The following is a 57,671-nucleotide window of genomic DNA, read 5'->3' on the forward strand; positions in this document are numbered from 1 at the left end:
ACATTGAAAATCAACAAAATTGTTTGATGTTCGATGCTGTGAGTGCCCACACAGATTGCTTGATTCAAATTGTTAAAGAGCGTCACGCTTGTCGCGTTGAGGAGGCGCATATTACGCTCCTCACTTCGAAAGTCAAGCGGTTGTTTTCGCTTTTCTTTCGGCGCCTACTTCACAAGTAAGCTGGCTCATCAGTCCGGCGTGTTCTGCCGTGCTGGTAGGGGCGCATTATAGGGAGCGACTTCGGGATGACAAGACTTTTTTTGAAGAAAGTCACGGAAACTTCAAAATATCCAATTAGAAACAGCTTACTCAGTGTATATATACAGTGTTATCCACAAGCCGATGATTTCAGTCCTGTTTTATCATCATTTAAGTGGGTCTTCCCCCATTAAGGGATGCCATACTGGAACGGATAATGTGTCCCAAGTGGTCCATGGTAGCGCCCGGCTGGAAAGCTGGTTACCATGGAGGTGAATAGAGTGTTGCACCTTTTTTGCTTTCATTTACAAAAGGTCTTTAAAGATGAATTTATCCAAGTTTCCCGTTTATGTGCAGGCGGCCATCCTTGCCCTGGTATTGGCGCTGGTTGGTTATCTGGTTGCCCAGGCTCTGCAGTTTTCTTTGAAAGCCGAAGTGATTTTTGCTGTGGGTCTGGCCATCGGTGGTTTCATCGTGCCGCTGTTCCTTAAGCGGACACCAGCCGCCGCAGGCGAGCTGGCCTCCGGTCAAGAGACTTGCACCTTATATGTAGGCAACCTGCCGTATCGCGCCAACGAGATTGCCGTGCGTGAACTGTTTGCCGAACAGGGACAGGTGATCTCTGTCCGTCTGATGAAGGACAAGGCCACCGGCAAACGCAGAGGGTTTGGTTTTGTGGAGATGCCAGCCGCCGATGCCGCCAAGGCCATCGCCGTGCTCAATGACAAGGAGTATCAGCAGCGTACCCTCAAGGTACGTGAAGCCAACGACAAGCGGGATAAAGATGAGAGAGAAGGCAGCGAAGTCGATGCCTGATCCCCTGGCGGTCACGAGTTAGTACCGCACCTCTTCGAGTGATGACAGCCCCCAAGCTTGCAAGGGGGCTGTCAATTTTTGGGCTTGTGCATCCAGTCGGGTGCAATATGCCCTGGCCTGCACCACGGCTTGCGAAGGCTGCTCAGCCACGGTAGCCAATAGATGTGCCACCCGTCTTGCCACAGCGCTCCCTGAATCCACCAGCTGACATCCTGGCATCAATTGCCGGATCTCGTCATTGAGCAGCGGGAAGTGGGTGCAACCCAGCACCAATGTATCCGGCCTTTCCTCTCCTTCCATCCAGCCCGTCAGCACCTCCTGCAACAGCGCCATGTTTACCGGCCGTCCCGCCAGCTTGTGCTCGGCTTCGATCACCAGTTCAGTCGCGCCCTTGAGCAACACCCGCTTGCCCGGGGCAAACTGGGTAATGAGGTGATGAGTATATTCACGGCTGACGGTACCCGGGGTCGCCAGCAGCCCGATACACCCATTGCGGGTCAGGGCTGCAGCCGGTTTGATGGCAGGCACCACGCCGACAACTGGAATGGTCAGGGCGGCCCGCAAGGATGGCAGGGCTATGGTGCTGGCCGTATTGCAGGCAATCACCACCAGATCGATGGCATGCTCGGCCACCATGTGACTGACCAGACGGGTGCAGGTAGCAATCAACGCTGACTCGCTCAGCTCACCATAGGGGAAGTTGGCATTGTCAAAACAATAGAAGTAGTTGTGTGCCGGCAGCGCACGGCGGATCTCGCGATAGATGGTCAAGCCACCCATGCCGGAGTCGAACACTAGAATATTGGCCACCTGACCTCCCCCTTTGGTGCAAGGCAGCGATCATACTCCCGCCTGCCGCCAATAGAAAAGGCCCTGCCAATGGCAGGGCCTCGCTTTTTCTCTTCTATATATAGCAGCGCTGGCGATCAGAGACGGTAGTCCGCCGTCAGCTTGAACTCGGTACCCGCCGATGCATAGCCATAGGCCGGGGCATAGTCGCGATCAAACAGATTGTCGATGCGGCCACCCAGCGTGAACTGAGGCGTTACCCCATAGCTGGCCCCCAGATTGATCAGGGTGTAGGAACCCAGTTCCACCCGCTCTGCAGGGAAGCTGCTGAAGTTCTTGTCATCCCGCTTGCCCACATAGAGCAGCTCGGTGGAGAGATCGACCGGGCCCAGCTGCACCTGGGTCAGCCAGCTGGCTTTCTGCTTGGCGCGGCGCAGCAGTTGCTGATCTCCATCGTTCTTGTCTTCGGCCCGGGTGTAATCGAAGCTGACGTCGTGATGGAGCGGTCCGGTTTCCAGACCCAGCGCCACTTCCACGCCGCGGATCTCGGCATCCGTGTTGTCCGGCTTGCAGGTGGAGAACGCACTCTGACAGGCAATCAGGTTCTTGATCTTGTTGCGATAGAGGTTGAGCGACCAGTCCCAACCGGTATAACGACCCGCAAAGCCCAGCTCCAGGTTCTTGCTCTCTTCCGGCTTCAAATCCGGATTCTCATAACCGGGATAGTAGAGGTCGAGGAAGGTCGGCGCCTTGAAGCCGGTGCCATAACTGAGCCGTACATTGTGGTTGTTATCTATGTCCAGCCCGCTGGCGGCAGACCAGGTGTTGTGACGGCCATACTGCTTGTTGTCATCGGTACGGCCAGAGAGCTCCCACAGCAGGGCCTGCCAGCGGTAGCTGCCCACCGCAAACAGACCTGTGTTGTCTCGGTCGGGGGCATTGAACGCCTGACCAGAGCTGCGCGAGTCGGATTTCAACTGCTCCTGCTGCCAGTCGGCACCACCAGTCAGGTTGAGTCCCTCGACGCCGCTCCAGCTGTTGATCCAGGAGAAACGGGTCAAGCCGGTGTGGATCGGCTGGGCGCTGGATTCCCCCTTGCTCTCCAGCCAGCTCTTCAGCTTGTTCTCGCCATAGCTGGCCTCAAGCCGGCTGGTCAGCGTCTCGCTCTGGAACTTGAGACCGCCATCATACTGGAAGGCCTGTACCCGGCTCTGGTCAGCCGACTGATAGGCATCATCCATCTCGGTCTGGTTGTCATAACCCTGGGCGTTGAAGTCCCCACTCCAGGCATCACTGAACGCATGATTCAACCCGAACTGGCCGTTCAGACTGTCGAAGCCATCCCGATCCGGCTGCTGGGCATTGGCCACCACATCGAAACCATCGGTACGCTCGTAGCCGATCATCATATTCATGTCGGTCTGCTGACCCAGGGCCTGCACGGTACGCACCTGACCCTGGCCGTAACCATTGCTGCCCACACCACCCTTAAGATGGGTCTCGCTGCCATTCTTGGCGGAAGTTTTGGTGATGAGGTTGATGACGCCACCGATGGCATCTGCGCCATAGACAGCAGCGCGCGGACCCCGGATGTACTCGATGCGCTCGATATTGCCCAGCGGGATCTGGCTGAGGTCTGGTGTGCCGGCCACCATGGCGGCGATGGGGCGCCCATTCATCAGCACCAGCGAATGGTTGGAGTTGGTACCGCGGATGAACAGGCTGCTCATGTGCCCTCGCCCACCTAGCGTGGTGATCTGCACACCCGGCAACGTCTTCAACAGCGCTGGCAGGCTCTGCACCTGACGGGATTCGATCTCGGCGCGGTCGATCACCACAACGGGTGCCAGTACCGAGCTGATGGGTTGTTCCACCCGATTGGCGGTGATCACCAGGGTAGGATTGACGGGGATGGTCGTCTGGGCGAAGGCCGCCGTTGGCAACAGGGCAGCCACCAATAATTTCTTGGACATGAGAGATCCTTAAGTTCGCGTAAGCATCTACTTCGTGGCCGGTTTCTCTCGGCCCGAAATACGAACTTTGGCAGGTCTTCGGGCTGGGGGGCTGATGGCCTACGGCGACGGCTTCCCACCTGACGGCAGTGCCCTGATGTCGCTTCGTTCCCCCTTACCGCTGCGCGCCAGCTCCGGATTTTCACCGGATTCCCTATTAAGCATGATGCGCCAAAGCGGAGGGGATTATAGGCAGAGCCAGATTGGATGTATAGCCATCCAGATTTCTATTTCTGCTTTTCCAGCTCCACCAGCCGCTGCCTGGCTCCCTCCATCACCGCCTGTACACCGGGATGGGAGAGGTGACGGCCAGCAGAGACCAGATAATAGGAGAGCGTGACCTCGGGCAAGGTGGCAATCCGCTCGACACCATAGAGGCGCTCAATCTCGTCACGCATCGCAAGGGGGGCGGGAAAGATCCCCATGCCCGCCTTGCCGAACGACTTCATCAGGGTCGAGTCGTCAAACTGGCCGACCAGATGGGGATGTATGCCCTGCTGGCGATACCAGGCCAGCAGCCGATCATGGGTCGCCGACTTCTCGCCGGGGATAAGCAGCGGCAGCCCTTCCAAAGAGGCGGGAAACCCCGAGCGGGCACGAGCCGCCAGCGACGGACTTGCAAACAGTGCCAGCGGGCTGCGTCCCAGTTCATGGTTGTAGCCACGTACGCCACTATCTGGTGGCAGTGGGCGATCGATCAGCACCATATCCAGCTTGTGTCTGGCCAGCTCGCTGAATAGCTGCTCGGCCCGCTCTTCATGGCAGATCAGCCGCACCGGCGTCGCCAGCGCCATGGCCGGTGCCAGCAGCTCAAACGCCAGAGTGCGGGGCACCGAGTCGGCAATCCCCACCTGCATGGTCAGCTCCTGGCTGGCGTGGCGCAGTGTGTATTCCAGCTCTGCCCCCAGCGAAAAGATGGCGCCGGCCTGCTCAAGTGCCTGGCGCCCCGCAGCCGTCAAGACGAGCCGCCTCCCCTCCCGGCTGAACAGCGCCACCCCGAGAGACAGCTCCAGCTCCGCGACCTGACCACTGATGGTTTGCGGAGTGAGATGAAGCTGTTCGGCGGCCCGTGTCACGCTGCCGCTGCGCGCCACATGCCAAAAGTAATAGAGTTGTTTGTAGTTGAGCATCCGGGTTCCTATCAGTTTTTGCCGAACAATCATCAATCAAAATCTGATTTTATCGAAGCATCATGCACTCTAGCATGCAAGCACCCTGTGAATTGCCTCCTGCGACCCCTCATGCTGGATGTTGTTGTACTCTTTTTCCTGTTTGGCCTGCTGGCCGGTCTGGTGCGATCCGAGCTCAAGTTGCCCCCCGCACTCTATGACACCCTCTCCCTCTTCCTGCTGCTGGCCATCGGCCTCAAAGGCGGTATCGGCCTGGCCCAGCAATCCTTGTTGCCACTGCTGCCACAACTCGCCCTAGTGATACTGCTCGGTGTGGTGCAAACCCTGGCAGGCTTTGCCCTGTTGCGCATCAAGATGAACCGGATCGATGCAGCCGCCACCGCAGCCCACTACGGCTCGGTCAGCGTGGCGACCTTCGCAGTCGGGGTAAACTGGCTCACCGAGCGCGGCATCAGCTTCGAATCCCAGCTCTCCATCTTCCTGGCTGTGATGGAGATCCCGGCCATCCTGGTGGGCATAATGCTGGCGCGCGGGGTGAGCCGCCAGACCCGCTGGCGCATGCTGGCCCATGAAACTTTCCTCGGCAAGGGGGTGACCCTGCTACTCGGTGGCATGGCCATCGGCTATCTGGCAGGGCCGCAAGGCATAGCCCCCCTCAAACCCCTTTTTGTGGATCTGTTCAAAGGGGCGCTCGCCCTCTTCCTGCTTGAGATGGGTTTGATAGTGGCACGCCAGTGCCAGGATCTGCGCCGCCATGGCCTGTTTCTGCTCGGCTTCGCCCTGCTGATGCCGCTCGCCTCGGCAGGACTGGGGTTGACGGTCGGCAAGCTGATGGAGCTCTCCCTTGGCGGACTCACCCTGCTGGCCACCCTGGCGGCCAGCGCCTCCTATATTGCCGTGCCAGCGACCTTGCGCATCGCCGTGCCCCAGGCCAACCCGGGGTTGTCCCTCAGCGCCGTGCTGGGCGTCACCTTCCCCTTCAACATCATGCTGGGGATCCCGCTCTACCACAGCTGGGCCCGCCACTTCACGGAGTAGCCATCATGCAGACCGAAACCCGTACCCTGCTGACCGTCATCACGGAAGCCAATCTGGAACCCACCCTGCTGCGCACCCTGACCCGGGAAGGGCTGCGGGGCTACACCATCACGGATGCACGCGGACGAGGCGATCACGGCGAGCGCAACGCCAGCTGGAGCGAGAGCGGCAACATCAGGCTGGAGGCGATTTGCAGCCGCGAGCAGGCGGAACGACTACTCGCCCACCTGCAGAGTCGCTACTACCCCGACTACGCCATGATCGCCTTTCTGCAACCGGTCGAAATCGTGCGACCCGAAAAATTCTGAGCCGGCTTGCCGGCTCTTTTTGTCTAACGAAAGCAAACGTTTAACAGCAAGGAACCAGAAAAATGAACACCCCTCCCCTGATCGGCCTGGTAATGGGCTCCGACTCCGACTGGCCCGTGCTGCAGGCGGCAGCCCGCATCCTCAAGGAACACGGCGTGCCCTACGAAGCGCGGGTGGTCTCGGCCCACCGCACCCCGGACCTGCTGTTCGAGTATGCCGCCAGCGCCCGCGATCGCGGCCTGCGGGCCATCATCGCCGGGGCCGGCGGCGCCGCACACCTGCCGGGCATGGTCGCCGCCAAGACCACTGTGCCCGTGCTGGGGGTGCCCATCCCCTCGCGCCACCTCAAGGGGATGGACTCCCTGCTCTCCATAGTGCAGATGCCCAAGGGGGTGCCGGTCGCCACCTTCGCCATCGGCGAGGCGGGGGCCGCCAACGCCGCCCTGTTCGCGGTCTCATTACTGTCGGTCACCCAAGATGGCGAGGCCCCCCGCTACCAGCAACAGCTCGACGACTTCCGCGCCAACGAGCGTGACCGGGTGCTGGCTCTGCAACTGGAGGACCCGGCATGATACTGCCACCCGCCACCCTGGGCATGCTCGGCGGCGGCCAGCTTGGCCGCTACTTCGTGATGGCCGCCCACCGCCTCGGCTACAAGGTGGTGGTGCTGGATCCCGACCCAGCCAGCATCGCTGGCGCCGCAGCCGATCACCATATTGTCGCCCCCTATGACGACCAGGCAGCCCTGCACGATCTGGCCAGCCGCTGCGCCGCAGTCACCTGCGAGTTCGAGAACGTACCGGCCCCCTCTCTGGCGCTGCTGGAACAGCAGTTACCGGTACGCCCGACGGCCAGCCCGGTCAGGATCTGTCAGGATCGACGGGAGGAAAAAGCCTTTCTGACCCGTGCCTGTGTGCCTGTGGCTCCCTACCTGACTCTGCTGCCGGATGAGCCACTCCCCCCTCTGGGTGCGGAGCTGTTCCCCGCCATCCTCAAGACCGCCCGCGAGGGGTACGACGGCAAGGGCCAGTGGCAGGTCGGCAATCTGGATGAGCTGGCAAGCGCGCTGACCGCCAGCGGCGTACCTTGCGTACTGGAAAAACGCCTGCCGCTGGAAGGGGAGTTTGCCCTCACCCTGGCCCGCAGCCCGAGCGGTGCCATCAGCGCCCTGCCTCTGGTGCAGAACTGGCACAGTGGCGGCATTCTCGATCAAACCCGCTCCCCGGCAAATGTCCCTGCGCTGGAGGCTGAGGCGAAAGACATCGCCGAGCGGCTGATCGCGGCGCTCGACTACGTCGGCGTGCTGACGGTGGAGTTTTTTCTGGTGGAAGGTCGGCTGTTGGTCAACGAGATGGCGCCCCGCCCCCACAACTCGGGTCACCCCAGCCTCGACAATGCCGAGTGCAGCCAGTTCGAGTTGCAGGTGCGCGCCCTGTGCGATCTGCCGCTGCCGGCAAAAGCCGAGGTGCGACCCGCCATCCTGATCAATCTGCTCGGGGATCTCTGGCACGGGGGCACACCAGACTGGGCAGGGGGGCTGGCCCTGCCCGGAGTGCACCTGCATCTCTATGGCAAGGGCGAGGCTCGCCCCGGCCGCAAGATGGGTCATGTCACCATCACAGGCCGTGACTGGCCCACGGTGGAGGATACTAGCCGCCATGTACGCAGCCTGCTGGGGCTGCCCCCACGCTGAGCTGCACTCCCTTGAATGCAAAGACCCGGGCCAAGCCCGGGTCTTCTTTTTCATGATGTCATCACAATGGAATGAGGGATCAGGCCCTGTCGGCGGATACCACGACAGGCGCCGGCAAGCGGATGGTCAGGGAGAGCACCAGGGCCACCACCATCAGCACCAGGATCAGGTTGAAGGTCGCCATAAAGCCGCCGAACAGGGAGGCCACGATGGAGCCTATGATGCTGCCCAGACCAAAGCCCAGATAGATGACGCCATAGTTCTTGGTCAGGTTGTTGAGACCGAAGAAGTCGCTCACCAGGGAGGGGTAGACTGTAATGGTGCCGCCGAAGCTGAAGGCCACGCAGGCCACCGCCACGAAGAAGAGATTGGCATTGAGCGGCACGAACAGCAGCAATCCCATGCCACCGAGGGTGATCAGCTGGGCTATGGTGATGACCCGGATGCGGGACATCTTGTCGGACAGAATGCCCAGCACCAGTCGACCACCCAGGTTGGCCATGGCGATCACCGCGACCGCATTGGCAGCCACCGCAGTCGACAGACCCACCATGTTCTCGCCGATATCCTTGGCCACGCCGATGACGTAGAGGCCGCTCATGCAGGCGGTGAGGAACATCAGCGCCAGCATCCAGTACTGCGGCTTGCGCATCGCCTCGGCCAGGGTGAAATCACGGCTCTCGGTCTGCTGCGCCGAAGCGGCCTGCTTGGGTGCATCCTTCATCAGCATGCCGCCAACCAGCACCATGGACATGGCGATCAGCCCCCACAGCTGGAAGGTCGCTTCCAGGCCGTTGTTGGAGAGCAGCAGCAGGTTGATGTACTTGAAGCCGAGGCTGCCCAGGCCATAGGCGCCGATGGAGCAGGCGGAGATGAACCCCTTTCGCTCCGGGAACCACTTTACGCAGTTGGAGAGCGTCATCAGGTAGCCGGTACCGTCGGCAAACCCCACCAGAATACCGGCGCAGAGGTAGAGCATGGCCAGATTGCTGGCGTGGGCGGTGAGGAAGAAGCCGATGCCAAGCAGCACGCCGGCCCCCAGGGTGACATTGCGCACCCCGAACCGCTCCTGCAACTTGCCCGCCATGGAAGAGGCGACCGCCAACGACAGGCTGAGCAGACCAAAGGCAAACGCCACCTGGCTGACCGGCTCGTCCAGCTTGTCGGAGAGCTGGGCGTTGAACAGGCTCCAGGTGTAGACGGAACCCAGCGCAAACTGGGTAATGATGGTACCTATCAGGGTGAGGTACCGGGTGCGGTTCATCTCTTTGGTCATGATGCGTCTCGGTCGATGGCCTTAAGGAAATTGAGGCCACTATAGGCAAGACGCAGCTCGTGCCAGCCGATTAAGGCATGAAATGCAGATCGGCAGGAATGAATGACAATCAGAGCCGCATCAGCTGACGGAACGCCTTGATGTTGCTGCGACTGACCGGCACCTCGAACGGCAGATCATGGAGCCGGATGAGATAGGTACTGTTGAACCAGGGCACTATCTCGCGGATCTTGTTGATGTTGACGCAGTAGGATCGGTGGCAACGGAAGAAGCCCTCCGCAGGCAGCCGGCTGACAAACTCGCTGATGGTCATGTTCATCACGTAGCGATCGGTGCGGGTATAGACATAGGTCAGCTTTTCGTCCGCTTCCGCGTAGTAAATCTGCTCGCAGGGGGTGACTATGATGCGCTCCCCCTTCACCAGATTGACGGTGCGATTCTGCGGGCTGCTCCCCTCGACACCCGGCACCGGTTGAGACTTGCCCGCCAGCTCGAGCTTTTGCAGCAGATTGATGATGCGCGGCTCGTTGTAGGGTTTGAGGATGTAATCGAACGCCTCCAGCTCGAACGCCTCCACCGCGAACTCCTTGTAGGCGGTGACGAAGACGATGTGGGGCGGATGGCTCGACTTGTGCAGGTTCTTGGCCAGCAGCAGGCCGTCGATGGAGGGGATCTGGATATCCAGAAACACCACGTCCACCTCGTGATCCTGCAGGTATTTGAACGCCTCCAGCCCGTCCTCGAAACTCGCCACTATCTCAATCTGGCTATGCTGGCCCACCAGATAGGCCAACTCCTCCCGGGCCAGATATTCATCTTCGACAATAATGGCTTTCAACATGGCATCGCCTCCTGATCCGGCAGATAGAAACAGACTTCGGTACCCGGTTCCAGCCGCCTTAGCTGCAGGCCGTCACCGTACAACAGCTTGACCCGCTGATGAACGTTCATCAGCCCTATGCTGCGGCTTTCCACCCGACCGGCGGCCACGCCATCGATCACCGCCTGACTGATGCCGTAACCTGTATCGCGTACAGCCACCCGAATCCCCCCCGCCAGCTGCTTCACCTCGATGGTGACCCGGCCCGGCGCACTGCGGGGCTGGATGCCGTGCAGGATGGCGTTTTCCACCAGCGGCTGCAACAGCAGGCTCGGCACCTGGATGTGGACGTCGTCCACCTCGAACACCACCTCCAGTTTGTCACCAAAGCGGGCTTGCTCGATGGCGATGTAATCGCGCACCTGCTGCAGCTCCTCCTGAATGTCGATGAGCTCGTCCCCCTTGTTGAGGTTGTAGCGCAGATAGTCCGCCAGATTGGCAATGAGCTGGCGCGCCTGCTGGGGGCGAATGCGGATCAAGGATGAAATGGCGTTGAGGGCATTGAACAGGAAGTGCGGGTTGATCTTGCTCTGCAGGGCGGTGAACTCCGCCTTGCGGGTCATCTCTTTCAACTGCTCGATGCGCGACACCTCCATCTGGGTGGAGATGAGCTGGGAGAGGCCCACCGCCATCTCTCGCAGAGAACTGGTAATGCTGTGGGTGCGGCGATAGTAGATCTTGAGGGTGCCGCTGACGGCGCCGTTTTCCCGCAGCGGAATGATGATGACAGAGTGAAAATCTGACAAATGATACTGGCGCAGATCGTTGTTGATGATGATCTGGTCCAGCAACACGGCCCGCTGGGTCATGTCGCTGATGGCGTGGTGCTCGTCCAGCTCGTAGTAATCCTTGCCCACCCCCACGTAGGCCAGCACGTCGCGGGTATCTGTGATGGCCACCGCATCGGCATGGATCTCGTTGCAGATGACGCCGCACACCTGGCCGAGGGAGTGGCGATCGACCTTCTGGAAGAAGGGCAGCGTCTTGTTGGCGATGTCGAGGGCCAGCTTGGCCTGCTTGGCGGCAATCAGCTCCTTCTCGTCATCCAGATCCTGCACCAGCTTGATGATGAGGCCGATACAGAGCGCCCCGGCGATCATCGGATAGGCGATGTGGCTGACGATCTCCACCCCCACCTCATGGGGTTCGGTCAACAGCCAGATCAGCAACATGGTCAGCCCCTCGCACAACATGCCCGCCAGTATGCCGTAGAGCCAGAGTCGCGACTTGCGGCAGCGCAGGTGCAACCAGGTGGCGAGCAGACCGGCGATGATGCTGGCAATGAGACAGGGGATCGAGGTGTGGCCATCCATGTCGATGAGGTAGCGGTGCAGGCCCGAGATGACCCCGGCCGGAATGCCGACCCAGGGACCGAACAATATGCCTCCCGAGATGATGGCGATGATCCGCACGTTGATCAGCGCTCCCTCCACCGGAATGCCGGTGTAGGTACTGAACACGGCGAACAGGCCGAAGATGGAGGCGACCAGCACCAGCTCGGCCGGGGTGTGATCCCGCTTCTGAAACAGCCGCTGAAACGGCCTTGTACGGGTAAGAAAGAACAGGGTCATCAGCATCAGCGCCGCCCGTTCAAACACCGCCAACAACATCATCTGATTTTCGAGCAAAGCAGGGATTCCATATCTATGAATAAAGGGAGCACAAGGCACGGGATCATACCCCGTATCCCTTGTCAGCTCATTTCGAATAATGGGTTCCAGATTAAGCTTTGCTGCTGACGGGTCGATAGATGAGTGACCCCCGGCAGCGGGGTAACCTCGATATCCAGGAGATAACCATATGTCTCAGAAAGGAGTTCTGGTGGCACTACTGGCTGGTTGCTGCACGATAGCAGCTCAGGCCAGCACACAAACCAATCAGCTCAACTGGCCCGCCACCGCCAGTAAAGATACCAGGATGGAAATAGCGCTCACCCATCCTGGCCTCCAACCCGTCAATTCAAACCAGACGCAATATCCCATTCACACCCAGGCGGCCAATATCAGCAGCCCGGATTTCAATACCACCTATCAACTGCAAGCTCGCAAACTGTATGGCACCCTGACACAACAGGCCGACACTCCCATCAGTCTCACGCTCAATGGTCAACGGATCCCCTCCACACATCCTCTGACCCTCGCACAAGCCACCCGCTATTACCTCAGTTATCAGGCACCGTCGAGCTGGCCCCACCAGACAGGTGAGGCCGCCTATGAGTTGATGGTGTATTGGCACGGTTGAGCAGTCATGAAGGCATGTCACCATGCCTTCATTCTCATCCAGGTTCTGCGCGCTGCAGCCGCACTATGGCCAGCCTGGCAATGTGATAGACACGTTGCAGGCGCTGCAACGCCATGGGCAGGGTTTGTGCGTTCAGTTCCCCGGACTCTATCTCGCTGCAGGTGGCGACCAGCTGCATCGCCCCCATGATCCTGGCTCCGCCTTTCAGACGATGAACATAATCCAGAAAGCGGGCCAGCTCCCCGGCAGTCGCCGCCTGTTGCAACGCCTGCAGGTCGTCATCACTGGCACGAACAAATTCAGCCAGCAGAGGCAACATCAGGGCTGACTGCTGGCCGGTCAGCGGCCCGAGGCACTGCCTGATCTCCTGCATGCAAGCAGCGATATCGGCTTGTTTCTCACGCTGCATATTCCGACGCAGGCAATGATCGAGCGCCTCCAGCCCTACCGGCTTGAACAGGCAATCATCCATGCCGGCCGCATGACCCTCGTTCACCTGCTCCTGGCGTGCATCGGCCGTCAGGCCCAGGATCACACAACGGTGTCTGCCATTGAGGTGTTCCCGCGCACGGCACTGGCGGGTCAGCTCGAACCCGTTCATGCCGGGCATGTTGAAGTCGGTGATGACGACATCGAAGGGGTATTCGGCGAAGAGCGCCAGCGCCTGCTCACCCGACTCGGCCGCCATGGCCTCCTGCCCCAGATAGGCCAGTTGCTGACTGATAAGCAGCCGATTGGTGGGATGATCATCCACTATCATCACTCGCAGCCCACCACCGCGCGCCATCACTGAGTCGAGTTCGACTGACAGGGATTTCTCCACGGCCATGGCAAGGGGCAGTTTCATTTCGACGCACACCCGGGTGCCACGACCCAACTCGCTCTCCAGCACCAGGGATCCTCCCATTGACTCACAGAGGGAACGAGAGATCATCAGGCCAAGGCCGGTACCGGATTGCTGGATGTGCTTGGGTTGGCTGGCCTGGCTGAAGGGCTGAAACAGCCTCGCCAGTTCCGCCGGGGCTATCCCTATTCCGGTATCCCTGACCACCAGCTGCAAGGTACACCAGCCGTCACTGCTCCATAGCTGCAGCTCGACCCGTACCGAACCCAGCTCAGTGTATTTGATGGCATTGCTGATCAGGTTGGACAGGATCTGTTTGTAACAGAGGCCGTCTACCTGCACCCAATGGGTCGCTCCGATGACCAGTTCCAGTTGCAGATTTTTCTGTCTGGCCAGGGCGTTGAACACGGTAACAACAGACTCGGTCAAGGCCGCTATGTCATGGGGTTCGGGGACCAGCTCGAGCCGCCCCGACTCTATCTTGGAGATATCCAGAATATCGCCGATCAGGGTCAGCAGATCCGTCGCCGAGCCATGGGCGATAGAGAGCGAGGCTTTATCCTCCTCATGCAGACGATCTCGCCGCAGAGTCAGCTCCAGCAGGCCAATGATGGCATTCATGGGGGTACGAATTTCGTGACTCATGGTGGCCAGAAACGTCGATTTGGCGCGATTGGCCTCTTGCGCCTCCTGGCTGACCACCGCCAGATCATCCAGCAGGCGCAGGCGCTCGCTCACATCGATCCAGCCGCCAATGCCCCCCTGCACCTTGCCATCCAGATCGTAATAGGGCTGGACCCAGTGATAGACATCCACAGCCTCGTTCACCATGACCAGACGATGATCCCCCTCCTGCGCCTGTCGCTCCTCGCGGGCAGCGGCAAGATCGGCAAACAGGGGGGCGAGAAAAGGCCAACGCTCACCATCAGCGGCCAGGCCTGAGCCCAGCAAGCCGGCTTTCGGTTCACCAAAAAAGGCCGCATAGCTGCTGTTGCAGAGGATAAGCCGTCCATCCTGGTCTCTGGCGTAGATGGGATGGGGCGTGCCGTCCACCAGATCTTCAATGAACTTGAGCTGGGCACTCAGCGCCACTTCGGCAACCCGACGTTCGCGCATCTGTTTACGCAGAGATAGGCCCCATAGGCTGACCCAGATGATCAACAGCAGGATCAGCGAAATAAAGATGCCAAACTCGTCCATGAACTCACGCCAAGAAATAGCCTCTTGCCGAGCATTAACTCGCCAGCGGTTGGAAAGCCCTTCCAGCTCATCTGGCGGTATGGTTGCGATCACCTTGTCCAATATATTAAGCAGATCAGTTTGACCCCGAGGCACTGCCAGTGCTGCAGAAATGGGAATTGAATTAAATAATTCACCTCTAATAGTCAAACGGTCAGGAAACTTGCTATTGATTAAATATTTGGCAACTCTTAATGGAAGAACTGCGACACTGCAAGTCTCAATAGCAACGCATCTCAGAGCATCCTCTGATTTATCAAATAACTTTATATTCAGCTTTCCATATACATTCGAGATCGCTTGCAGCAAGGCTGCATCCCTAACCACAGCCACAGAGTCAGCCTTAAGTAAATCGCTCGGCGTTGCATCTTTCTGCTTCAAATGGACTGCATACACTAGAGGGTCCATTATAAAGGCGCGGCTAAATCGGTAACGTTGGCGACCTTCCTCTGAGATGGCCATGATGGCAGCATCAACCCTTCCTTTTTCCAGCAACTGTGTCAAACGTTGAGGTGTTTCGACGGGAATAACCTCAATATCAACCCCCAGCTTCACCCTTACAACTTGTAAAAGGTCTGCTGTCACCCCATGCAAAGTACCATTTACATCAAGGAAACTAAGGGGAGGCAAACCACTACTAACAGCTATCTTTAACTTTCGTCGCTCACTCAAAAAAGACCATTCACTACTAGTTAGTCTGATTTTATCTGCACTAATTGAAAGCCCACCACCACTCCAACGCTTGGCTATCTCATCCCGTTTTTTCTCTAAAATCTCATGCAAAGCTATATCAATTATCTTTTTTAGCTGGTGATTGCTTTTATTTAATGAAAATGCAAACCCCTGAGTGTCTGAATACATTAATTTCGACAAGCGAATTGTATCTTGATAATAGTTATTTATTAAAAAGTTACCGGATACCAAGTCCATCATGACAGCATCAGCGTCACCATAAGAAACCGCTGATACAGCACTATATTTTGATGGATACACTTTGATTTTCACATCAGGTAGATAGCGCATTATGTCAACGGCAGGTAGATAATATTCAGGAACCGCCACTACCCGTATGTTTTTATCTTTAATGTTTATGTTTTTATATATCGCGGGTTCATCATCAATATATTTATCTGTCAGTAATAATCCCTGCTCCTTCTCATAAACATTTGATGTACTCAATAAGTCTATTTCTCCCCTTTTAAGTGCATCGACTGCAGCAGATCGAGAAGGTAACTTCTTCACTAAAAAATCGACACCTAATATCTTGCTGAGAATACCAATAATATCAGCAGTTACCCCTTCATAATTACCAGACCTGATGGTTATATCCATAGGTGGATTATCTGGCTCTGGTACACCTAAAATCAATTGCTTCTTATTGTATAACCATGCCAAGTCATCGTTATGTAATGGAAGTATTTGCTTAGCAAAATACTCGTTGTCATCCCGTGCATAGACATGCAGCAGGCTATCCTCCAGCTCATTGGCAGAAGCAAGAAACGAACTGAGACCGACGAGCAAGATCAGGAGTAATTTCATCTTGCTCACATCAATTTTTGCCGCTTGGCCAGGGGCTAATCAAGTCAACCATGTTGGTTACATTGAGTTTTTGCATCAGGCGAGTCTTGTAGGTGCTGACCGTCTTCTCACTGAGCAGCATGCTTTTCGCTATCTGCTTATTTATTTGACCCTGACATATCTGCAGCAGCACACTCATTTCACGATCAGAGAGCGCTGACAATAGATCTTCCCTGTCTACCGAATGAGCATTTTTGGCGCCTGCGATAATATCTCTTGGAAAATAGAGCTGATCTTTCTCTACTTTTACGATCGCACGTCTCAATAGCGATAGCTCATCCAGCTTGGACATGAATCCATCAGCCCCGGCCTGCAGGCAACGCACCATAACATGATGAGTGGATTGTGCAGATAAAATAACCACCTTGATATTGGCATCCATGTCCTTCAGTCTTTTGATAACTTCAATACCATCCAGCCTGGGAATGCCAATATCGAGAATTACAATATCAGGCTGATGTATTCTAGCCGACGAGATAGCATCAACACCATTATCAACCTCTGCCAGAATATGGTGCCCGTCCTGTTTAAGCAGCATATTCACTGCCATTCTTATTGCGGGATGATCATCGACTATCAATACCTTTGCCATATGCCTACCTACCGTTGATTCATTTTATTAAGCGTATACTAACTGCAAAAGCAGTATCTGTACCATACTGCACCTTGACATTAATAATATGTTACACAATTAAAGTAAATCGCTGATAAAACAACCTAAACACCATTTGACAGGTTTGTTTTATATCTATTTATCAATCAGTTATATGTGCATATATTCTTTTGAATCTTATGGTTCATTTGTACCGCATCACCTACGCAAACACCATGCATGACAGCTCCCCCGACGCCCGATTCATCTTGATAAGATGAAGCATGAAAATGCTTAGAAATCAAAGCTATAACTTTAAATGCCCCATAACAGAGCCGCAGGGATATACATGCATCTGAAGTTGTACGTAACAACTACCTTTTAGGATGTTTCCTACACACCATTAGATCGATCCAAGCAGGTCTTGCGGTTATCTTGGTCGGCGAAAAGATGAGCTGGGTAACGGAACATTATGTTGCGAGGCCCGGCCCCCCTGGTCGAATATGCCCCGGGGATGAAGAACGAATGCACCTCGGGTGCAGCGAATCAAACGGGTGACTCAACATCACCCATTAGGGAACTCGGTAGGAAACATCAATGAAATCAATTAAAAAATCGCTGATTGCGCTGACAGTTGTAGGTTTTGGCTTTACTGCTGCTGCTCATGCTGCCATGGACGCCTCCGCAACCGCCAAGTGGAAGGCGACCGCCAAGAAAGACACCACCTCTGATCTGGTTGTCACTCCGCTCACCAGCCTCTCCTTCCAATACGCCGAAGGGAGCAAGGCTTTCAACACCGTCGACGGCCTGTTCGATGTCGCCATCAAGGGGGATGCCAGCGCGACTTCCTTCACCCTGAAAGCCAAGAAGCTGAACGGCACCCTGAACCACCTGGATGGCAAATCCACCGTCGAGGTGGGCGTGTTATGGGGCGGCGCACCGGTAGGCACCTCGGCCTACACCACCCTGATCGATACGGCAGCTGGCATTAACGGCGGCAGTCTCTCCCCCGTAGCAAAGGGTTTCATGGTCGACACCCAACGCGCCACGGCGCAGGGCTCCTTCAACTTCAACATTGAAAGCGCCACTGCCGACGGCAAAGCGGTCACTTTTGATGCCCTGCCAGACGGCCAGTGGAACGGCGAAGTCAACGTCGAGTTCGTGGCCAGCTGGGCCTGATTGCCTCAACGCATAGTATTCGGGGCCCTGCGGGGCCCTTTGTATTCACAGGAGATCACATGAACCTGAAAATGCTGGGGGTATGGATGCTGTTTATTCCCGGAATCAGCCAGGCGATCAACGTCGGCTCGGTGACCACCTTTATTGATGCGGGCAGCCAGGAAGTCGCCAAAGAGATCGAGAACGCCAGCGATCAGGCCAGACTGGTCACTGTCACAGTGACACGCATCTCCTCCCCGGAAGAGGGCGGACAGGAGATGCCGATGGAAGTGGACGGTGAACTCATGCTGTCGCCGAGCCGGCTGATGCTCCCTGCCAACGCCAAGAACAACGTGCGCTTCTTTTACAAGGGCCCGCAGGATGGCAAGGAGCGTTACTACCGCATCCGCTGGCTGGATACCGCCCTGTCGATGGACGACCAGCGCAACGAACGCCGCCAGGCGGTCGCCACCACCTCAGCCCAGATAGGCACCATCCTGGTGGTCACACCGCGCCAGCAGCAATTCGATTACCTTCTGCAGGGCGACACCCTGACCAATAAAGGAAACGCCTCATACCGCACAGTGGCGTATGGCACTTGCCTGAAACAAAGCCAGGAGCAATGCAAAGAAACCTATTACGACCTGCCGGGCAAAAAACGCCACTTTAAAAAGGTCAACATCCAGCATGCCAAGAGCCATATCGGTCTCTGGCTGGGTCAGGAATTCGTCGTCGTCAAATAATGCTGTTGTTCTGTTACTGCCTCTACCACCCGGTCGAATGCCGGTGTTTTTTTGCCGAAATTTGGAACCATGGTGCGTGATATGTTGAAAAAATCCTGCCTGTTGCCAGCCTCATTGCTGATCATGATGTCAGCCTCGGCCAGCGCCTCGGCACCACTCAAAATCGCCAATGTCATCATTCCAGCCAGCTTTGCCAGCGCACTAGCAGAGGGCATTGCCGTACCGGTCAGGCTGCAGTATCGGGATCAGGCGCTGGCGCTCGACACCACCACCGAAGAGTCCGTTGGCAACGCCACGCTGATCCTGCGGGACGGCGCGCTGCATCTGCTCAACCTGGACTTCAACCAGGGCCAGAGCGATGTGGCCCTGCACCAGGAGCTGGTGGAGCTGCTGCAACAGGATCAGCTGCGCACCTTCTCCAGCGACGGGCGGCTGGTCATCAACGGCAGCGCCACCCTGCAGCTGGATCTGATCGCCATGCTGCTGACCATACAGGTCACCAAGGCCGCCTTTGGCGAAAAGCGTGTCAGTGTGGCCAAGACCAGCCTGACGCCTTCCGTTGAGGCGTTGACCAGCGTCAATCGCTACAACCTGGGCTACTCCTTTGCCAACAGTCGTCAGACGGGCAGCACCAGCACCAACTTCGCCCAGCTGAACACTCTGGTGGGGTACAGTGAACACCATCTGGACCTTGATGGTTCTCTCTACAATCTGGGGGAAACGAACCAGAATGGCTCCCTCTATCGCGCCATGTATGAGCGGGATATCGAGGATCGCCGTTTTGCGACCGGCATGGTGTCGACCTGGGACCTCCAGACCCTGGGGGGCGTATCCGCCCTGAACGCAGGCCGGATCTACGGACTCTCTTACGGCAATCAGGCCCACTCACGTACCATCAACGAGAGTGAATCCACCACCCCGATCCAGGTCTTCATGCCCTCGGCGGGTGAGGTTCAGGTCTATCGGGATGGCAAGCTGATCGGCCTGCAGAATTTCTCGATCGGCAACCACCGAATCGATACCAGCCGTTTCCCCCACGGCTCCTACAGCGTCACGGTCGAGATCCATATCGACGGCCGCCTGACGGAATCCAGTAATCAGCGCGTCACCAAACTCAACAACAGCCTGGGCTTCGATCAGGAGTGGGGCTGGCAATCCTGGGGCGGCCTGATGGAGGCCAGTCAGGATGGTGCCCGATCCCCCCTGCTGGGGCTGTCGCTGGCACGTACCTTCGAGACCACCAACCTGACCCTGACCGGTTATGGCTTCAAGGATGCCCTGGTCAGCGAGAGCCAGGCCAGCTGGCAGTTGACCGACAGGGTCAGCACCCAGCTGCAGGGCATGCTGGCCTCGGATGCCTCCTGGCGGATCTCGTCCAGCGTGACGGCACAAGTACACGACAACGTCTCGCTCTGGCTCAGTCAGGAAAAACTCGACACGGGCAACAAGTTGACCACGGCCGCCCTGGATCTTTATACCGCCGGCATCAGCATCAACCTGGGGGGCTGGCATGACAGGCTGGGCGGCCTCTCGTTCAACACCACACACGACCGTGAGCAGGGGAGCGATCGCAGCTATATCGACTATTACCAGAGCCTCTATTCCGGTCGCTATGGCCAGTTGTCGCTGCGCACCAGCCTGCAGAGCAGCAGCGCGACCCTGAGCGGGTTCAACAACAAGAGCCTGACCCTGGACTACTCGATCCCGTTCGACAACCTGTTCAGCCTGGGCATGAGCAGCAACGAACAGGGCCAGACCACGGCCAACCTCAGCTATCAGAAACGCATGGAAGGCTTCATCAACACGGCAACACTCAACGGTTCTAAAGTCGTCAACGATGCCAAGAACAGAAATCCGACTCTCTCCGGCAGCCTGGGTTTTGAAAACCGCATGACGGGCGGCACCCTGACCCTGGGTCGCAGTCAGGGTGGTGATGTGAACGGCAACCTGATTGCACGTGGTGCTGTCATCACCACAGGGGATGAGATCCTGGCCTCCAGCCAGAACCGATCCGGTTCCGGCTTGCTGATCGATACCGGCATTGGCAAGGAGGGCAAGATGCTCGCCAGGATCAATGGCCAGGAGTACTCGCTCGAAGGCAGCAAGACCTTTGTCGCCCTCTCCCCCTTTCAGGAGTACGAAGTGGAACTGCTCAACAGCAAGACGACCAAGGACAGCTATGACATCAACACCGGCAAGCAGCGCTACACCCTGTTCCCCGGCAACGTGGCCAAACTGGATGCCACCCGCTCGGTCAAGGAGATGGTCACCGTCTTTGGCATTATACGTGCCGAAGATGGCAGCGTGATCGCCAACGCCAGGATCGACAACCACATCGGCACCACGGTGACCAATGAGACAGGCGAATTTTCGCTGGATGTGGACAAGGCCAATCCGGTATTGAGCTTTAAACACGGCAACGCATTCTGTGAGGCTGAGCTGGATCTCACCCCCCATAGCGGTGCGGCCTGGCTTGGTGACATCACATGTATCGGCTTAAAAACCTATTTAACTACGAGAATATGATGAATATGAAGATGTACCTGCCATTTTTAATGGTATCACTCCTGATGACACAGCATAAAAGCTGGGGGCTGGCTCCCCTTGCTGAAAAACTATTGCCACAACGAATTTTCCTTTACATAGAGAATAATAAATCTGATCATGTGTACATACTTAACTTCGAACCATTTCTAGAGAACCAACTCGGTGGCGCCAACGCTTGGACTGAACAAAAGGGCATCACTCAGTTTACACTGGCAAAGACAAGTGCGGATATGAAAACCCATAATCCATCAGGTTTTAATCTTGATATGTGGGAAACAGGCCCTATCTCACATCCCTATATTACTCAGGCTTGCTCTATAAAAACAGCCAACTGCACCAATGACGGTAAATCACCTGAACATCCACAAGTAGTCGATGAGCAAGGATTTTATGGCCTGATGAACTTGAGTGTTCAAGAAACGGCCGCAAGAGTCAGCCCCTCTTTTTTAAATTACCTGAAAACCATGCGAATTGGAGAAAAACTCAACCGTAAGATGAACCTGTGTGTCACTTCAGAACCCTATGATGCACGCCGAGGACAACGCTGCAAAGACATGTCAACCGGCACTTGGAGCATTCATCGTGCAACAAATATAAAGTATGCACATTTAAAGATAATACCGGTCACTGGCACAGATACTATTATGGTGGATAGTGCAGGAAATCCTACCGTCATGCCAGGCTCAACGAATTGCAAGCCTTATTCACATGTCACACCTGGACGTGATTCCAATGGGATCTTATGCCATATATTTGACTATCGGCTGGAACACTTTGCTGATGGTGGCCAGTTACAAAACAAAGGCGTAATAGGGGTCAGAAGCAAGTATCCCAACCCTGAACTTAAATCCTATGACTCCGCTTTATATATCAACAATGCTACATTTGTAGGTACTAACAATCCAGTAGGGCTTAACTTGTTTTATCTAAGAGGAAACAGCAGCATATCTGTTTTTCTCACCAAAAAATATTTTTCAGAATATATAAAGACAAATAGCGGCAGACCAGTCATAGAGACAATGGAGTTTTTCATTAAAAACTCAATACAGCCAGACTTAGGTGATTACATCATAGATAGCTCTTTACAAATTGATATAAAGCCCAGGAGATATAGTGTATCCATATCATCATCTGATGGGGTTGCCACTCCTTATCGTAAGGGGCTGATAGGGAAGGATGTTTTGTCATTCCCTTATAAAATTGTGGAAAGCGGACCAGAATCTGCAGATAGATTGGACGTCACTCTGGCCCAGGATAGGGGAACACCATTTCAAGGAACTTGTACTTTCTATCCAACCGATATAGTAAGTAACAGAGGCGCAGTCCCTATCGAAGCTTATTTGAATTTTAATGGTTTATCACCAGCCAAAGCATCAAAAACCCCGATTGGATGTGACCAAACACCAGTGAATCTCAGGGAGCTCAACATCCGCGATAGCGAACCGAAGATACACTGGACAGACCCAGACGGCAGTTCAGGTATCACTCGCTCCTACCTATTAAATTTGGAGTTTGATTTAACAGGTCGACAAGCACAGAAAACGGTGAGCGGGGAATCATGGGAGGGTGAGGTACACCAGAGCGGCACCCTGACCATCAAGGGCAGCTGGCGTTAGCAATCAACATGGATCTCAGGACAATGATGAAAAACCTGGCGCGCAGTTTGACTCTGCTGACGGCTCTGCTGCTTGCCGGCCCCCAGGCATGGGCCATCGACATAGGCCCCATGACCGCCATCATGGAGCACGATGAAGAGTTCATCTCCCGCACCGTCACCAACAACGCCAGCACACCCAAGCTCTACGAGCTGGCGGCGTATCGCATCACCAGTCCGACAGCGGACGAGGCCATTCTACCCATGGCCCCTGGCGAACTGCTGTTCGCCCCCAAGCGGTTTGTGCTGCATCCGGACCAGCGGCAGCACGTCAAACTCTATTACAAGGGGCCCGGCGATCGGCAGGAGCGCTACTACAGGGTCGTTTTCACCGAGGTTCCGGTGGCGCAGGCCGGCACATCCGATAACGCAGGCAAGCGCAGTTCGGTCGAGATGACCATAGCGCTGCAATCCATTCTGGTGGTGAGGCCCCGCCAGGAGCGGTTCGAATATCGTCTCGATCAGGCGGCAGGCAGCATCACCAATACCGGCAACAGCTTCTTTGAGTTCATGGTGAAACAAGGGTGTGACCAGCCGGACAGCATGGCAGACAGCAAATATCTGCTACCCGGCGAGACCTATCGCAATCCCAAGATCAGCCAGTCTGGCAATCAGAAGCTGATCGTGCATCAGTCCCGTTTTGTACGGGTAGGCAAGGATTGCTGGCCGGACTAGCCGTTCGCGACCGGATGCCCGGGATTGGGCAATGCCCTGGCCATCAGGATGACAACGTGGCCAACCGGACGGCAAATCCCATGAAGAAGAGGCCGATGAGGCCATTGCCGAGGCGGGCGGCGGTTTGTCGCTGGCGGAAGAAGCGGGCCATCAGGGTGCCACCGAAGATCAGCAGGGTCAGATAGATGAAGCTCATGGCTTCCAGCATGCCCGCCAGTACCAGGTAGGAGAGCCAGGTGTGGGCATAGTTGAAATCGATGAACTGCACGAAGAAGGAGACGTAAAACAGGATCGCCTTGGGATTGGTGAGGCTCAGGGTCAGCGCCTTGGAGAAGTAACGCTCGTCCGGGTCCACCATCGACTCCTGCCCTTCCCGCTTGGCGATAAAATTGGCGTGCAGTATCTTCACCCCCAGATAGAGCAGGTAGATGGCGCCGAGGTAGCGCACCAGAGTAAACAGCAGGGGCGTGGTACGGATGAGAGAGGCCACCCCCAGGTAGGCGCAGAAGATCAGGATGGCATCACCGACGAAGACGCCGAGCGCCGCCCGATAACCGGGACCTACGCCACGGCTCGCGCCGGTGCGCAGCACATAAAGGGAGTTGGGGCCCGGCGCTATGATGATGAAAAAGAGACCGACCAGATAGGTCAAGACATTGACGACACCCAGACTCTCAAACATCTCCCACCTCGCCAGCAAACAAGAACAGGCAGGCAGCCCCGCCGGATAAAATAGTGAACTGCCACTCTATACCAATTTTCCTGCCGCCGGGAACAGGGCCGTCGCAGATCAGCAGTACTGGCCGGCCACCCAGCCGGAAGACCAGGCCCACTGGAAGTTATAGCCCCCGAGCCAGCCGGTCACGTCTACCACCTCGCCGATGAAGTAGAGACCGGGCACCTTGCGCACCTCCATGGTCTTGGAGGAGAGCTCGTTGGTATCCACGCCGCCCAGGGTCACCTCGGCGGTGCGATAACCTTCGGTGCCGTTCGGCAGTATCTGCCAATCCCCCAGCAGGGTGGCGATGGCCTCCAGCTCTCGCTCGTTGTACTGGCGCATCGGTTTGCTATTGAGCTGACCCAGCTCCACCAGCTTGTCGACGAAACGCTTGGGCAGCTCGCGACCCAGCACGGTTTTCAACTCCTGGGCAGGATGGGCCTGCGCCCATGCCTTGAGCGCCATAGGGATATCCAGCTCGGGCAGCAAGTTGATATGGATCTTCTCCCCCGCCAACCAGAAGGAGGAGATCTGCAGTATGACGGGGCCGGAGAGACCGCGATGGGTAAACAGCATGGCCTCTTTGAAGCGGGTGCCATCCTCGGCGGTTACCGCCACCGGCAGGCTGACGCCCGCCAGATCGGCAAAGGCCTCTTTCTCGGCTTGATGCAGGGTAAACGGCACCAGACCGGCGCGAGTAGGCAACACATTGAGGCCAAACTGCTCCGCCAGCTTGAAACCATAGGGAGTCGCGCCCAGCTTGGGCATGGAGAGGCCGCCAGTGGCTACCACCAGAGAGTGGCAGCTCACCTCCCCCTTGCTGGTACCGAGCACAAAGCCGGCCTCGGTCCTGGTGACCGACAGGATCTCGGTCTGGAACTGCAGGGTGACACCAGCCCAGTCACACTCGGTGAGCAGCACATCGACTATCTCCTTGGCACTCTCGTCACAGAACAGCTGGCCCAGGGTCTTCTCGTGGTAGTTGACCCCGTGCCTGTCCACCAGGTCGATGAAGTCCTGCTGGGTGTAGCGTGCCAGCGCCGATTTGCAGAAATGGGGATTGCCCGAGAGGAAGGCGTGGGGCGCCGCCTGATGGTTGGTGAAGTTGCAACGACCACCACCGCTGATGAGGATCTTGCGACCCGGCTTCTTGGCGTTGTCGAGCACCAGCACGGAGCGCCCGCGATAACCCGCCTGCTGGGCACACATCAAACCGGCCGCACCGGCCCCGATCACCACCACATCCACTTGCATCATCACTGCCCTACTCATCAGACGGCCAAACACGCGACCAAAAAACCACCGCAACGGCAACTCGTAAAAAACAAAAAAACGGCCCATAAAAAGAACCGTTATTGTACCTGCCAAGCACCACCGCAACGGCAACCCTTAAAAAACAAAAAACGGCCCATAAAGGGGCCGTTATTGTACTGGGTGAACACTAAGTGTCCACGACTATCAGGCGTTGCCATCCATGACGCTGGCGGGGGCACCCTTGGCCAGCTCGGCCAGCTCCTTGTCGATGAAGTAGAGACCCTTGCCATCTTCGCCCACCAGCGACAGACGGTCGACGATGCTCTTGAACAGCTTCTCCTCTTCATGCTGCTCGGCCACGTACCACTGCAGGAAGTTGAAGGTGGAGTAGTCCTGAGTGGTGAATGCCACGTGAGCCAAGCCATTGATGCATTGGGTGATGTGATATTCGTGTTCGAGGGTGTTACGGAAAATGTCGCCCAGGGATTTGAATTCGTGGGGAGGCGCATCGATGGCGCCCAGCATCGGCATGGCGCCGGTCTCGCTCACATAGGTGAACAGACGCTCCATGTGCTGGCGCTCCTCGACGGCGTGCTGACGCAGGAAGGTGGCGGCACCTTCGAAACCCTTGTCCTCACACCAGGCGCTCATCTGCAGGTAGAGATTGGAGGAATAGAATTCAAGATTAATCTGCTCGTTCAACTTCTCGATCATGGCTTTTGCCAACATGCTGATTCTCCACTGTGATTTGATCACGATTGTCGCCACTGTTTTAACACGAATCAACCAGATACGGCGGCCAAACTGCTCAGTTATGACCGTTTTTCGCCTCATCCTATCCCCCATACAGGTATAGAGAAGCAAAGAAACATGGTGTACGTGGATTCAGCCATTATGATGGCGCCAGTGGTCAGGGAAAGGATTCAATGAGATTCATAACGGCACTGGCACTGCTCTGGATAACCCAGTTGCAGGCCGCTCCCTCCTTGCTGGAAGAGGCTGAATTGCAGGCGGCGCGCGATCCCGTCGGCTATCTGCAACGCCTCGATGCCAACCCGCAGCAGGATATGGAGCTGTTTTATGCCAGAGCCCTGGCCCAGGCAGCCCTGGGTCACTATCCGCAGGCCCTGCTCGACAATGCCAGAGCCCGCGAGCTGGCCAGGGCCCAGCAGCAACCCCTGCGCCTGCTCGATTTTCAGTTGCAACAGGTTGCCCTGATCCTGGATACAGAGGCACCTGATAAAGCCCTCCGCCTGCTGGCCAGGCTCAAACCCGCCGTTATCGACCACCCAATGCAAGCATCTGAATGGCATGCCCTGAACGGGCTGGCACTCTATCGCACCCAGCAGTTGAAAGAGGCGATCGCCGAACTCAAGACTGCCTTTCGCCTCAAGCAATCCGTACGAGACAAACCGGTTGCCAGCCTGGACTCAGCCCGCCTCTTGATGACCCTGGGCAACCTCTATGCCGACCTGAGTCTGCCCAGAGAGGCGGAAACCTATTATCGGGAAGCCTTGCAGCAGATGGTGCAGCTGGACGAGCCAAACAGCCAGACCATCATCAAAGCCAACATGGCACGGCTCTACATAGACACGGATCGCCCCACCCAGGCCAGACAACTGCTCGACAGCCTGCTGGCTACGCCCCATCTGGCGCCGGATTACCGCGCCATCATCCTCGGCTATCAGGCCATGGCGCTCAACGCCCAGGGTGACTGGACGACAGCCCTGCGCAGTCTGGACGAAGCGCAGGCACTCTATCAGCAGTTGGGATATCAGGATGCGGGGGAACGCCTGCTCGAGACCCGGGTCAAGGCATTGCAGGGCCGGGGAGAGATACAGCTGGCGTTGCAACTGCTGACGTCCCAGGGCCACCCCAGCGCCGGCAGCAAGGCATTGCAAGCCAGCCTGCTGGCCCAGCAGGGCCGCTATCCGGAGGCTTATGAGGCCTTGTCCGCCTACATGAACGATTACAAGCAACACTTCAATCAGGCGCTGAGCCAGCATGCCGCCACCTTTCAGGCCGAGATGGATCTGGCCCGCAGCGAGGCCAACAACCGGGTGCTGCAAGAGGAGAACGAGCGCAAGCGCCAGCAGTTGCTGCATCAACAGAGCGCCCGCAACTACCAGCTGATGCTGGTCGGCCTGCTGGCTGGCGCCCTGCTCCTGCTCGGCATCACCACCCACAGGCTGCACCGCAGCTCACGCCACCTCTACAAGCTTGCCACCTTCGATCAACTGACGGAGTTGCCCAACCGCCGCGCCCTGCTGGAACGGCTTGCCATCCAGTGGCAGCAGGAAGACCCGCTCACCCTGATCATCATCGATATCGATCACTTCAAGCAGATCAATGACAGACACGGCCATCAGGCGGGTGATCGGGCCATCCAGCGGCTGGCACGGGAGCTGAGCGACTGGGCCCCGAACGCACAGCTGATAGGGCGTTGGGGAGGAGAGGAGTTTCTGGTGGCGGTACCACTGGCGGCAGAGGATTGCTGGCACCTGGCAGAGCAGTTACGCCTGAGGATTGCCCAGCTGGACACACCGCACATGACCATCAGCATCGGCATAGCGGGGCGTTCAGGGGCCGATGAGGGGCTTGGCCCGCTGATCCACCGCGCCGACATGGCTATGTATCAAGCCAAGCGCCAGGGCCGCAACCAGACCATATTGGCGACAACCCCTTCGGCGCAGGATGAACTGACCAGCAGCGTGGCCTGACGGTCAGTGAGCACGGCCACCCGCGCAGAATGAAACCAGGATAACTTGACCAGCCGGGCGGGATCAGGGCACCAGCTCGGTCAGGGACGCCACATCCACCGGCGCCCCATAGTCGACACCGGGCAGCTCAAAACCGTTGAGCTGCATGAAATCCTGCCGCAAGCCGGCAAAATCCCCCAGGGTATGGAAGTTGTCCGGCGTCACCTTTGACCAGAGTGTCGAGACGGCGGCCTGAATGGCCGGGTCCAGCTCGTGGTCATCCATCCGGATCAGCCGGTTGCCATCGGCCACCACGCCCTGCGGCCCATACATCTTGCTGGCAAACAGCCGCTGCATCTGCTCGATGCAGCCCTCGTGCACGCCACGCTCCTTCATCACCCCCATCAGCAAGCCGAGGTAAACCGGCAGCACAGGGATATAGGCGCTCGCCTTGGTCACCAGCGCCTTGCAGACCGACACCCAGGCGTGGCCGCCGATGTCGGCCAGTTGCAGGTTGATAGTCTCAGCGGTGGCGTGCAGATGCTCCTTGGCGTAGCCGATGGTGCCGTCCCGATAGAGGGGATAGGTGGATTCGGGGCCTATGTAGGAGTAGGCCACGGTCCGTGCGCCGGGGGCGAGGCAATCTGCCTGCTGCAACGCCTGCATCCAGAGCTGCCAGTCCTCGCCGCCCATGACGGTGACGGTGTCGCGGATCTCCTCCGGGGTGGCGGGCGCCAGGGATTGTTGCACCAGCTTGTCCTGCTCCAGATCCAGCCCCCAGCCGCTGAAAGGCTGGCCTGTGGTCTTGAGTGCGGAGCGCACCTGACGGCCATCCGGTAATACCCGGATACCGCTGGCCAGCGAGTAGATCACCAGATCCACCTGCCCCAGCTGCTGGCGAATGGTGTCGATGGCCTGCTGGCGCATCCCGTCGGAGAAGGCATCACCGATCAGGTTGACGGCGACGCGCCCCTCCTGCTCCGCCGCCTGCCGAAACCAGATATTGTTGTACCAGCCTGCGCTGCCGAACCCCTTGTCGGACGGGCCTCGCTCGAACGAGACGCCGACGGAATCGGCACCGGCCCCGAAGGTCAGCGCTATGCGGGAAGCCAGCCCGAAGCCAGAGGAGGCACCGAGCACCAGCACCCGCCTGGGCCCGTTGAAACTGCCCGCAGCCTTGACGCTGGATATCTGCTGCAACACGGCGGCCCGACAGCCGATGGGATGACAGTTGCGGGCAACGCAACCCTGGATCTGGGGATGAATGATCATGACGGGATCTCCAAAGGAACTGGCTACAGCATAACCAAGAAGTTGCGGATTACCTTGATGTCGGGCGGGATATGGGCAGTAAGGGGGCAGAAAAACAAGAGGGAGCGCGAGGCTCCCCAAAGCGGTATTCAGATGCTTTTTATTGTTTTGTGTTCATTGCGAAGCACGGGCACATCCTATGCCTGCCACCCTCGCCGGGCAAGTCGAGGGGTGTGACTCAGGTCAAACTCCTGTTCGATTTATAAACAATTTATGACGCATGACATAGAAGAAGCCCCATAAGAAACTCATTTAAATCCCAAAACTGTGTCGAGAACGCCATTTTAGTTTCATCAGACATTGGTATAGTGAACTCAGGATCAGTGAGGAGAATTCCCATGAATGGAACCTATTACCAACACATACTGGCCGCTATCGACCTGTCGGAAGATAACCGCAAGGTGATCGAGAAGGCGGTTGATCGGGCCCGTTCCAACGGCGCCAAGCTGTCCGTGATCCATGTGGACGTGGACCTCAAGGATCTCTACACCGAGATGATCGATATCGACATCGACAACGTGCAGGATCAGGTGATCGCCGAAGCGAAAGAGAAGCTGGAGACCTTCCTGGCCTCGGTGGACTACCCCATCGAGAAGAAGCTGGTGATCTGCGGTGATCTGAGCGAACGGGTCAACCAGGCGGTCAAGGATTACCAGATAGACCTGCTGGTGTGCGGCCATCGTCAAAGCTTCTGGAGCCTGCTTACCTCCAGCGCCCGTCAGCTGATGAATACGGTACCCTGCGACCTGCTGGTCGTTCCCTTGCAGAAGTGATCAAACTGGCGTAGTTTTATTTGCCATGAATATGACCATCTTCAATCACAACTACTGGTGGTGCTGCTTATAAACAGGCGGCACTGCTTTTCTATGTAAAATTTTCCAAAGAAAACACCGTGACTGCCGAGAGGCGGTCATTGTTTTTATCCCTTTGTCGCCTCCCGGCCCACCCCAACTGGAGAGAGTGACATGCACAACCCCATCATACTGACCGGCGACCGTCCCACCGGCAAACTGCACATAGGCCACTACGTCGGTTCACTGCGCCAGCGCGTCGAGGCCCAGCACCATTACCACCAATTCGTGATGATCGCTGATCTGCAGGCACTGACCGACAACGGCCACAACCCGGCCAAGGTGACCGACAACGTGCTGGAGGTGATGGCCGACTATCTGGCGGTCGGTCTCGACCCGGCCAAGACCACCTTCTGCCTGCAAAGCGCCCTGCCCGCCCTCGCCGAGCTCACCACCTATTACCTCAATCTGGTCAGCGTCGCCCGACTGGAGCGCAACCCTACCGTCAAGGCGGAGATCCAGCAGAAAGGGTTCGAGCGCAGCCTGCCGGCCGGTTTTCTCATTTATCCGGTCAGCCAGGCCGCCGACATCACAGCCTTTCGCGCCACCCATGTGCCTGTGGGTGAAGATCAGCTGCCCATGCTGGAGCAGACCAACGAGATAGTGCGCCGCTTCAACGCTCTGGTGGGTAAAGAGGTGCTGACAGAGTGCCAGCCGATCTTGAGCGACACCGGCCGTCTGCCCGGCATAGACGGCAAGGCCAAGATGTCCAAGTCCCTCGGCAACACCATAGAACTCGGCATGTCAGCGGAAGAGGTCAAGCAAGCTGTGTTCGCCATGTATACCGATCCCAATCACCTCAAGGTGAGCGACCCGGGTCAAGTGGAGGGCAATACGGTCTTCGCCTATCTGGATGCCTTCCATCCCGACAAGATGCTGGTGGCGGAGATGAAGGCCCATTACCAGCGCGGCGGGCTCGGCGACATGCGCTGCAAACAGGTGCTGAACGACTGCCTGCAAACCCTGCTCGCCCCCATGCGTGCGCGGCGCCAGGCGGCGATTGCCGACAAGCGGCAGCTACTGGCCCTGTTGCAGCAAGGTACCCAGCAGGCCCGTCTACTCACCGACGAGGTACTGGCGGAGGTAAAAAGTGCCATGGGGCTGGATTACTTCGCCGGGCTGGGTTGATCCGCACTGCGCTGGGCCACACTGCCCAGCGCATTCGCGCCATAGCGCTCGAAGGCAAGTCGGTGCAGCAACCCCTTGAACCAGCCAATGGCCTGGTCATGGGCGGTGAGCGGGTGGCCCGCCATCAGGTAGACGATGGGGATATCCGGGTTCAGCTGATGCAGGCGCAGCGGGTAGTAGCGGCAGAAGTGGCGCCCTATCATCTCGGGTACCACCACCAGATAGCGGCCGGTCGCCATCAGCGGCGGTACTGCCATAAAACTCGGCAGCCGCACCCCCAGCTCACGCTCAACCCCGAAACGGGCCAGCCAGAGATCCACCATGGCCTGACTGTGGCCCCAGCTGGAGGTATGGATATGAGGGCGGCTGACCAGTTCGGCAGGCCCCAGCACCTCGGGCAACTCACTGCCTAGCGGTGACAAACAGACCAGCGGGTTGTTGAACCAGGGCTCGCGCCACAGGCGGGGCGAGAAGTGATTGGCATCGGCGAACCCGATCACCAGATCCAGCTCCCCCTTCTCCAGCTCTCGCTCGTAGTCACTGTCTGCCAGCTCGCACACCTCCAGCCGGCAGTGTGGTGCCTGCCGGTGCAGCTGTTCCACCAGCGCCGGTACCAGACCGTGCTCCACCGAACCCGGGGTGGCGATGCGAAAGATCCGCCGCGCGCTGGCGGGATCGAACCCCTCCGCCTGCCGCAATCCCTGTTCCAGCATGGCCAGCGCCTGACGCACGGGTCCTGCCAGGGTCTTGGCTCGCTCGGTCGGCATCATTTCGCGCCGACTCATGACGAACAAGGGGTCATCCAGCGCCTGCCGCAACCGCCCCAGCGCGTGGCTGACGGTGGACTGGGAAAGGTGCAGACGCTCGGCGGCGCGGGTGACGTTTCGCTCCTGCATCAGCATGTCGAACACGATCAGCAAGTTGAGGTCGAGGCGGGAGAGAGGGAGTTCCATCGATATCTGCCATAGTTGAATGACGACAATTCATTTTTGGCATAGTAGCAGATTGCATAGAATGCGCTGGCGAATTACATCGGAGATTAACATGCGTAGCTATCTGTTGTTGCTGGCGATTGGCCTGTTGTGGGGCTCCCAGTTCATTTTCATGCATCAGGCCGTGACCGAGTTGCCCCCCATCATGGTGGCGGCCGGACGAGCCTTGTGCGGCAGCCTGACCCTGGGTCTGCTCTGCCTGTTCATGCGTCTCAAGAGCGAGCACACACCATGGCGCACTTACATGCTGATCGCCCTGCTCGATGCCACCCTGCCCTTCATCATGGTGGCCTGGGGTCAACAGTATGTGGATAGCGCCATCGCCGCCGTGGTAATGGGTTGTATCCCCTTTGTCACCATCTTGATGGCTCCCCTGTTGCTTTCCGGTGAAAAAATCACCAAGGGCGGTCTGGTCTCGGTGATCATCGGCTTCATCGGTGTGCTGGTGCTGTTCTGGCCGAAACTGGCCAACGGCATGAACGCCGGCCTGCTCGGCGCCGTGGCCATACTGTTCGGGGCCAGCTGCTTTGCCATCGGCCTGCTGATGATCAAGCGCTTCGCCAAGGACCACCCTGTGGTGGTGGCGCGCAACATACTGATCTCTTCGGCTATCCAGCTGATGCTGGCGGCCCCCTTCCTGACCGATCTGAGTGCGCTCACCATGCCGAGCCAGCATGCCATCAGCGCCGTTGTCGTGCTGGGTGTCTTCTGTACCGGTCTGGTCTACTTCCTCTACATGGCGCTGATCCAGAAGGCGGGCCCGACCTTTGCCTCCTTCAGCAACTATCTGGTGCCGCTGTTCGGCGTCATGCTGGGTGCCATGTTCCTCGGCGAGCAGATCCAGTCCACCACGGGTGTGGCACTGGCCCTGATCCTGGGCTCGGTCGCGCTGAACCAGTGGGCACAGCAACGCCGCGCACAGCGGGAGGCTGCCCTATGTCAGGCATCCTGACCACCTTGTGTGGTGGCCTGGTGCTGATTGCCGGCTGGCAATATCGCCACCGGCTGGCCGGCCTGCTCGGCCTGCTGATGGTGCTGCTGCCCTGGTTCTTCGACAGCAAGCTGCAAGCCATGCTGAGCTATGCGTTGCATGCCTGAATACCGATGCTGAATGTGTGACGAGAGTGTATCTCTCCTGTTTTTGGGACCGTTTTAAAAAAACCTCCGATTTGTCCCCTCTACCGGCGCTTTGCGCCGGTTTTTTTATTTCTGCATTTTCATGGTCTGGGATTGGACAGGTGCCCGACGTGAGGGTCATCTCAGGTAGCGATAACTGAGCCGCTCATTCTTGCGCGGGCCTGTGATCTCCCAGCTCAGCAGAAAACCGCTGTCGGTCTCTGTCAGCTCGGCACTGTAGTGATCCTGGCCACACAGGTGAGGCTCAGCCGTCAGCCAGCGGCCATCCCCTTGCGGCAACAGCTCGAACAATTCCACCGGCTGGGCATAACGCAGGTGCGATAGACGGATCCCCCGATCGCCGCGCTGCCACCAGAAGCGGTTGTGCATGGTCAGTACACGGCCATGGGGCGTGGTGTAACGGCCCGTCTCGGCGAACAGCCAGCCCCCCTGATGATCGGTCACCTCCACATCTCCCTCACCACGACCACACCAGTCAGTCGCGGAACCCGCACCATTGCTTGCCTCGAAGGCAAAGGCGCGGATCTGTGGCAACTGGTGCCATAAACGCTGGATCACAGCTTCCATCTCGGCCATCATAGCGCCCTCAAAATTGACAACTGACGATAAATCAAACACATGAACTATTTGATAGGGGTTACCCTGCTCTGGTCATTCTCCTTCAGCCTGATCGGGGTCTATCTCGCCGGCCAGGTGGATGCCTACTTCTCCGTGCTGACGCGTATCGTCCTCGCCAGTCTGGTGTTTCTGCCCTTCCTCAGACGCCGCTGGCTGCGGCCTGATTTCGCACTCAAGCTGATGGGACTCGGCGCCATCCAGCTCGGCATCATGTATCTGTTCTACTACCAGTCCTTCCTGCTGTTGACGGTGCCGGAAGTGCTGGTGTTCACCATCTTCACCCCCCTCTACGTCACCCTGCTGCACGACCTGCTGGAGCGCCGCTTAAAGCCTGTTTATCTGTGGGGCGCACTGCTGGCGGTGCTGGGGGCAGCCGTCATCCGCTTCGACGGGCTGACCGAAAGCTATGTACTGGGATTCCTGGTGGTGCAGGGTGCCAACCTCAGCTTCGCCATGGGACAAGTGGGCTACAAGGTACTGCTGGCACGGGAAGCACAGCAACCGCCACAGCAGGCGGTATTCGGCTGCTTCTATCTGGGAGCACTGGCTGTCGCCCTGCCCGCCTGGTGGTTGCTGGGCAAGCCGCAGTATCCGACTTCCGGTCTACAGTGGGGCATTTTGCTCTGGCTGGGGGTGGGAGCCTCCGGCCTCGGCTACTTCCTGTGGAACAAGGGCGCGACCAAGGTCAGCAGCGGTGTGCTGGCCATCATGAACAACGCCCTGATCCCGGCGGGCCTGCTGGTCAATCTGTTGATCTGGGGCAAGGATACCAATCTCGCCAGGCTGGCCATTGGCGGCCTGCTGATGCTGGCCTCCCTCTGGATCTGTCAGCGCGCCAGCGTGAGCAAGCATTAACCAACGACGGCATTGTGCTCCCGTCTGGCCTGACCGTGGCAGGTCGCCAGCCGGGCCAGCAAGTGATCGATATGCTCGCCGGCCTGGCTCTGCACCAGCCCGACACTGACGGTCACAGGCCGCTGCGGCAGCAGGCTGGCATCGGCGATCTCGAGGCGCAATCGCTCGGCAATCTCGAGGCCACTCAAGCGATCTGTCTGGGAGAGCATCAGGATGAAACCGTCCTGATCCCAGCGGGCGAAGGGATCTTCCCGTCGCAGCTCGTGGCGCACCATGCGCGCCAGCTTAGCCAGCATGGCATCGCAGGCCGCTTCGCCAAACAGTTGCTGGATCTTGGCACTGTGATCCACGGTGAACTGCAACAGGCTGAAGCTGCCGCTCTCGGTCGCCAGCCGCTCGTCGAGCAGCTGTTCGAAGTGGCTTCTGCTCTCCAGTCCGGTAAGGGGATCCGTGCCATGCCGCTCTTCCGCCACCGGCTGTGACTCGAGCAGGCGTACTACCCCCAACACCTGACCGTGAACATCGCGCCGGGCTCGCTCTTCCAGCCGAACATAATGACCGTCGTGATGCAGGATGCGGTACTCGAGCCGGATCTGGGGCACTCGCCCGCTCTGACAGGCAGCGAGAGCCTCCTGCAGCACAGCCACATCGTCGGGATGCACCCGGTCCAGCCAGCCGAGATCGTCCAGACCGGTTTCATTCAATCCCAGCAGACGCAGACAGGAGAGATCCCGCTGCACACCCTGTTGCGGGCTCCAGCCCCAGAGTCCCGCCTCCAGCAGAGCCATGGCATCCGCCATCAGCGTCGGATCAAACCGGGTGACCACTTCCCTCAGGGGAGCCTTGAGCATGTCCATCGAATGCCTCGAAACCGAATCTGAATACCTGCTCAATAAGTAACATTGGCTCTCGCGCCGAGCAACAGGGTCAGCTCGCTTTTCCCTGATAACCGCTCATCAGCGCCTGCCAGTTTTCCGGCACGAAGTGAAAACTGGTGTGCAATTGGGACTCTTTACTGAAGGAGCGTTGCAGCCGCTCCAGATTGGCCTGCTGCCAGCTGCCCGGGGAACGGAACGCCCCCTTGTCGAAGTCGATCACCCACACCTTGCCCTCCTTGTCGAGCAGCAGATTGTGGCTGTTGAGATCCGCATGATAGACACCGGCATCGTGCAGCTGGCGCACAGTCTGACCTACCTTGTGCCACACCTGATCGGCGATCGGCCCCTGCTTGAGCAGGGCCACCAGATCCTTGGCACCGCGAATGCGTTCGATAAGGATGTCGGCGCGATAGAAGGGGCCCTGCTTGGCCATACGGGCCGCAAACGGGCGCGGCACCGGCAGGCCCTGTTCGCTCAACTTGGCCAGCAGAGTGTATTCGGCCATGGCCCGACTGGATTCCACCCCCTCGAACCAGAAGCGATCCCGCACCACCTTGCCCACCATGCCGCCACGATAGTAATGACGCAGCACCAGATGACGGGATTCATCCTTCACGAACCAGGTCACACCGCGTCCTATGGCAGAACCCACCACCTGGCGATGTGTCTGCCACCAGGCCGGATCAAACAGCTCGGGAGAAGGGTCACGAAAAACCCCTTCGGCGTACCAGCAGATCTGGTTGTGTTCGGTCTGTATTCGCATCTTGGTGATTCCGGTCGGTCAGTAATCGCAATGGTTCAATTCACGATAAGGCGGCTTGCCAGCACGGACCCGTGCACCTTGTGAGGATCACGGCCAGTACCGGCTGCCAGTTGCGCGCAATTTTACAATCCACAAGGGAGTTTGCATAATGCCATCCATCCATTTTTCCACCATAGCGCCACATCATGCCGCTGTTCCAAACGCCGCCCTCTTCTATCTGCATACTGCGGCTCTCCGCTATCGGGGATTGCTGCCATGCGCTGGCGCTGGTGCGCGTCATCCAGCGGGCCTGGCCCCAGACCCGCATCACCTGGATCACCGGCAAAATCGAAGCGACCCTGTTTACCGACTTGCCCGGGGTCGAGGTGATCGCCTTTGACAAGAGCAAGGGTTGGCGCGGTTATCTCGACCTGTGGCGCACCCTCAAGGGACGCAAGTTCGATGCGCTGCTCCACCTGCAGGCGGCCATGCGCGCCAGCATAGCGACGCTCGGTATCAAGGCCAGGGTCAAACTCGGTTTCGACAAGGCGCGCGCCAACGACGGTCAGTGGTTGTTCACCAACCACAGGGTTCCCTCCCCCACGTCTCCCCATGTGCTTGACGGTTTCCTTGCCTTTGCCAAAGAGCTCGGCATCAAGGATCTGACACCGGACTGGCAACTGCCCATCAGCGCCGAACATAAAACCTGGGCCAGGGAGAAAATAGGCGGCAAACCGACTCTGCTCATCTGTGCCGCCGCCAGCAAGGCATTCAAGAACTGGACTGCCGAAGGCTATGCTGCACTGGCGGATCACGCGACCAACAAGGGCTTTCAGGTCTACCTGTGCGGCGGCCCGGCCAAACTGGAGCGGGATCTGGCGGCCGATATACAGCGGCTGAGCCAGAGCAAACCGGTGGATCTGGTGGGGCAGACCAACCTCAAACAGCTGCTGGCCCTGATTGGTGAAGCGAGCCTGGTGCTGGCCCCAGATACCGGCCCCACCCACATGGCAACCCTGGTAGGCACGCCGGTGATCGGCCTCTACGCCCACCACAATCCGGCTCGCACCGGCCCCTATTTGTGCCGTGACTACGTGGTCAGCGTCTATCAGGAACTGATCGAACAGGAAACCGGCAAGCCGCTGGCCGAGCTCGGCTGGCGCACCCGCCTCAAGGATCCGGATGCCATGGGCAAGATAGGGATTGAGAGGGTCATCGCCACCTTTGACCGGCTCTGCGCCGATCGTCACCTGCCCGGCTGAGGGCGATTCGGAAATTCCGAGCCATGAGGCAGGGATAACCTGATGGCCCCAGTCCCGCCTGTGGGGCAGAATGGCAGCCGATGTGGGTTACGCTCCCGCAGCAAGCAACGAATACTTTGATCGGCTGGAATATGATTCCAGCCGTTTTTTTATCCGCCGCCTTCTGATAAAATTCGCCGCCTTTACATCCTCCCGACTCAAAGAATTTCCTGCGTTTTGCGTTTGGCTGTCTCCCTTTCGGGCACAAGACGGCGGCCTCTGCTACAACCAAAACGCAGCTCTAGATAATAAGGTAATGACATGGCGCAACAAGGCACTCTCTATATCATCTCCTCCCCGAGCGGGGCGGGTAAATCCAGCCTGCTCAATGCCTTGCTGACCAAACACAACCCGGCTGGCAAGATGCAACTGTCGGTTTCCCACACCACCCGCGCCACTCGTCCCGGCGAAGAGAACGGGGTGCACTACCACTTTGTGCAGGTGGAAGAGTTCAAGGAACTGATCGAACGCGGTGACTTTCTGGAGTGGGCAGAGGTATTTGGCAACTATTACGGCACCTCTCGCGCCGCCATTGAAGCCTGCCTGGCTCAAGGGATCGACGTCTTCCTCGACATCGACTGGCAGGGCGCCCGCCAGATCCGTGAGCAGATGCCAACCAAATCCATCTTTATTCTGCCCCCCAGCCGCGCCGAGCTGGAACAGCGCCTGATCGGGCGCGGTCAGGACAGCGCCGAGGTGATTGCCGGCCGGATGGCGAAAGCCATTGCCGAAATGGTGCACTACGACGAGTATGACTATGTCATTATCAACAAGGACTTTGAGCTGGCACTGTTCCAACTCAGGGCCATTATTGAGTGCCAACGGCTGGAAATTCGTCAGCAACAGCAGGCACAACAAAACTTGCTGCAACAGCTACTGGCAGAATAGGCCAAAAACAAGTAAACTTTTGCGTCATTTTTAAACACTGCTTTTTTAAACACAGAAAGCCCAAACACTGGAGTCCTGCATGGCACGCGTTACTGTAGAAGATGCTGTAAAACAGGTAGGTAACCGTTTTGACCTGGTGCTGGTCGCCGCCCGCCGCGCCCGCCAAATCGCGGTTCAAGGCAAAGATCCCCTGGTCGACGAAGAGAACGACAAGCCGACCGTGATCGCCCTGCGCGAGATCGAACTGGGTCTGGTGAACAATCAAGTGATGGATACCCAGGACCGTTACGAGCAGCAAGAACAGGAAGCCGCCGAACTGGCAGCCGTTGCTGCCATCGCCGAAGGCCGCGGTTAAGTAAGTAATTTCCCATGGTCGGCGCCCGCCCGGGTGCCGACTGTTCTTCCCATTTACAACCGCTCGAAAACCTCGCAAACTCAGGACTATTCCTCAATTCCACGGATTGCCGTTTCACCGCTGCGGGGACTGTCTTGTATTTATTTGAAAATCTTAAAGAAATAGCCAGTTCCTACCTGCCTCCAGAGCAGGTTGAGAAGCTCAGGCAAGCCTATGTGGTGGCCCGTGATGCCCACCAGGGACAGATGCGTTCCAGTGGCGAACCCTATATCACCCACCCGGTTGCCGTTGCCCGCATTCTCGGCGACATGCGACTCGATCACGAAACCCTGATGGCCGCAGTGCTGCACGACGTCATCGAAGATACCCCCGTGACCAAGGCCGATCTGGCCGCACTGTTTGGCGATGCCGTCGCCGAACTGGTGGCCGGTGTCTCCAAGCTCGACAAGCTGAAGTTTCGCGATCGCAAAGAAGCTCAGGCCGAAAACTTCCGCAAGATGGTGATGGCCATGACCCAGGATATCCGGGTCATCCTGATCAAGCTGGCCGACCGCACCCACAATATGCGTACTTTGGGTTCGCTGCGGCCGGACAAGCGCCGCCGCATTGCCCGCGAAACCCTCGAGATCTTCGCCCCCATCGCCAACCGCCTCGGTATTCATACCATGAAGAACGAGCTGGAAGAGCTGGGTTTCGAGGCGCTCTACCCCATGCGCTCACGGGTATTGCGAGAATCGGTACGCCGCGCCCGCGGCAATCGCCGTGAAATCATCGACTCCATCCAGAGCGAGATCGAGGGCCGCCTGCATGAGGCTGGCATCGACTCCCAGGTGAGCGGCCGCGAGAAGAACCTTTTTTCCATCTACAACAAGATGGAAAAAAAAGAGCTGCAATTTCATGAGGTAATGGATATCTACGCCTTTCGCGTCAGAGTGAAGGACATAGATACCTGTTACCGGGTGCTGGGGCAGATGCATAGCCTCTACAAGCCGCGCCCCGGTCGCTTCAAGGATTACATCGCCATCCCCAAGACCAACGGCTATCAGTCGCTGCACACCTCGCTGGTGGGGCCCCACGGGGTGCCGGTGGAGGTGCAGATCCGCACCGAGTTCATGGATCAGATGGCCGATAAAGGGGTTGCTGCTCACTGGGCCTACAAGCAGGATGGCGACAGCTCGGGCACCACGGCCCAGATCCGCGCCCAGCGCTGGATGCAGAGCCTGCTGGAGCTGCAGCAGAGTGCCGGCAGCTCGTTTGAGTTCATCGAAGGAGTCAAGACAGACCTGTTCCCTGACGAGATCTACGTGTTCACTCCCGAAGGTCGCATCATGGAGCTGCCCACCGGTGCCACGCCGGTGGACTTCGCCTACACGGTACACACAGATATCGGCCACGCCTGTGTGGGGTCACGGGTTGACAGACATCCCTACCCCCTCAGCAGCCCGCTCTATTCGGGGCAGACGGTAGAGATCATCACGGCACCGGGCGCCCGCCCCAATGCGGCCTGGCTTAATTTCGTGGTGACCACCAAGGCCAGATCCAAGATCCGCCAATTCCTCAAGAATCTGCGCACCGAAGAGTCTGTGGTACTGGGCCGCCGCCTGCTCAACCATGCACTTGGCGCCAAGAACATCGAAGACATTCCGGAACCCCGCATCAAGCAGGTGCTGGCCGATACCAAACACGAAAACCTGCAAGGTCTGCTGGCCGACGTGGGCCTGGGCAACGCCATGAGCGTCATGGTGGCGCGCCGTATGCTGGGGGATGAACTGCCGCCGGAAGAGCAGCCCAAATCCAGCAGCAAGAAGATGCCGATCAAGGGTGCCGATGGCATGCTGGTCACCTTCGCCAACTGCTGCCGCCCGATCCCGGGGGATGCCATCATTGCCCACATCAGCCCGGGCAAGGGGCTGGTGATCCACCAGGAAGCCTGCCGCAACATCAAGGGCTACAGCCGCGAGCCGGACAAGTATCTGCCGGTGCAGTGGGAGGTGGACAAGGATCAGGAGCAGGAATTCCGCACCGGCATCAGCATAGAGATAGTCAACCATCAGGGTGCGCTGGCCGAGCTGGCCAACGTGATTGCCGCCACCGGCGCCAACATTCACGCCATCAGCACCGAAGAGAAGGATGGCCGTGTCTATCTGGTCACCCTGCTCATCACCACCAAGAGCCGCATCCACCTGGCCAACATCATGCGCAAGATCCGGGTGATGCCCAATGTGCTCAAGGTGAGCCGACAAAAGAACTGAAAACAGGCGGCGCAAGCCGCCTGCTGCTTTTCAAGAGACATGCTGGCCCGGCGCCGGCCCGATTTGACCCTGTGCATGCAAGCGATGCGCGCACCAGCCTCACCCGATAGAAACTGACATGACACCTGAACGCTTCAAACGGATTTCCGACATGCTGGCCCAGCGTCAGCTCGACTTGACCGTCTGCATGGAAGAGGTTCATAAACCTCACAACCTGGCCGCCATAGTGCGTACCGCCGATGCGATTGGCATCCACAGGGTGCATGCCGTCTGGCCCAAGACCTGGATCCACAAGCGCAAGGGCACGGCCCGCGGCAGCCAGAACTGGGTGGATGTGAAGCTGCACCCGGATATCGGCAGCGCCGTGGCCGAGCTGAAAGCCTCCGGCATGCAGATAGTGGCGACCCACCTCTCGGAGAGCTCGGTGGACTTTCGCACCATCGACTACACCAGACCCACCGCCATTCTGGTGGGTCAGGAGAAACACGGCATTGGTGAAGAGGCGCTGGCCCTGGCCGATCACCATATCGTCATCCCCATGGTGGGCATGGTGCAGTCCCTCAACGTCTCGGTGGCTGCCGCCGCCATCCTCTACGAGGCACAGCGTCAGCGCGAGCTGGCGGGCTGTTATCAGCGCGGCTGTCCCCTCACGCTTGAAGAGCAGAACACTATCTTGTTCGAGGGGGGCTACCCCATCTATGCCCAGCTCTGCAAAGAGAAAGAGATGCCCTATCCCCAGCTCGGCCCGGCCGGCGAGATCCTGGCGGACGAGGCCTGGTGGCAACGGATGCAGCTGACCCGCAAGGGCTGGGCTGCACAACAGGAAGATCCCCAGGATATGGAGTATCCAACCGATGAAATTTAACTGTCTGCCCCTGCTGGCACTGACCCTGTTTTCTGCCGGAGCCCTAGCCGTGACCAATCCCTATCCGCTGACATCCGAAGCCGAGGTCCCCGCGCTTTACCAGCAAACGCTGCCCGACTTCTGGCGTACACATGCTATCGAGGGGGAGTTCAAGGCCAGAGACGGCGTCACCATTCGCTATGCCACCCTGCGCCAGGCCAAGGTGGATCGCGCCATCGTCATCGTCAATGGTCGGGTCGAGAGCTATCTCAAGTATCAGGAACTGGCCTGGGATCTGTGGCGCCAGGGCTACAGCCTCTACCTCATCGATCACCGGGGACAGGGCCTGTCCGACCGTATGCTGGCCGACAAGCAGAAAGGCTATGTTGCTGATTTCGAAGATTATGTGGTGGATCTCAAACAGTTCCACGACCAGGTCATCATGGCAGACCAGCCCACCAAACTGTTCCTGCTGGCTCACTCCATGGGCGGTGCCATCTCGGCGCTTTACCTGGAACGCTGGCCGGATGATATCAAGGCGGCCGTGCTCTCCTCCCCCATGATGGGCATCAACCTCGGCGGTCTGCCCAAATGGCTGGCACAGGGGCTCGCGGCCAGCATAGACACGGTCGGCAGCTGGCTGGGCGAACCACCCTATGGTCCCGGCCAAGACAGCTACCAGTCACACGAATTTGCCGATAATGGCCTGAGCCATAGCGCGCCGCGCTATAAGGCATTTCGCGATCTCTACGAACTGCACCCGCAAATCAAGCTGGGGGGGGTGACCGCCCACTGGATCCGCGAGGGGATAGCCGCCGGAGACAGCGCCATTGCCGCCGCTGATCGGATCAAGACGCCACTGCTGCTGCTGCAGGCGGGGGAAGACAGCGTGGTGGACAATGCCGCCCAGGATGCTTTCTGTGCCAAGGCCAGATGTGAAGGGGGCAAGCCGCTGCGGATAGAGGGCGCCTGGCATGAGCTGTTTATCGAGGCAGACCCCCAGCGTCAGGCCGCACTGAGCGCGACCCTGGCGTTCTTCGAGCGCTTCTAGCGCTGGTTATTTTTTGGATCCCTAAATAAATGGGGTGACGCGAAACGCTGGGGTACACTGCCCCGGCGTTCAATTGATGCCGAGGTAATGATGTTCAAGGTAGTTGTATCCGATCTCGATGGCACCCTGCTCAACAAGCAGCACCAGATCTCCCCCCGTACCCGTGACACCCTGCACCGTCTGGTGGAACAGGGGATCAAGTTCGTGGTGGCGACTGGCCGGCACCATGTGGACGTGCGCAGCATTCGCGACACGCTCGGGCTGGACATCTACCTCATCACCTCCAACGGTGCCGTGGTGCACGACAAGCAGGATCAACTCATCTTCAATCAGGCGCTGCCAGCTGCCGTGGCCGCCGAGCTGATCGCGCTGGATCGCGACCCCTCCATTCACCTCAATGTCTACTATGGCGACGAGTGGCTGGTAGAAGAGGAATTGCCCTGGTTGCTGCAATTCCATGACGAGTCCGGTTTCACCTACCGCCTCACCGACCTCGCCACCCACCCAATGGACAAGGTCAACAAGGTCTTCTACATCGGCGAGCACGAAAAACTGCTGCGGATCGAGGCTCACCTCAACCAGCATTATGGTGATCGACTCAACGTCACCTTCTCCCTGCCGGACTGCCTCGAAGTGATGCACGCCGGGGTGCACAAGGGCAATGCCGTGCGCGCCGTGCTGGCACAGCATGGACTGGATATGTCTCAGGCCGTCGCGTTCGGGGATGGCATGAACGACTTCGAGATGCTGGACATGGTGGGCCGTGGCGTTGTGATGGGCAATGCCCACGACCGCCTCAAGCTCGCCTTGCCGGCACATGAGCAGACCCTGAGCTCGGACGAAGATGGGGTTGCCGTCTATCTGGAGCAGCTATTCGCCCTCAGTACTGCTGGCGCAGCCTGACCCGTGACAGCATGGATACCACGACGCTGGTATCCATGCTGTCTGGCAGATATTTCAAATCGAGACTCGGCGAAATCTCCCCCAGCCTGAAACCTGCCCCACATCCCCTATCGCCTCACCAGATGAGGCTTTTCAGATTCAACTGCTCCAGCATGCTAGCGCTACTCTTCCACTCGAAACTCTGGTTGGCGCCACCGTAGCACTCCGCCAGCCGGAGCGGTGTGCCGGGCTTGTGGCGACGACCGGCGACATCCAGACACCGATCAACCTTGTGATTGAGCAGACGATCCGCCTGCCACTGCCATTGACGACTATCATCCTGACACTCGGCCAGCACGAGCTCGCTCACCCCCTTGGCCACCAGACAGCGCTGCTCAAGCTGCAGGGCGCCGGCATCCCAGTTGAACTGCTGTCGGGTTATCTTTTCACAAGGTTGAGTGATCAGTTGATCCTGGGCATTCAATGCCACACAAAAACCACCGCTGGTCATCAGGGCAGAGGGAGCATCGATGGCCTGCCTGGGGGCGGCGCCCATCAGGATTTCATCCGGCTTGGGTTTGTACGAGCAGCCGCTGAGGGCCACGACAACCAGCGCCAACGTGCTGGCGCGAACTGTATTATGGTGCATATGACATTTTGGCCTGAGAAGTGTTCAATAATGCCCACTTTGCTGTGGGTCTGCGGCCCAGCATACCCGAAGCGGTGACAGGAAAGTGCCAACAGAAGTGTAAACAGACGTGACAAACACAGAGGCGGGGAAGAGAAGAAACGCCGGAAAGCGAAAAACCCCGCCGAAGCGAGGTTTTTCTGAATATGGTCGGTGATAAAGGATTCGAACCTTTGACCCTCTGGTCCCAAACCAGATGCGCTACCGGGCTGCGCTAATCACCGAGACAATTTTTTTACTGCAACACTCTTTCAAAACACCAAGACAACCACTTTCGGTCATCTTCATCATACAGCAAGTATGGTGCGAAGAGAGGGACTCGAACCCTCACACCCGGGGGGCACTAACACCTGAAGCTAGCGCGTCTACCAATTCCGCCACCTTCGCATACCTGACAAGCTGTAAAATGGGGTGGCTGATGGGGCTCGAACCCACGACAACCGGAATCACAATCCGGGACTCTACCAACTGAGCTACAGCCACCACAGCTGTTTTCGTTCCACAACACGCCCGTTTAACCGGCGCACTTTAAATGGTGCGCCCGACAGGATTCGAACCTGTGACCTCTGCCTCCGGAGGGCAGCGCTCTATCCAGCTGAGCTACGGGCGCTACGCTGTCGAACGGGGCGCATTATTGATGATGGGGGCAGGCTTGTCTACACTTTTTTGCTCCTGCCAAATCAACCGCTTGTTTTTCCATCGTTTATGGCGCTTTTTCACCATTTTTGTTTCATTCAGGCTGGATCCAGCTCTGCAACGCTAATTTGTTCCCCCCTAATGGTGATGCATCCAGCAGTGGAACTTGACTTGCTTCAACGCCCCCCTAAAATGAATGAACGTTCATTCAGCCGTTGTGATAATCGAGTCATGAACAAGAAAGAACGCATTTTCAATGCGGCTCATGAAATTCTCGGCGAGCAGGGTTTCCACGGTCTGTCCATTGCCGTGGTTGCCAAGAAAGCCAAGGTGGCGGCGGGCACCATCTACCGTTACTTCAGTGACAAAGATGACCTGATCCGCCAGCTCTATCAACACAGTATCCTCCAGTGTCATCCCCTGGTCATGGAAGGTGTGCAGATAGAGGAGGTGTCATTTCAGCAATTTCGGCGTCTGTGGCTCAACATCCACGCTTTTTTTGCCGACGACCCCAACGCACTCAAATGCAAGTTGCAATATGAGTGTTCCCCGTTGGGAGCCGAACTGGAGAAAGACCCGGTCATCATGGCCGCCTGGGCGCCTCTGGATCGCTTCTTCGAACGGGGACGTGAACAGGGTCTGTTTATCGATCTACCCGTCCGGGCACTGCAGGTGCTGAGTCTGGACTGTGTGGGAACTCTGGCGCTACAACGCCAGGTTCATCACTTTGAGCTGACGCAAGAACAGCTGGAAGCCGCGATCCGGGCCAGCTGGAATGCCATTTTAACCCCCAACTTTTCCACCTCAGGAGTCTGTTCATGAAAAAGTGGATGGCCATCATGTTGCTGATAGCGCTCGTCTTGTTTGGCAGCGTCATCGGCTTCAATATGTTCAAACAGAAGAAGATTGCAGAGTTCATGGCCAACCGGCCTGAGCCCGAGTTCCCCGTCACCGCCATGGTGACCAAGTCCCAGGACTGGGTGCCGACCATAGAGGCAATCGGCTTCATCGAGCCGAATCAGGGGGTGACACTCTCCACTGAACTGGCAGGCACAATCGATGCCATCACCTTCGAGTCGGGCAAACCGGTCAAGGCAGAGCAGCTGCTGCTGAGCCTGGACTCCAGCGTCGAGAAGGCCAATCTGCAAGCCTCCCTGGCCAAGCTGCCGGCGGCGCGAGCCAAGTTCGAGCGTTTCCAGAACCTCTACAAGAAGAGCTCCATCTCCAAGGATCAACTGGATGATGCCGAAGCCAGCTACCGTTCACTGGAAGCGGACATCGACAGCCTGAAGGCAACCATTGCCCGTCGCCAGGTACGTGCCCCCTTCGGTGGCGTGGTCGGTCTGCGTAACGTCTTCCTCGGCCAGTACCTGCAACCGGGTACCGACATAGTGCGGCTGGAAGATACCAGTGTGATGCGCCTGCGCTTCACCGTGCCCCAGACCGATATCTCCAAAATCACTCTGGGCCAGACCGTCAAGATCAATGTGGACTCCTATCCGCAAGTGCAATTTGACGGGCATATCACCGCCATTGAACCCGCAGTCAACTACCAGAGCGGCCTGATCCAGGTACAGGCAGACATCCCGAACAACGGCGGTCAGCTTCGTTCCGGCATGTTCGCCCGCGCCAGCATCATTCTGCCCACGGTAAAAGACCAGGTTGTGATCCCGCAATCCGCCATCTCCTTCACCCTGTATGGCGAGAACGTCTATGTCATTCATGAGGCGGACGGCGTGAAACGGGCCAAGCAGGTAGTGGTCAAGGCGGGTGAGCGTCGCGGCAATGACGTGCATGTGCTGTCCGGCATCAAGGCTGGTGACCAGATAGTGCTGTCGGGTCAGGTTCGCCTGAGCAACGACACCAAGGTACACGTGGTCGAAAACGATGCCCTGGCCGTTCCGGCACAAACCCCGATGCTGTAAGCGCGGAGATCTGCAATGCGATTTACTGACATATTTATAAAACGGCCTGTGCTGGCGATCTCGCTCAGCTTCCTGATCGCCCTGCTGGGCTTTCAGGCCATCTTCAAGATGCAGGTGCGGGAATACCCCGAGGTGACCAATACTGTGATCACGGTCAGCACCAGCTACTATGGCGCCAGTGCAGACCTGATCCAGGGATTCATCACCCAGCCGCTGGAGCAGGCGGTGGCACAAGCCGACAACATCGACTTCATGACCTCCTCCAGTCAGCTGGGCAGCTCCACTGTCACGGCCTTCATGAAGCTGAACACGGATCCCAACGCCGCGCTCTCCGACATACTGGCCAAGGTCAACTCGGTACGCTCCCAGTTGCCGAAAGAGGCGGAAGACCCCTCGGTCACCTCCTCCACCGGCTCGACCACGGCAGTACTGTATCTTGGCTTCACCAGTCCAGAACTGAGCTCCAGCCAGATCACCGACTATCTGGAACGGGTCATCAAGCCGCAGCTGTTCACCGTGGGCGGTGTGTCCAAGGTTGACCTCTACGGCGGGGTCGAATTTGCCCTGCGGGTATGGCTGGATCCGGCCAAGATGGCAGCCTTCAACCTGACCGCCAGCGACGTGATGACTGTGCTCAACAGCAACAACTATCAGTCAGCCACCGGTCAGGCGACGGGTTACTTCACCCTGTTCAACGGCAATGCCGAGACCCAGGTCAGCGATACCGACGAGCTCAAGCGGCTGGTCGTCGCCACCCGTGACGGCAAGGTGATCCGCCTCTCCGACATCGCCAAGGTGACGCTGGAGAAGAGCCACGACATCTACCGCGCCAGTGCCAACGGTCGTGAAGCCGTGGTCATGGCGGTCAACGCAGCACCGACCGCCAACCCCATCAACATCGCCCACGATGTACTGGAGTTGATGCCGAGCCTGAAGAGCAACATGCCGAGCACCATGCAGACCAATGTGCTGTATGACTCCACCATCGCCATCAACGAGTCCATCCACGAGGTTATCAAAACCATACTGGAAGCGGCTGCCATCGTGCTGGTGGTGATCACCCTGTTCCTTGGCTCCTTCCGTGCCGTCATCATCCCGATTATCACAATACCGCTCAGTCTGATCGGCGTAGTGATGATGATGGATCTGTTCGGTTTCTCCATAAACCTGATGACCTTGCTGGCCATGGTACTGGCCATCGGTCTGGTGGTGGATGACGCCATAGTGGTGCTGGAGAACGTCGATCGGCATATCAAACAGGGGGAGGAACCCTTCCGGGCCGCCATCATAGGGACCCGCGAGATAGCCGTACCGGTTATAGCCATGACGGTCACCCTGGCGGCTGTGTACGCGCCGATCGCCCTGATGGGCGGCATCACGGGTTCCCTGTTCAAGGAGTTTGCCCTGACCTTGGCGGGGGCGGTATTTGTCTCCGGCATCATAGCCCTGACCCTGTCGCCCATGATGTGCGCCAAGATGCTTAAGGCCAACGAAAAGCCGGGCAAGTTCGAGAGCACGGTTCATCACCTGCTGGAACGGATGACAGACCGCTACGACAGCATGCTGCACGCCGTGATGCAAAAGCGCATCGTGGTCCTGGTGTTTGCCGTCATAGTGTTCGGCAGCCTGCCGCTGCTGTTCAAGTTCATCCCCAGTGAACTGGCTCCGTCGGAAGACAAGGGGGTGATGGCCGTGCTGGGTACGGCACCGTCCAACGCCAACCTGGACTACATCGAAAACACCATGGCGGACGTGAACAAGATCCTGGATGAGCAGCCGGAAATCGCCTACTCCCAGGTCTTCTCCGGTGTGTTCAATGCCAACCAGGCCTTTGGTATCGCCTCCATGGTGCCCTGGAGCCAGCGTGAAGCGAGCCAGAAAGAGGTACTGGACCGGGTTGCCAATCTGGTGAAAGACATCCCCGGCATGGCCATCACCACCTTCCAGTTCCCGGAACTGCCAGGTGCATCGAGCGGTCTGCCGATCCAGTTCGTCATCACGACGCCGAAGAGCTTCGAGAGCCTGTTCCTGATCGCCGGTGAAATGCTGGCGGCCACCCAGGCCAACGGCCAATTCGTCTATTCGGATCTCGATCTGAACTACGACTCCGCCACCATGAAGATCAAGATCGACAAGGACAAGGCGGGTGCCTACGGCATCACAATGCAGGACATAGGTATCACCATGGGCACCATGATGGCGGACGGTTACGTCAACCGTATCGACCTGGATGGCCGCTCCTACGAGGTGATCCCGCAGGTTGAGCGCAAGTACCGCATGAACCCGGAATCCATCAAGGGGTACTACGTGCGGGCGGCTGACGGTAAATCCATCCCGCTGGGGAGCCTCATCAGTATCGAAGTAGTCGGTGAGCCCCGTGCCCTGCCCCACTTCAACCAGCTGAATTCGGCCACCATAGGCGCAGTACCGGCACCGGGCGTGGCCATGGGGGATGCGATCAACTGGTTCAAGGCCACAGCCGAAGAGAAGCTGCCGCAAGGCTATCGCTACGACTTCATGGGTGAAGCCCGTCAGTTCGTGACCGAGGGCAATGCGCTCTACGCCACCTTTGCACTGGCCCTGGCCATCATCTTCCTGGTGCTGGCTATCCAGTTCGAATCCGTGCGTGACCCCCTGGTCATCATGGTCTCTGTCCCTCTTGCCATCAGTGGCGCCTTGATTGCGCTGGCATGGGGCATGGCCACCATGAATATCTACTCCCAGGTAGGCCTTATCACGCTAGTGGGTCTGATTACCAAGCACGGTATTCTGATCTGCGAAGTGGCGAAGGAAGAGCAGTTGCTGCATGGCATGAACCGGATGGAAGCCGTGATGCAGGCAGCCAAGGTGCGTCTGCGCCCCATACTGATGACCACGGCCGCCATGATTGCGGGTCTGATCCCGCTGCTGTATGCCGCGGGTGCCGGTGCGGCCCAGCGCTTCAGTATCGGTATCGTGATCGTGGCCGGTCTGGCGATCGGCACCATCTTCACCCTGTTCGTGCTGCCGGTGATCTATACCTACCTGGCCTCCGAACACAAACCCCTGCCGGTGTTTGATGAATCCATTCCGCCCAAGGCGAAAGGGAGTCACTGATACTCAAATTGACTGCTCAAGGCCCCGTTTCGGGGCCTTATTTTTATCACGCTAACGAAACACGACATAAGTGCATGAAGCAGTTAAACTAAATGGCAATATATCCAGACCGCAAGGACGCCATGTCAGGACTCTTCTCCAAGACCGCGCAGGCCGTCGGCCGCAACGGACTCTCATACCGACTGCTCTCCTATATTCTGGTGTGCAGTACCGTATTGGCGATGATCATTACGGCGCTTCAGCTTGCCTGGGATTACCGCAAGGATGTTGCCGTCATCGAAGACAGCATCGGCCAGATCGAAGCCTCCTTCCTGCAGCCCATCGCCGCCAGTTTGTGGAACCTGGATGAAGAGCAGGTCAAGGTGCAGATCGAAGGCATCATGAACCTGCCCAACATGCAATTCGTGATGGTCAAGGAGATGCTCGGCAACTCGGAAGTCCCGCTGTTGACCCAGGGGGTCGAACGGGAAAGCTACGACATCTCCCGCGAGTTCAACCTCACCTATCAGGGTGAAGTGGTTGGCAAGCTCTTTGTCGCAGCCTCCCTTGAGCAGATCTATCAGCGCCTTATCGAAAAGTCCGTGCTGATCCTGGTCAGTCAGACCATCAAGACGCTGGTGGTCTCATTCTGCATCCTGATCATCATTTACTATCTGGTGGTTCGTCATCTCAACCGCATCGCCAACTACGCCCAAAAATTCAATCTGGACAGGTTGGCTGTCGAACTGACGCTCGAAGGCCGCCCTCTGCCCCGCAAGAAACCCGATGAACTGGATACCCTGGTCGCAACCCTCAACCAGATGCGAACACGGCTGAACGATGAGTTTGCGGCGCGCCATCAGGCGGCAGAACAGCTGCAACAGGAGCGGGACTTCTCCGCCACCCTGATCAACTCGGCCAACATGGTCATCTGCTGCATGGAGCCGGATCTCAACATCGCCAGCATCAACCCGGCGGCCATACTGCTGACCGGCTACCACCAGCAGGAAATATTGCAGCACAACTGGCTGGATCTGTTTGTCAGCCAGGAGCAGCGGGAAGAGCTGACCCTGGCCCTGGCCGATCACGGCGCCATCGAGGACAAAGAGGTCATCATGCATGACCAGCAGGGCCATGAGCTGGTGCTGCAGTGGACCTTCGCCCCCTTCTACGAAGGGCCCAACCTCAAGTATCTGATCGGATTCGGTTATGACATCACCCGCCTGAAGAAGGTTGAGCGGGAGATCATTCAACTCAACGAGCTGCTGGAAGGCAAGGTGGTGGAACGGACCCGCAGTCTGAGTGATGCCAACAATCAACTGGGCAGGGCCTACGACGATCTGAAACAGGCCCAGCAAACCCTGGTGGAATCGGAAAAAATGGCCTCACTCGGTTCCCTGGTGGCCGGGGTAGCCCACGAGATCAACACCCCTATCGGCATCAGCGTCACCGCCTCCTCCTATCTGCAGGAGCGAGTGGCTGACTTCAAGCTGCACATCGACTCCAAACAGCTGTCGCGCTCTTACCTCAATGAGTTCACCGTCAACCTCGATGAATCCATGCAGTTGCTGCAGAGCAACCTGAGACGCGCCTCGGAGCTTATCGCCAGCTTCAAGCAGGTGGCAGTCGATCAATCATCGGAAGCACGCTACAACTTCAGCCTCGCTGACAACCTGCATCAAGTAGTGGTTTCCCTCGGCCACAAGCTGAAAAAAGCCCAGTGCGAAGTGGATATCCAGTGCGATCCCAAGCTGTCTATCTTCTCTTTCCCCGGCAGCTTTACCCAGATCTATTCCAACCTGATCCTCAACTCCATCAACCATGGTTTTGATAATTGGGACAAGCCCAAGAAGATCACCATCAAGGTGGAACAAGAGGGTGAAGAGCTGCTGATCAACTACAGCGACAACGGCCGCGGCATCCCACCCGAGATATTGCCGCGCATCTTCGACCCCTTTGTCACCTCCAAGCGAGGCCAGGGCGGCAGCGGGCTCGGCACCCACATCATCTACAACCTGGTGGTGCAGTTGCTGAAAGGCCGCATCAGCTGTGCCAGCGAACCGGGCAATGGCGCCCAGTTCCATATTCGCCTGCCAATCCAACATAACTGAGTGCTGGCTCTTGTGAGCCAGCCGCTTTATCCCCATCATGCTGTGATTGCCTTCTTAATGAGCGGAGAATCTCGCAATGGCACAGCATTTTGACTATATCGCCATCGGCGGCGGCAGTGGCGGTATCGCCTCGGCGAATCGGGCTGCCATGTACGGCAAAAAAGTTGCCCTGATTGAAGCCAAAGAGTTGGGGGGAACCTGCGTCAACGTCGGTTGTGTACCGAAGAAAGCCATGTGGTATGCAGGCCAGATCGCCGATGCCCTGAAATATGGCGCCGATTACGGCTTCGATACCACACTCAATCAATTCAGCTGGGCCAAGCTGGTCGAGTCCCGCCAGGCCTACATAGGCCGCATCCATCAGTCCTACCAGAATGTGCTGGGCAAAAACCAGATCACCGTCGTCAAAGGCTTCGCCCGCTTCGTCAATAGCAACACGATCGAGGTCAATGGTGAACAATTCACTGCCGATCACATACTGATCGCCACCGGTGGCCGCCCTGAAGTACCCACTATTCCCGGCGCCGAACTGGGGATCGACTCTGATGGTTTCTTCGATCTGCAGGCGCAGCCCAAGCGGGTTGCCGTGGTCGGTGCTGGCTATATCGCGGTCGAAATTGCTGGCGTGATGCAGGCCCTCGGCAGTGAAACCCATCTGGTGGTTCGCAAACACGCGCCGCTGCGCAACTTCGATCCCATGATCCACGAGACCCTGGTGGAGATCATGGCGCAAGAAGGGCCCAAACTGCACATCCATGCCACTCCCAAAGCGGTAATCAAGAACGCTGATGACAGTCTGACACTGCAGCTGGAAGATGGTCGCCACCTCACGGTCGACTGCCTGATCTGGGCCATTGGCCGCACGCCAGCCACCGACAATCTCAACCTGACAGCAGCCGGCATCGAACTGGACGACAAGGGTTTTATCCCGACCGACAAGTTCCAGAACACCGCCGTCGCCAACGTCTATGCGGTGGGTGACAACACGGGTCGCATCCAGCTGACCCCGGTGGCCGTCGCCGCAGGTCGCCGCCTCTCCGAGCGGTTGTTCAACAACAAGCCCAATGAACACCTTGACTACAATCTGGTGCCGACAGTGGTGTTCAGCCACCCTCCCATTGGCACCATAGGCCTGACCGAGCCGGAGGCCATCGCCGAGTATGGCGAGAGTCAGGTGAAGGTGTACCGCAGCCAGTTCACCGCCATGTATTCGGCACTGACACAGCATCGCCAACCCACTCGTATGAAGCTGGTCTGTGTCGGGCCGGAAGAAAAAGTGGTCGGTCTGCACGGCATCGGCTTTGCCATGGACGAGATCCTGCAAGGCTTCGGCGTCGCCATGAAGATGGGCGCTACCAAGGCGGACTTCGATAACTGCGTGGCCATTCATCCCACCAGCGCGGAAGAGTTCGTGACCATGCGCTAAATGTACGTGAAGCCAGCCTCATCACACCATCAGGCTGGCTTCAATAACTGCGTTGCTATCCCCATCCCACCAGCGCGGAAGAGTTCGTGACCATGCGCTAAATGTGCGTGAAGCCAGCCTCATCACACCATCAGGCTGGCTTCAATAACTGCGTTGCTATCCCCATCCCACCAGCGCGGAAGAGTTCGTGACGATGCGTTAAGCCTCTCGCCCTCTTCCTAGCAACCCGGCCCAGGCCGGTTTTTTTCATGTCCTTCCTTCCGTAGCCCAGTAAAACCCTCGCTTTTTACGCCGATTTTACGCCCACCCCATGCCGCTTTATGGCGCCTTTACGCCTGTTTTACATACCCTTTCAGCGTCAACTACACCAACGGAGTCGATGCTGTCTTACATCGACTCTTGCAGCTAATTATTTCAATGGAGTCGATATGAATTGGCTATATCTGCTGCTGGTCCTCGCCCTTATGGGTTATCTGTTGCGCGCGTTAACGCGCAGCCACGAGTGAGGGATCTGATATGTGGCAAGAATTGATCTATCCGGTAGCCTTTGTGCTGCTGGTCCTGCTGCCAGCACCCCTGCTTGGCAGCTATATATATCGGGTGTTTGAAGGCAAGAGCCGCTGGCTGTCGCCGATCGAGCGCGCCACCCTGGCCTGCTGCGGCACGGACGGACGGGAGCAGGATTGGAAGTCCTACGCCCTCAGCCTGCTGGCCTTCAACGGTGCCAGTTTCGGTCTGCTGTTCCTGATCCTGATGGCACAAGGCCTGCTTCCCCTCAACCCGCAGCAATTGCCAGGGCTGAACTGGGAACTGGCCTTCAACACAGCGGTCAGCTTCATGACCAACACCAACTGGCAAGCCTATTCCGGTGAGGCCAGCCTCTCCTACTTCAGCCAGATGGTGGGGCTTACCACCCAGAACTTCGTCTCCGCCGGTACCGGTGCGACCGTCGCCGTCGCCCTGTTTCGCGGCATCTCCCGCCAGCAGACCATACACCTTGGCAACTTCTGGCAGGATCTCGTGCGCTTCTGCCTCTATGTACTGTTGCCGATGGCGCTGATCATGGCACTGCTGCTGGTGTGGCAGGGTGTGCCCCAGAGCCTGTCTGCCTACCTGCCGTTCCACAGTCTGGAAGGTCAGGAGCAACTGCTGCCACTGGGCCCCGCTGCCTCGCAAATTGCCATCAAGCAGCTAGGTTCCAACGGTGGTGGCTTCTTCGGTGTCAACTCGGCTCACCCGTTCGAGAACCCGACCGCCCTTTCCAACTGGCTGGAGATGGTCGCCCTGCTGACCCTTCCCGCCGCGCTGGTCTGCACTCTGGGCCGTTACGTGAAGGACACGGGCCACGGCCGCGCCATCCTCACCGCCATGGCGTTGCTGTTCGTGCTGGGGCTAAGTCTCTCTGTTACTCAGGAGATGAAGCCGGACCCGAACCTGACTCAACTCACAACTCAGGTGGGCAACTGGGAAGGCAAGGAGAGCCGGTTCGGCCCTGTGCTCTCCAGCATTTGGGAAGTCGCCACCACAGCTGCCTCCAACGGGTCGGTCAACGCCATGCATGACAGCTTCACCCCCCTCGGCGGCATGGTCGGCATGTTCAACATGTTGCTCGGTGAAGTGGTCTTTGGCGGTGTGGGTGCCGGTATCTACGGCATGATGCTGTTCGTGCTGCTGACCGTGTTCCTCTGCGGCCTGATGGTGGGACGCACCCCGACCTATCTGGGCAAGCGCCTCGGTATCACTGAGATGAAATGGGTTGTCGCCAGCATGCTGGTGATGCCAGTCGGGGTATTGGTGATCGGCGGGGTGACACTGCTGATGCCGGATGCCAGCACCATCATAGGTCATGAAGGCCCCCACGGGCTGTCACGGCTGATCTATGCCTATGCCTCGGCCGCGGGTAACAACGGCTCCGCCTTTGCTGGTCTCGCAGCCGCCGATAGCTGGCAATGCATCGCCATCGGCCTAGCCATGCTGCTCGGTCGCTTCGGTTACATCATCCCTGTGCTGGCCATCGCAGGTCAGCTCGCCCGCGCCCCACGCCAGGAAACAGGTGAGAGTGACTTCCCGATCCGCGGCCCGCTGTTCATTACCTTGCTGATCATCACAGTGCTGTTGATTGGTGGCCTCTCCTTCCTGCCGGTACTGGCACTGGGACCGGTAGCCGAGCATCTGAGTCTGATACAGGGAGCGTTCTGATGAACGACGCCAGCGCGATCACATCACAGATGCCAATGGTCAACTATTTGATACTGGGAGCTTTTCAATGAGCAAGTCCATATCCATCACAACCCATGCCGACAAGGTGAAGGGTAAAAAGCAACGCTCGCAAATCGTGCAGGCCATGGCCGAAGCGCTTTACCGCTTCAATCCCAAGGCACTGTTTGGCAGCCCTATTCTGTTCACGCTCTGGCTGGCTGCCGTCATGGCAACCGTGGAGTCCCTGCTGGGGCAACCCTTGTCAGGAGTCGCCCCCAGTCTGGCCTGGCAACTGACCGCCTGGCTGTGGCTGACCCTCTGGTTTGCCAACTTCGCCGAGACCCTGGCCGAAGGTCGTGGCAAGGCGAGAGCCGACAGTCTGAAGGCGGGCATGAGCCAGCTCAAGGCTCGTCGGGTGACCGATGCCAAAGATGGTCAGGGCGAATGGGTGCCTGCCACCAGCCTGCTGAAAGGCGATCTGGTGCTGGTACGCAGCGGCGAGATGATCCCGGCCGATGGTGAAGTGGTCGCCGGTATCGCCTCGGTCAACGAAGCCGCCATCACGGGGGAATCTGCCCCCGTCATCCGCGAATCCGGCACCGACCGCAGTGGTGTGACTGGCAACACCACAGTGGTCTCCGACGAGATCTGGGTACGCGTCAGCAACAATCCGGGTGAAAGCACGCTGGATCGGATGATAGCCCTGGTCGAAGGAGCCAAGCGCCAGAAGACCCCGAACGAGATGGCGCTCGACGCCCTGCTGGTGGGTCTGACCCTGATCTTCCTGCTGGTGGTGGCAACCCTGCCCTGGTTCCTCAACTACAACGGCACCCAGGTACCCAGGCTCTATCTGATCGCCCTCTTCATCACCCTGATACCGACCACCATAGGCGGTCTGCTCTCCGCCATCGGGATCGCCGGCATGGACCGGCTGGTAAAGCTGAACGTAATAGCCAAATCAGGCCGTGCCGTGGAGGCCGCCGGTGACGTGCGCACCCTGTTGCTGGACAAGACAGGCACCATCACCTTCGGTAACCGCATGGCAGACGAGCTGATCCCGGCACTTGGGGTGGATCCCTCACTGCTTGCCCAGGCGGCCATGCTGGCCTCCCTTGGCGACAATACGCCGGAGGGCAAGTCCATCCTGACCCTGGCGGGCAAGAGCATGGCCAAGCCGAGCCAGCTGGAGAGCGACAAGGTGATCCCCTTCAGTGCCGAGACCCGCCTGAGCGGTCTGGATCGCAACGGTCACCAATATCGCAAGGGGGCTGTGGATGCGGTACTCAACTACCTCTCCCTCGACCGCAAGGCAGTGCCAGAGGTAATCCTCAAGTCTGTGGATCACATTGCTCGTCAGGGCGGCACGCCGCTGCTGGTCTGCACTCACGAGAAGCTGCTGGGAGTCGTGTTCCTCAAGGACATCATCAAGCCAGGCATCAAGGCC

The 57,671-nt window shown here is 58.0% G+C and carries 48 protein-coding genes, 4 tRNA genes and 1 riboswitch (1 of these 53 running past the window's edge); of the genes, 31 read left to right on the top strand and 21 right to left on the bottom strand.

Translation table 11 applies throughout. The annotated features are described in order from the left end of the window. Positions 1 to 522 precede the first annotated feature (522 nt). Positions 523 to 1,014, top strand: a complete 492-nt coding sequence (locus GWQ27_RS12185; RefSeq protein WP_005321648.1) for an RNA-binding protein — start codon at positions 523 to 525, stop codon at positions 1,012 to 1,014. Positions 1,015 to 1,032: 18 nt separating this feature from the next. On the opposite strand, the gene murI is transcribed toward GWQ27_RS12185, so the two are convergent. The 3 genes from murI to GWQ27_RS12200 all read right to left on the bottom strand — a co-directional run bounded on the left by murI (position 1,033) and on the right by GWQ27_RS12200 (position 4,945). Then, the gene (gene murI, locus GWQ27_RS12190; protein WP_275907472.1) at positions 1,033 to 1,824 is read right to left on the bottom strand and encodes a glutamate racemase; all 792 of its coding nucleotides are present in this window, start codon (positions 1,822 to 1,824) and stop codon (positions 1,033 to 1,035) included. A 116-nt stretch (positions 1,825 to 1,940) separates the two neighbouring features. After that, positions 1,941 to 3,776, bottom strand: coding sequence for a TonB-dependent receptor (locus tag GWQ27_RS12195; RefSeq protein ID WP_275907473.1), 1,836 nt, complete (start codon positions 3,774 to 3,776; stop codon positions 1,941 to 1,943). A 51-nt stretch (positions 3,777 to 3,827) separates the two neighbouring features. Beyond that, positions 3,828 to 4,006: riboswitch (cobalamin riboswitch) on the bottom strand. Positions 4,007 to 4,042: 36 nt separating this feature from the next. Then, on the bottom strand, positions 4,043 to 4,945 hold the full coding sequence (locus tag GWQ27_RS12200; RefSeq protein WP_275907474.1) for a LysR family transcriptional regulator: 903 nt from the start codon (positions 4,943 to 4,945) through the stop codon (positions 4,043 to 4,045). Between the two features lie 111 nt (positions 4,946 to 5,056). Here GWQ27_RS12200 and GWQ27_RS12205 point away from each other — a divergent pair, with 111 nt between their 5' ends. From GWQ27_RS12205 to GWQ27_RS12220, 4 genes are all read left to right on the top strand, one after another. Continuing rightward, a complete protein-coding gene (locus tag GWQ27_RS12205; RefSeq protein WP_275907475.1) occupies positions 5,057 to 5,983 on the top strand; it encodes a sodium-dependent bicarbonate transport family permease in 927 nt (308 codons plus the stop codon). 5 nt (positions 5,984 to 5,988) lie between these two features. Then, positions 5,989 to 6,291 (top strand): hypothetical protein, encoded by a 303-nt coding sequence (locus GWQ27_RS12210; RefSeq protein ID WP_005321666.1) that lies wholly within the window; start codon positions 5,989 to 5,991, stop codon positions 6,289 to 6,291. A 62-nt stretch (positions 6,292 to 6,353) separates the two neighbouring features. Continuing rightward, entirely contained in the window at positions 6,354 to 6,863 is a 510-nt protein-coding gene (gene purE, locus GWQ27_RS12215; protein ID WP_265422517.1) for a 5-(carboxyamino)imidazole ribonucleotide mutase, read from the top strand. Then, positions 6,860 to 7,984, top strand: a complete 1,125-nt coding sequence (locus GWQ27_RS12220) for a 5-(carboxyamino)imidazole ribonucleotide synthase (protein ID WP_265422516.1) — start codon at positions 6,860 to 6,862, stop codon at positions 7,982 to 7,984. The genes purE and GWQ27_RS12220 overlap by 4 nt, the downstream gene beginning before the upstream one ends. Positions 7,985 to 8,063: 79 nt before the next feature. Here the strand turns inward: GWQ27_RS12220 and GWQ27_RS12225 are convergent, their stop codons facing one another. From GWQ27_RS12225 to GWQ27_RS12235, 3 genes are all read right to left on the bottom strand, one after another. Next, entirely contained in the window at positions 8,064 to 9,260 is a 1,197-nt protein-coding gene (locus tag GWQ27_RS12225) for an MFS transporter (RefSeq protein WP_265422515.1), read from the bottom strand. A gap of 109 nt (positions 9,261 to 9,369) precedes the next feature. Beyond that, positions 9,370 to 10,101, bottom strand: a complete 732-nt coding sequence (locus tag GWQ27_RS12230) for a LytTR family DNA-binding domain-containing protein (protein WP_265422514.1) — start codon at positions 10,099 to 10,101, stop codon at positions 9,370 to 9,372. After that, entirely contained in the window at positions 10,095 to 11,768 is a 1,674-nt protein-coding gene (locus tag GWQ27_RS12235) for a sensor histidine kinase (protein WP_005321693.1), read from the bottom strand. Before GWQ27_RS12235 ends, GWQ27_RS12230 begins: the two co-directional genes overlap by 7 nt. A 172-nt stretch (positions 11,769 to 11,940) precedes the next feature. Here GWQ27_RS12235 and GWQ27_RS12240 point away from each other — a divergent pair, with 172 nt between their 5' ends. Continuing rightward, positions 11,941 to 12,381 (top strand): hypothetical protein, encoded by a 441-nt coding sequence (locus tag GWQ27_RS12240; protein ID WP_275907476.1) that lies wholly within the window; start codon positions 11,941 to 11,943, stop codon positions 12,379 to 12,381. A 34-nt stretch (positions 12,382 to 12,415) separates the two neighbouring features. On the opposite strand, the gene GWQ27_RS12245 is transcribed toward GWQ27_RS12240, so the two are convergent. Further along, complete coding sequence (locus GWQ27_RS12245) at positions 12,416 to 16,003, bottom strand: transporter substrate-binding domain-containing protein (protein ID WP_275907477.1); 3,588 nt, start codon at positions 16,001 to 16,003, stop codon at positions 12,416 to 12,418. A 10-nt stretch (positions 16,004 to 16,013) separates the two neighbouring features. Further along, on the bottom strand, positions 16,014 to 16,634 hold the full coding sequence (locus GWQ27_RS12250) for a response regulator transcription factor (protein ID WP_275907478.1): 621 nt from the start codon (positions 16,632 to 16,634) through the stop codon (positions 16,014 to 16,016). Between the two features lie 606 nt (positions 16,635 to 17,240). Between GWQ27_RS12250 and GWQ27_RS12255 the strand changes: the two genes are divergently transcribed. From GWQ27_RS12255 to GWQ27_RS12275, 5 genes are all read left to right on the top strand, one after another. After that, on the top strand, positions 17,241 to 17,813 hold the full coding sequence (locus GWQ27_RS12255; RefSeq protein WP_275907520.1) for a common pilus major fimbrillin subunit EcpA: 573 nt from the start codon (positions 17,241 to 17,243) through the stop codon (positions 17,811 to 17,813). A gap of 59 nt (positions 17,814 to 17,872) precedes the next feature. Further along, complete coding sequence (locus GWQ27_RS12260) at positions 17,873 to 18,535, top strand: hypothetical protein (RefSeq protein ID WP_275907479.1); 663 nt, start codon at positions 17,873 to 17,875, stop codon at positions 18,533 to 18,535. A gap of 81 nt (positions 18,536 to 18,616) precedes the next feature. Continuing rightward, on the top strand, positions 18,617 to 21,061 hold the full coding sequence (locus tag GWQ27_RS12265; protein WP_275907480.1) for a fimbrial biogenesis outer membrane usher protein: 2,445 nt from the start codon (positions 18,617 to 18,619) through the stop codon (positions 21,059 to 21,061). Continuing rightward, complete coding sequence (locus GWQ27_RS12270; protein ID WP_275907481.1) at positions 21,061 to 22,698, top strand: hypothetical protein; 1,638 nt, start codon at positions 21,061 to 21,063, stop codon at positions 22,696 to 22,698. The genes GWQ27_RS12265 and GWQ27_RS12270 overlap by 1 nt, the downstream gene beginning before the upstream one ends. A gap of 26 nt (positions 22,699 to 22,724) precedes the next feature. After that, complete coding sequence (locus GWQ27_RS12275) at positions 22,725 to 23,411, top strand: fimbria/pilus periplasmic chaperone (RefSeq protein ID WP_275907521.1); 687 nt, start codon at positions 22,725 to 22,727, stop codon at positions 23,409 to 23,411. Positions 23,412 to 23,454: 43 nt separating this feature from the next. Here the strand turns inward: GWQ27_RS12275 and leuE are convergent, their stop codons facing one another. The 3 genes from leuE to ftnA form a co-directional block, all read right to left on the bottom strand. Next, entirely contained in the window at positions 23,455 to 24,093 is a 639-nt protein-coding gene (gene leuE / locus GWQ27_RS12280) for a leucine efflux protein LeuE (protein WP_275907482.1), read from the bottom strand. Positions 24,094 to 24,201: 108 nt separating this feature from the next. Next, positions 24,202 to 25,386, bottom strand: a complete 1,185-nt coding sequence (locus tag GWQ27_RS12285) for an NAD(P)/FAD-dependent oxidoreductase (protein WP_234576923.1) — start codon at positions 25,384 to 25,386, stop codon at positions 24,202 to 24,204. Between the two features lie 201 nt (positions 25,387 to 25,587). Further along, complete coding sequence (ftnA, locus tag GWQ27_RS12290) at positions 25,588 to 26,112, bottom strand: non-heme ferritin (RefSeq protein WP_005319436.1); 525 nt, start codon at positions 26,110 to 26,112, stop codon at positions 25,588 to 25,590. Positions 26,113 to 26,309: 197 nt separating this feature from the next. On the opposite strand from ftnA, the gene GWQ27_RS12295 reads away from it, so the two are divergent. After that, complete coding sequence (locus GWQ27_RS12295) at positions 26,310 to 28,103, top strand: diguanylate cyclase (protein WP_275907483.1); 1,794 nt, start codon at positions 26,310 to 26,312, stop codon at positions 28,101 to 28,103. A 63-nt stretch (positions 28,104 to 28,166) separates the two neighbouring features. Here GWQ27_RS12295 and fabV read toward each other — a convergent pair whose 3' ends face one another. Continuing rightward, positions 28,167 to 29,354: an enoyl-ACP reductase FabV gene (gene fabV / locus GWQ27_RS12300; protein WP_275907484.1), complete on the bottom strand. Its 1,188-nt coding sequence runs from the start codon at positions 29,352 to 29,354 to the stop codon at positions 28,167 to 28,169. 377 nt (positions 29,355 to 29,731) lie between these two features. Here fabV and GWQ27_RS12305 point away from each other — a divergent pair, with 377 nt between their 5' ends. Together GWQ27_RS12305 and trpS are read left to right on the top strand one after the other, a co-directional pair. Next, positions 29,732 to 30,166, top strand: coding sequence for a universal stress protein (locus tag GWQ27_RS12305; protein ID WP_005319449.1), 435 nt, complete (start codon positions 29,732 to 29,734; stop codon positions 30,164 to 30,166). Between the two features lie 192 nt (positions 30,167 to 30,358). Beyond that, positions 30,359 to 31,372 carry a tryptophan--tRNA ligase gene (trpS, locus tag GWQ27_RS12310; protein WP_275907485.1) on the top strand — a complete coding sequence of 338 codons (1,014 nt, stop codon included), beginning with the start codon at positions 30,359 to 30,361 and terminating at the stop codon, positions 31,370 to 31,372. Here trpS and GWQ27_RS12315 read toward each other — a convergent pair. After that, entirely contained in the window at positions 31,351 to 32,325 is a 975-nt protein-coding gene (locus GWQ27_RS12315; protein WP_275907486.1) for a LysR family transcriptional regulator, read from the bottom strand. The genes trpS and GWQ27_RS12315 overlap by 22 nt on opposite strands. Before the next feature lie 91 nt (positions 32,326 to 32,416). Between GWQ27_RS12315 and GWQ27_RS12320 the strand changes: the two genes are divergently transcribed. Further along, positions 32,417 to 33,316, top strand: coding sequence for an EamA family transporter (locus GWQ27_RS12320; RefSeq protein ID WP_005319455.1), 900 nt, complete (start codon positions 32,417 to 32,419; stop codon positions 33,314 to 33,316). Then, the gene (locus GWQ27_RS12325; RefSeq protein ID WP_096119800.1) at positions 33,301 to 33,462 is read left to right on the top strand and encodes a hypothetical protein; all 162 of its coding nucleotides are present in this window, start codon (positions 33,301 to 33,303) and stop codon (positions 33,460 to 33,462) included. Before GWQ27_RS12320 ends, GWQ27_RS12325 begins: the two co-directional genes overlap by 16 nt. 156 nt (positions 33,463 to 33,618) lie before the next feature. Here GWQ27_RS12325 and GWQ27_RS12330 read toward each other — a convergent pair whose 3' ends face one another. Then, positions 33,619 to 34,077, bottom strand: coding sequence for a DUF6314 family protein (locus tag GWQ27_RS12330; protein WP_275907522.1), 459 nt, complete (start codon positions 34,075 to 34,077; stop codon positions 33,619 to 33,621). 42 nt (positions 34,078 to 34,119) lie between these two features. Between GWQ27_RS12330 and GWQ27_RS12335 the strand changes: the two genes are divergently transcribed. After that, complete coding sequence (locus GWQ27_RS12335) at positions 34,120 to 34,974, top strand: carboxylate/amino acid/amine transporter (RefSeq protein ID WP_275907487.1); 855 nt, start codon at positions 34,120 to 34,122, stop codon at positions 34,972 to 34,974. On the opposite strand, the gene GWQ27_RS12340 is transcribed toward GWQ27_RS12335, so the two are convergent. Then, positions 34,971 to 35,831: a sensor domain-containing diguanylate cyclase gene (locus GWQ27_RS12340; RefSeq protein WP_275907488.1), complete on the bottom strand. Its 861-nt coding sequence runs from the start codon at positions 35,829 to 35,831 to the stop codon at positions 34,971 to 34,973. The genes GWQ27_RS12335 and GWQ27_RS12340 overlap by 4 nt on opposite strands. A 70-nt stretch (positions 35,832 to 35,901) precedes the next feature. Beyond that, a complete protein-coding gene (locus tag GWQ27_RS12345; protein WP_219598121.1) occupies positions 35,902 to 36,615 on the bottom strand; it encodes a 3-deoxy-D-manno-octulosonic acid kinase in 714 nt (237 codons plus the stop codon). Between the two features lie 185 nt (positions 36,616 to 36,800). Here GWQ27_RS12345 and GWQ27_RS12350 point away from each other — a divergent pair, with 185 nt between their 5' ends. From GWQ27_RS12350 to GWQ27_RS12380, 7 genes are all read left to right on the top strand, one after another. Then, entirely contained in the window at positions 36,801 to 37,856 is a 1,056-nt protein-coding gene (locus tag GWQ27_RS12350) for a glycosyltransferase family 9 protein (protein WP_219598120.1), read from the top strand. Between the two features lie 300 nt (positions 37,857 to 38,156). Further along, positions 38,157 to 38,783, top strand: coding sequence for a guanylate kinase (gene gmk, locus GWQ27_RS12355; RefSeq protein ID WP_169047144.1), 627 nt, complete (start codon positions 38,157 to 38,159; stop codon positions 38,781 to 38,783). A gap of 79 nt (positions 38,784 to 38,862) precedes the next feature. Then, complete coding sequence (rpoZ, locus tag GWQ27_RS12360; protein ID WP_005307060.1) at positions 38,863 to 39,138, top strand: DNA-directed RNA polymerase subunit omega; 276 nt, start codon at positions 38,863 to 38,865, stop codon at positions 39,136 to 39,138. A 134-nt stretch (positions 39,139 to 39,272) separates the two neighbouring features. Then, complete coding sequence (spoT, locus tag GWQ27_RS12365) at positions 39,273 to 41,390, top strand: bifunctional GTP diphosphokinase/guanosine-3',5'-bis pyrophosphate 3'-pyrophosphohydrolase (protein ID WP_096119794.1); 2,118 nt, start codon at positions 39,273 to 39,275, stop codon at positions 41,388 to 41,390. Positions 41,391 to 41,508: 118 nt separating this feature from the next. Then, positions 41,509 to 42,255 carry a tRNA (guanosine(18)-2'-O)-methyltransferase TrmH gene (gene trmH, locus GWQ27_RS12370; RefSeq protein WP_011898209.1) on the top strand — a complete coding sequence of 249 codons (747 nt, stop codon included), beginning with the start codon at positions 41,509 to 41,511 and terminating at the stop codon, positions 42,253 to 42,255. Next, positions 42,245 to 43,285, top strand: a complete 1,041-nt coding sequence (locus GWQ27_RS12375) for an alpha/beta fold hydrolase (protein ID WP_275907489.1) — start codon at positions 42,245 to 42,247, stop codon at positions 43,283 to 43,285. The genes trmH and GWQ27_RS12375 overlap by 11 nt, the downstream gene beginning before the upstream one ends. Before the next feature lie 90 nt (positions 43,286 to 43,375). Then, positions 43,376 to 44,188, top strand: coding sequence for a Cof-type HAD-IIB family hydrolase (locus tag GWQ27_RS12380; RefSeq protein WP_034281594.1), 813 nt, complete (start codon positions 43,376 to 43,378; stop codon positions 44,186 to 44,188). 115 nt (positions 44,189 to 44,303) lie between these two features. On the opposite strand, the gene GWQ27_RS12385 is transcribed toward GWQ27_RS12380, so the two are convergent. The 5 genes from GWQ27_RS12385 to GWQ27_RS12405 all read right to left on the bottom strand — a co-directional run bounded on the left by GWQ27_RS12385 (position 44,304) and on the right by GWQ27_RS12405 (position 45,465). Continuing rightward, entirely contained in the window at positions 44,304 to 44,816 is a 513-nt protein-coding gene (locus GWQ27_RS12385) for an RICIN domain-containing protein (RefSeq protein ID WP_059112355.1), read from the bottom strand. A gap of 186 nt (positions 44,817 to 45,002) precedes the next feature. Next, positions 45,003 to 45,079, bottom strand: a tRNA-Pro gene (locus GWQ27_RS12390). A 77-nt stretch (positions 45,080 to 45,156) separates the two neighbouring features. Continuing rightward, a tRNA-Leu gene (locus GWQ27_RS12395) sits at positions 45,157 to 45,242 on the bottom strand. A 20-nt stretch (positions 45,243 to 45,262) separates the two neighbouring features. Then, a tRNA-His gene (locus tag GWQ27_RS12400) sits at positions 45,263 to 45,338 on the bottom strand. A 50-nt stretch (positions 45,339 to 45,388) separates the two neighbouring features. Continuing rightward, positions 45,389 to 45,465 (bottom strand) — tRNA-Arg (locus tag GWQ27_RS12405). Between the two features lie 257 nt (positions 45,466 to 45,722). Between GWQ27_RS12405 and GWQ27_RS12410 the strand changes: the two genes are divergently transcribed. The 7 genes from GWQ27_RS12410 to kdpB form a co-directional block, all read left to right on the top strand. Continuing rightward, complete coding sequence (locus GWQ27_RS12410) at positions 45,723 to 46,313, top strand: TetR/AcrR family transcriptional regulator (RefSeq protein WP_059112354.1); 591 nt, start codon at positions 45,723 to 45,725, stop codon at positions 46,311 to 46,313. After that, positions 46,310 to 47,416, top strand: coding sequence for an efflux RND transporter periplasmic adaptor subunit (locus GWQ27_RS12415; RefSeq protein WP_111588822.1), 1,107 nt, complete (start codon positions 46,310 to 46,312; stop codon positions 47,414 to 47,416). The genes GWQ27_RS12410 and GWQ27_RS12415 overlap by 4 nt, the downstream gene beginning before the upstream one ends. A gap of 15 nt (positions 47,417 to 47,431) precedes the next feature. Continuing rightward, the gene (locus GWQ27_RS12420) at positions 47,432 to 50,512 is read left to right on the top strand and encodes a multidrug efflux RND transporter permease subunit (RefSeq protein WP_021139869.1); all 3,081 of its coding nucleotides are present in this window, start codon (positions 47,432 to 47,434) and stop codon (positions 50,510 to 50,512) included. A 92-nt stretch (positions 50,513 to 50,604) separates the two neighbouring features. Continuing rightward, a complete protein-coding gene (locus GWQ27_RS12425) occupies positions 50,605 to 52,602 on the top strand; it encodes an ATP-binding protein (protein WP_059112352.1) in 1,998 nt (665 codons plus the stop codon). Between the two features lie 76 nt (positions 52,603 to 52,678). Next, complete coding sequence (gene gorA / locus GWQ27_RS12430) at positions 52,679 to 54,028, top strand: glutathione-disulfide reductase (protein WP_265463065.1); 1,350 nt, start codon at positions 52,679 to 52,681, stop codon at positions 54,026 to 54,028. A 516-nt stretch (positions 54,029 to 54,544) separates the two neighbouring features. Continuing rightward, a complete protein-coding gene (gene kdpA / locus GWQ27_RS12435; protein WP_275907490.1) occupies positions 54,545 to 56,227 on the top strand; it encodes a potassium-transporting ATPase subunit KdpA in 1,683 nt (560 codons plus the stop codon). Between the two features lie 67 nt (positions 56,228 to 56,294). Continuing rightward, on the top strand, positions 56,295 to 57,671 hold the 5' portion of the coding sequence (gene kdpB, locus GWQ27_RS12440; protein ID WP_275907491.1) for a potassium-transporting ATPase subunit KdpB. Its footprint extends 681 nt past the window's final position; the window shows 1,377 of its 2,058 coding nt (coding positions 1-1,377); it begins with the start codon at positions 56,295 to 56,297; its stop codon lies beyond the right edge, outside the window.

The organism is Aeromonas sp. 5HA1 (assembly GCF_029237245.1).
Lineage (GTDB): Bacteria > Pseudomonadota > Gammaproteobacteria > Enterobacterales > Aeromonadaceae > Aeromonas > Aeromonas salmonicida.

Excerpts from the sequence above, each read along its gene's own strand:
- GWQ27_RS12185 (WP_005321648.1), top strand. The coding sequence starts at position 523 with ATGAATTTATCCAAGTTTCCCGTTTATGTGCAGGCGGCCATCCTTGCC.
- GWQ27_RS12195 (WP_275907473.1), bottom strand. The coding sequence starts at position 3,776 with ATGTCCAAGAAATTATTGGTGGCTGCCCTGTTGCCAACGGCGGCCTTC.
- GWQ27_RS12200 (WP_275907474.1), bottom strand. The coding sequence starts at position 4,945 with ATGCTCAACTACAAACAACTCTATTACTTTTGGCATGTGGCGCGCAGC.
- GWQ27_RS12205 (WP_275907475.1), top strand. The coding sequence starts at position 5,057 with ATGCTGGATGTTGTTGTACTCTTTTTCCTGTTTGGCCTGCTGGCCGGT.
- GWQ27_RS12210 (WP_005321666.1), top strand. The coding sequence starts at position 5,989 with ATGCAGACCGAAACCCGTACCCTGCTGACCGTCATCACGGAAGCCAAT.
- purE (WP_265422517.1), top strand. The coding sequence starts at position 6,354 with ATGAACACCCCTCCCCTGATCGGCCTGGTAATGGGCTCCGACTCCGAC.
- GWQ27_RS12220 (WP_265422516.1), top strand. The coding sequence starts at position 6,860 with ATGATACTGCCACCCGCCACCCTGGGCATGCTCGGCGGCGGCCAGCTT.
- GWQ27_RS12225 (WP_265422515.1), bottom strand. The coding sequence starts at position 9,260 with ATGACCAAAGAGATGAACCGCACCCGGTACCTCACCCTGATAGGTACC.
- GWQ27_RS12230 (WP_265422514.1), bottom strand. The coding sequence starts at position 10,101 with ATGTTGAAAGCCATTATTGTCGAAGATGAATATCTGGCCCGGGAGGAG.
- GWQ27_RS12240 (WP_275907476.1), top strand. The coding sequence starts at position 11,941 with ATGTCTCAGAAAGGAGTTCTGGTGGCACTACTGGCTGGTTGCTGCACG.
- GWQ27_RS12245 (WP_275907477.1), bottom strand. The coding sequence starts at position 16,003 with ATGAAATTACTCCTGATCTTGCTCGTCGGTCTCAGTTCGTTTCTTGCT.
- GWQ27_RS12250 (WP_275907478.1), bottom strand. The coding sequence starts at position 16,634 with ATGGCAAAGGTATTGATAGTCGATGATCATCCCGCAATAAGAATGGCA.
- GWQ27_RS12260 (WP_275907479.1), top strand. The coding sequence starts at position 17,873 with ATGAACCTGAAAATGCTGGGGGTATGGATGCTGTTTATTCCCGGAATC.
- GWQ27_RS12265 (WP_275907480.1), top strand. The coding sequence starts at position 18,617 with ATGTTGAAAAAATCCTGCCTGTTGCCAGCCTCATTGCTGATCATGATG.
- GWQ27_RS12270 (WP_275907481.1), top strand. The coding sequence starts at position 21,061 with ATGAATATGAAGATGTACCTGCCATTTTTAATGGTATCACTCCTGATG.
- GWQ27_RS12275 (WP_275907521.1), top strand. The coding sequence starts at position 22,725 with ATGAAAAACCTGGCGCGCAGTTTGACTCTGCTGACGGCTCTGCTGCTT.
- leuE (WP_275907482.1), bottom strand. The coding sequence starts at position 24,093 with ATGTTTGAGAGTCTGGGTGTCGTCAATGTCTTGACCTATCTGGTCGGT.
- GWQ27_RS12285 (WP_234576923.1), bottom strand. The coding sequence starts at position 25,386 with ATGATGCAAGTGGATGTGGTGGTGATCGGGGCCGGTGCGGCCGGTTTG.
- ftnA (WP_005319436.1), bottom strand. The coding sequence starts at position 26,112 with ATGTTGGCAAAAGCCATGATCGAGAAGTTGAACGAGCAGATTAATCTT.
- GWQ27_RS12295 (WP_275907483.1), top strand. The coding sequence starts at position 26,310 with ATGAGATTCATAACGGCACTGGCACTGCTCTGGATAACCCAGTTGCAG.
- fabV (WP_275907484.1), bottom strand. The coding sequence starts at position 29,354 with ATGATCATTCATCCCCAGATCCAGGGTTGCGTTGCCCGCAACTGTCAT.
- GWQ27_RS12305 (WP_005319449.1), top strand. The coding sequence starts at position 29,732 with ATGAATGGAACCTATTACCAACACATACTGGCCGCTATCGACCTGTCG.
- trpS (WP_275907485.1), top strand. The coding sequence starts at position 30,359 with ATGCACAACCCCATCATACTGACCGGCGACCGTCCCACCGGCAAACTG.
- GWQ27_RS12315 (WP_275907486.1), bottom strand. The coding sequence starts at position 32,325 with ATGGAACTCCCTCTCTCCCGCCTCGACCTCAACTTGCTGATCGTGTTC.
- GWQ27_RS12320 (WP_005319455.1), top strand. The coding sequence starts at position 32,417 with ATGCGTAGCTATCTGTTGTTGCTGGCGATTGGCCTGTTGTGGGGCTCC.
- GWQ27_RS12325 (WP_096119800.1), top strand. The coding sequence starts at position 33,301 with ATGTCAGGCATCCTGACCACCTTGTGTGGTGGCCTGGTGCTGATTGCC.
- GWQ27_RS12330 (WP_275907522.1), bottom strand. The coding sequence starts at position 34,077 with ATGGCCGAGATGGAAGCTGTGATCCAGCGTTTATGGCACCAGTTGCCA.
- GWQ27_RS12335 (WP_275907487.1), top strand. The coding sequence starts at position 34,120 with ATGAACTATTTGATAGGGGTTACCCTGCTCTGGTCATTCTCCTTCAGC.
- GWQ27_RS12340 (WP_275907488.1), bottom strand. The coding sequence starts at position 35,831 with ATGGACATGCTCAAGGCTCCCCTGAGGGAAGTGGTCACCCGGTTTGAT.
- GWQ27_RS12345 (WP_219598121.1), bottom strand. The coding sequence starts at position 36,615 with ATGCGAATACAGACCGAACACAACCAGATCTGCTGGTACGCCGAAGGG.
- GWQ27_RS12350 (WP_219598120.1), top strand. The coding sequence starts at position 36,801 with ATGCCGCTGTTCCAAACGCCGCCCTCTTCTATCTGCATACTGCGGCTC.
- gmk (WP_169047144.1), top strand. The coding sequence starts at position 38,157 with ATGGCGCAACAAGGCACTCTCTATATCATCTCCTCCCCGAGCGGGGCG.
- rpoZ (WP_005307060.1), top strand. The coding sequence starts at position 38,863 with ATGGCACGCGTTACTGTAGAAGATGCTGTAAAACAGGTAGGTAACCGT.
- trmH (WP_011898209.1), top strand. The coding sequence starts at position 41,509 with ATGACACCTGAACGCTTCAAACGGATTTCCGACATGCTGGCCCAGCGT.
- GWQ27_RS12375 (WP_275907489.1), top strand. The coding sequence starts at position 42,245 with ATGAAATTTAACTGTCTGCCCCTGCTGGCACTGACCCTGTTTTCTGCC.
- GWQ27_RS12380 (WP_034281594.1), top strand. The coding sequence starts at position 43,376 with ATGTTCAAGGTAGTTGTATCCGATCTCGATGGCACCCTGCTCAACAAG.
- GWQ27_RS12385 (WP_059112355.1), bottom strand. The coding sequence starts at position 44,816 with ATGCACCATAATACAGTTCGCGCCAGCACGTTGGCGCTGGTTGTCGTG.
- GWQ27_RS12410 (WP_059112354.1), top strand. The coding sequence starts at position 45,723 with ATGAACAAGAAAGAACGCATTTTCAATGCGGCTCATGAAATTCTCGGC.
- GWQ27_RS12415 (WP_111588822.1), top strand. The coding sequence starts at position 46,310 with ATGAAAAAGTGGATGGCCATCATGTTGCTGATAGCGCTCGTCTTGTTT.
- GWQ27_RS12420 (WP_021139869.1), top strand. The coding sequence starts at position 47,432 with ATGCGATTTACTGACATATTTATAAAACGGCCTGTGCTGGCGATCTCG.
- GWQ27_RS12425 (WP_059112352.1), top strand. The coding sequence starts at position 50,605 with ATGGCAATATATCCAGACCGCAAGGACGCCATGTCAGGACTCTTCTCC.
- gorA (WP_265463065.1), top strand. The coding sequence starts at position 52,679 with ATGGCACAGCATTTTGACTATATCGCCATCGGCGGCGGCAGTGGCGGT.
- kdpA (WP_275907490.1), top strand. The coding sequence starts at position 54,545 with ATGTGGCAAGAATTGATCTATCCGGTAGCCTTTGTGCTGCTGGTCCTG.